This window comes from Streptomyces eurythermus, assembly GCF_014649115.1.
GTDB lineage: Bacteria > Actinomycetota > Actinomycetes > Streptomycetales > Streptomycetaceae > Streptomyces > Streptomyces eurythermus.
On the sequence record NZ_BMSK01000029.1, the window covers coordinates 1 to 55131 of the forward strand.

Consider the following 55131-nt stretch of genomic DNA (forward strand, 5'->3'; position numbering starts at 1 on the left):
CCCGCGGAGCGGGTCCCTTCGGGCTTCGCCCGAAGAAGTGAGCCGGGGCGCTGCGCGCCCCGGCCGCTCCCGCTCCGCGTGAGCGGATGCGGCTCGCTCCGCTCACCGCCAGGTGGCACGCGCTGCGCGCGCACCGCCAACCGCAGAAGCATCCGGCCCGCATTGCGGGCCGGGGCCGGCCTCCGGCCGACCCGTGGCCTCCGCTGCGCTCCAGCCACTCAGGGCGCACCCCCAACTCCCGCACAGGCCAGGCGTGCCACGCTCCGCGCGGCCCACCCACGGGCCTCACGGCCCGAGCAGCACCAAGGAGAGGGAGGGGTGACGGGTCGTCGGGAGAGTGAAGGGCCGAATCGGGGGAGCCAGGATCGAGTTGACCGGCCGTCAGGCTGCTGTGCAGGGTGGCCATAGGGCAACCGTAACAGAATTCAGCCACGTTCGAGGGATTTTCTCCGTTCTAAGTGCTTCACTTTGAAGCACGAGATAGACTCTGGACTCAGACGACACCACCACTAAGGGAGCTGGACCGGTTTCCGATCACGCTTCCGGTTACTGGCCCGAGGCTGTGACCCGGTTCCGGTGAGGTTCACCGTAGACGATCGCACGCTGTCTACGTGCAGATTTCCTGTTTCCTGCCCAGCTAAGAGCCCAGGAGAAGGCAGACGGATATGTCGACCACAAGCCGAACCGATCAGCGTGAGGCAGCGCAGCAGGAAGCCGTTGACGCGGTTGTCCGTGCCCTCGAATTGCCTGCACGATCGCTTGCGCCCGAGAGGGGGCTCCGGACTCAGGTGATCATGGCGACCGGGTCCGGCAAGACTCGGGTTGCGGCCCGCAGCGCGGAGAAGCTCCGTGCGGGCCGTGTGCTGGTGCTCGTCCCCTCGCTGGATCTGCTCACCCAGACCGAGGCCGCGTGGCGCGAGGCGGGTCGTACGGGCCCGATGATCGGGGTCTCCTCCCTGCGGGGCGAGGACGTGACCTTCCCCAACACCACGGACGTGGAGGAACTGGTCGACTGGGTCCGGCCGTTCGACAAGGTCACCGTGTTCGCCACCTACGCCTCCCTCGGACTCGGCACGCTGGAGCGCGCGCACAAGGCCGGCCTACCGGGCTGGGACCTGATCGTGGTCGATGAAGCGCACCGGACCTCGGGCCGGATCGGCAAGCCATGGGCGGTCGTCCACGACAACACCCGCATCCCCTCCCTGCGCCGCCTCTACATGACCGCCACGCCCCGCCTGTGGCAGCTGGACGACGACACCGAGGGCGCGCCGGGCGAGCTGGTGGCGAGCATGGAAGACGACCCGGACGGGCCGTTCGGCAGCCGGGCGTTCACCCTGACCCTCTCGGAGGCGATCGACCGGGGGATCTGTGCCCCCTACCAGGTGGTGTGCGTGGACATCACCGACACGCAGCTCCAGGCCGCGCAGCTCCTGGGCACTGAGGGGCGCTCGGACGAGGTCCGAGGTGCCCGGCTCGCAGCCCTTCAGACCGCGTTGCTCAAGGCGTCCTCGGAGGAAGGCTTCCGGCGCACGCTCGTCTTCCACCACGTGGTGAAGGAGGCCGAGGCGTTCGCGGCCGGCCTTCCGGACGTCGCCGCGCAGCTGCACGCCGCCGACCCCGAGCTGTACCCGCGCACGATCTGGGCGGACTGGCTGTGCGGCGAGCACAAGCCCAACCATCGGCGGCGGGTCCTCGGGGAGTTCGCGTCCGGGATCGCCACGGACGGCACGGTGGTGGAGAAGGGCTTCCTGGGCTCGGTGAAGGTGCTGGGCGAGGGCGTCGACATCAAGAACTGCGACTCCGTGTACTGGGCGGATGTGCGCGGCTCGATGCCGGACCTCGTCCAGGCCGTGGGCCGTGCGCTGCGGATGCAGCCGGGCGAGGGCAAGGTGGCCTCGCTCGTGGTGCCGGTCCTGCTCGGGCCGGGCGAGACGGCGGACAACATGCTCACGTCGCGGGCGTTCGGCGGGTTGGCGAAGCTGCTGGAGGCGCTCAGGGCGCACGACGCCCGGGTGGTGGAGCAGTTGGCGCAGCAGCAGGCCCCCAGTGCCTACAAGCCCGTCCAGAAGGCCGCGCAGGGCCAGGAGCGGGGCGAGGGGAACGGGGCCGGCGGCCCGTCGGCCCCGGCCCGGAAGCTGCTGAAGTTCAGCACACCGCGCGACCCGGCGCAGCTGGCCGCGTTTATCAACCTGCGGGTCCTCAACCCCGAGCACGAGCACTGGCGGCGCGGCATCGAGGCCGCCGTCATCTACGCCCGCGAGCACGGCGACCTCAAGGTCCCGTTCACGTACCGGGTGCCCGGCGGTGAGAACCAGGCGGTGGAGGCCGAGGGGTGGCCGGCCTCGCTCGCGAACTTCCCGCTCGGGCAGTGGATCGCCGACGCCCGGCGGTTCTACGCCCGCGGCGACATGGACGAGGACCGCATCGAGCAGCTGGAGAAGCTGGGCATGGTGTGGTCGCACTTCGACGTCGCGTGGGAGGAAGGTCTCGCGGCGGCGCGCGGATGGGCGGCCGAGGCGGGCCACCTCCTGGCCCCACTGGACGCCACCTTCCAGGGCTACCGGGTGGGCATCTGGCTGAAGAACGCGCGGGCCGCCGCCCGCAAGGCGGCCGAGATCGAGCAGCGGCGTGCCGAGGGCCTGCCCGTGGAGTCGTCGGCCGGGGCGCTGTCGGACGAACGGCGTGAGCAGTTGGAGGACATCGACCCGTCGTGGTGCCCGAGCTGGCCGGTGGAATGGCAGCGCTGCTTCCACCTCGTCCGGCTCCACCTGGAGGCCGGCCACCCGCTGCCCACCTCGCCGGGCGACGTCGTGCACCAGGGCGAGGATCTCGGGCGGTGGGTGCGCTCGGTCCGGCTCGGGTGGGACAACCTGACGACCGTGCAGCAGTGGATGTGCGAGCAGGTCCTCGGGATCGAGCCTGCGGACGAGGACGAGAAGCCGCCCCCGCGCCGTACGCAGGCCGACAAGTGGGCGCTGAACTACGAGGCCGCCCGGCAGTTCTTCGAGCGTGAGGGGCACCTTCGGGTGCCGAGGAAGCACGTCGAACGGATCGTCGTCGGCGAGGACCAGGAGGAGCGGGAGCTCCGGCTCGGGGCGTGGATCGGGAACCAGCGCAGCCGGGCCGCGACGCTGTCCCCGGAGCGGGTGGAGCTGTTGTCCGCGATCGGGATGCGCTGGGCGTAGCGGCGTGCGGACAAACAGTGGGGCCGGACGATCCCGCCCGGCCCCACTGCCTGGTCGCAGCCAGCCGAAGGGCAAACCTCTCGGGCGGCGGCGCCTGAACGTCAGCGTCTATGTTCGTTGCAGGTTTGGCGGAGCTGTTCCATTGTCATCCCCATGTCTTCAGCTATGAAGCCGCTTTCGCACCAGCATTTGTCCTTGCCTTCCTCGTAACCAAAGTCCTCGCTGTGGAGATATTTGTATTCCTCCACGTCTGCGTTGTAGCAGTCCTCATAAAAGGCTTTCTGTTGGTTGAAGAAGCGGTCGTACGCTTCTACGGCTGCGCGGCGGGCCTTTCCGTAGATCCTGCGATCTCTGTCTTGGGCCTCCTGCGACGCTTGCATCCCTGCCGGGTAATGATCAGCATCGACGTATGTTTTGTACGCAGCCTCGCGAGCCGCCTTGAGAGCGCCCTCGTCAGCTCGCCGGATGTCCCACTCCTCTGCACCGATCCAGTACCGTTCGTCATCATCCTTCACCTGTTGCTGCGCCTTCTTGACGATCTTGTCCACGACGCGGTTGCGCGCCGCCTCAGGGTCCGGAGGCCGGGCTGGGAACCTCTGGGGCCCGCGAGGCCGCCCACCGGAGCTGGGCTTGTAGACAGGTATCCCGTCCTTGTCAACGAGCCTTATCGGATCGCTGCCGAAGCGGTCGCCTGGCTTATAAACCGTTCCCCCGAAGGATCTCGGATCATCGAAGGCGGCATTTCGCCATTTGTAGGGTCCTCCGCCGATGCCTCGGCGTCCTCCCCCACTTCCTGGAATGCGCGGCGGTCGTGGCATAGCAGTCTCCTTTCTTACCAGTCGGATCCGGCGTATCCGCCGTCCGCGTCGTAGTAGTCCGTGTGGGTCCCGGCATCCCAAGAGCTGCTGAGGTACTCGCCCGCTGCGTCGCGCACATCGGTCTCCCGGTCGCTGATCTTCCAGTCGCGCTGAGTAAGTCCTTCGCCGACTCCGTAGGTGTCGACTCGGTCCTCGTACACCCAGGAGGTGCTGACCTGACGACCGAGTTCGTCGAAGTTTTCGATCCGATCGCCCTTGTGGACGGAACTGCCCAGGTACTCCCCGTTGGGGCCATAGCGGTGATGCGTACTCAAGGAGTCACTTCCTTGTTACTCGCTGTTCCTGCGACCTTCTGGTCGTAGGCCGGGCGGAAGCCCGGATCAGTGAGGGTACGTGAACCTTTTCACATAAAGGAAGGCCTTGACGTTTATGTAGGCTTTGCCGATAATGTCCGGTTTAGGGAATTGGAGAATCACGATCAGCCCACCCTTGCGCCCGCGTCGAGCAGGTCGGCGGGGCGTTAATGACTGGCCACCCTGGAAGGCATCAAAGACGTGACCTGGGCCCTGCCGGAACCGATGCTGACCACGGCAGCAGCCAGCGCTGACCTGCCCGAGAAGTCGGCGGCAGAACCGAAGTGGGATGGCTACCGCGCCCAGCTCGCCGTGTACGCGGACCGGCGGGTACTGCTGCGTTCCCGGCAGGGCACGGATATGACGGCGTCGTTCCCCGAGATCGGGACGGCGGCCCTCGCACGGCTGTCGGCGGACACCGGGTTGGACGGCGAGCTGGTGGTGTGGGAGCGGGACCGGCTGGCGTTCGAGCGGCTGCAGCAGCGTCTCGCGCGGCGCGGGTCAGGTGCGGCCGAGGCGGCGCGCCAGTGGCCGGCGCACTACGTGGTCTTCGACTTGGTCTACCTGGGGGCGGACCTGACCGGCTGGCCGTACGAGCGGCGGCGCGCGGCGCTTGAGGACCACCGACCCGGCCGTGGCGCGAGGGTGGTTGGAGTGGACGGCAGCCGGGGTGGAGGGGCTGTGCTTCAAACGGCTGGACGAGCCCTACGTCGGGGGCGCTCGATCGTGGCGGAAGTACAAAGTGCGGGTCACCACCGAGGCCGTGATCGGCGCCGTCACCGGCTCCCTCACAGCGCCCCGGACGGTGCTGCTGGGCCGCTACGACGCCGCAGGCCGCCTGCAGTACGCCGGGCGCAGCACCACGCTGTCCCAGGCCGTCAGCCGCGCCCTGGTCGGCGTGCTGGCCCCGCCGATGGGTGCGCACCCATGGGAGGGATGGACGTTCTCTGCAGGCTGGGGGACGCAGCGCACGCTCGAGGTGGTCCTGGTGGAGCCCGAGGTGGTGATAGAGGTGGCCGTCGACGTCGCCCGGAACAGTGCTGGACGGTTCAGGCACCCGGCCCGGCCTCACCGTATCCGCACGGACGTCGGCGTAGCGCAGGTACCGCTGTTTGGCGAGGCCCCTGCCTCGCCGTGAGCCCTACGCCGTGGTCGGCTTCGTGGTCGAGCTGGCCACGGCGGGAAGCTCCTGGCGCAGATCGAGGTAGCAACGCAGCCGGACGCCCGGCTCGCCGGGCACCCTGGTCGTCCGGTCATCTGTCGCCGTCGCCCAGCGTTCGGCGAGCGCACCTTGGAGAGTGAAAGCGGTGGCGTCGTCCGCGGCGGCGACGTCCACAACGACGAGCCCTGGTTCCGCAATGTGTTCGTCCCTGATCGGCTTCATGTTCTGGTCGACGCTCCGGGGCGAGGTCCGGTTCATCCGCATAGGGATGTTCACCCGGCTGAGTGGCCCTGACGGCCGGGCCAGGCGCCCCAAAGGCCTCGATGTGCCATACCGCGTGTGTTCTGACCCTCGTCACCGACGACCGTCATGCCCACCGGCCCCGTCAGTTCTGCTGGATCGTCGCTGGCGCAGTCATTTCGTACGGAGATGTGCGGTTTCCGGGGACACGGACAACGACGGCCCATCTGTCTCGTTGTTCTGGGACAGGTGAAGGGATGTGATCTGCCCACATGTCGTCGCGGATGTTGGGGATCCAGCTTGGTTTGGGGGTCAGGTCGAGGACGACCAGCATGCCCAAGGTGATGCCGCCGGCCTGGTAAGCGACTGTCTGGCCTAGGTAGCGTCGTAGTCCCTTGCGCGTTGTTTTGCCCTTTGTGCGCTTGCATTCGATGACCGTGGTGAAGCCGGGGAACCGCACTTCAATGTCGGCTCGCCCTCCGCTACGGTCGGTGACTTCAATGTCAACGTCCTCCAGGTTGCCGTCCAGGTAGTCGTGGAAGTCCTCCTGGACTGTTTCCTCCAGGGGAAGCTTCTCGCCGGGCGCCGGGGCGAAGAGGTAGGCGAAGCGCGGTGTGTGGTGGGCGCGGGCGCGATTTGTCCTGCTGTGAAGGAAGCGGATGGCCTGGACGATCAGGTGGGTGAAATGCTCCCGGACGGTGAGGTGGTGGAAGTCGTCGCAACCCTGCAGGACGGCGAGGATGTCGTTGTAAATGTGCTGCTGGGCGATCGGCAGCTTGCTGACCAGGGCGGCTTCCCAGTCTGCGTAGGTGGCCTGGAGGCTGGTGAGCATGTGCGTGGGCAGGCTGGCCAGGAGCTGGCTACCGAGTTCGGCGGCCAGCTCTGGGTAGGAGGCCGCCGCTGCGGCTTTTCCCGGGTCTCCTGGTTGCACCTGGGGGGCGTCGGCTTGTAGGCGGTCGTCGATGGCTTGGAGAAGTTGGTGGGCGGCGTGAGCGTCCCAGTCGTCGGGGGCATCGGCGACCAGACCCCGTAGGTGCAGCAGAAGGCCTTGGCGGCTGGCGAAGGCTTTCTCGATGCGCGGGGCGACCAGGACTTGCAGACCCCCCGGGGCGGCTTCGGCTGGCTGGAGACGGACGCTGCGGTGCGCGGTGTAGACGGTGAGAACGTGCTGGATGGTCTGGTTGGGCCAGGCGGTCAGGGGCTGGTCCAGGTGGGCGTCGACGTGTTCGAGGCTGCAGCTGAGGGTGTACCAGGCGGCTTCGGTGTCGTAGCGGCCAGCGCGCCAGTGGGTGCGGGTGCCGGTCAGCCACAGGGCGTGTTCAGTGAGAGAGCGGCGCAGTTGGCCGGTGGCGGTGGCGAGGGTGGTGGTGTTGCCGGTGTCGAATGCGAGAACGGCGTCGAGAGCGGCGAGGAAGGCGGTGGCGTCGGGACGGTCCTCGTCGGCGTCGATGGCTTGCTGCAGAAGGTCGCGGGCGGTGGCGAAGGCTTGCAGCAGCGTGGCGCGGTCGGGGGCGTTGGCTGCGTCGGCGAGATGGCACATGGCGAGTTCGTAGGCGGCGTCGCCCTGGACGATGGTGCGGGAGAAGCGCTGCAGCGCGGTGAGCAGGTCGCTGTCTCGCCAGTGCTCGTAGGCGGTGCCCAGGGCGCGGACGACGCGGCGGGCGTACGCGGCGGGGGCCGCTGTGGCGTCGGGGTCGACGAGGCGGTCGAGGAGTCCGTAGCGCTTGGTAGTTCCGGGCAGAGCGAGGCGCAGGGCGGCTTCGAGGAAGATGCCGGCGAGTTCGGCTTCCAGGGGGGTGCTGTGGTGGCGGCTGCGTTCGAGGGCGAGGGTGTTGAGCTGGGAGCTCGCACGTTGGAGGTAGCCGGGGTGTTCGACGAGCTGGTCGAGGAGGTCGTCGGCGGCCGCAGGGCTGGTGGTCGTGGTCAGGGCCTGCGTGACGAAGGTGGCTGCCTGGTCCGGATAGTGGAGAGTGTCCCATTCGACCAGAAGAGTTTCAGCGGCGCGGAACCACAGTGGTGAGGCGGCCAGGGTGTGGGCCTGCTGCCAGAAGGTGTCCTCGCCACCGAGATCGGTGAGAGTGGGCGGATCGCCGTCCTGGGCAAGGAGCATCTCGAGTGGGGTCACGGACGGTGGCCTTTCTCGATGGACGGTCGCTTACCTTAACGAGCTGGTCACCACACGGGGTCACCCGGTCCCGCGACGCGCAGGCGGTCGGCCGGAATAGCCGCGGTGGCCAGGTCACGTTTGGCCGTGGCCGTGATGACTTGCAGACCGGCGGTCTCCTCGCAGATGTCCTTGAGCTGGCTGAGGACTTCCGCCACGTCGACGTCGATGGTCTCCTGTGCGCCGGCAGAGTCGAGCAGGAGCAGGCCAGGGTGGCGGCCCACGCCGGTCTCCTTGCCGACGCGCAGCAGCGCAAGCAGGGTGGCGATGCGCAGCCGCACCTGCTCACCAGGTGTGACGGCCGTGAAGGTGGTCTTGCTGCCGCCCTTGGTGACCTCGAGTTTGCCGTTGCCCAGCAGTTTGATGGCCTGAAGTTCCTTCATGCCGAGCCGAATCCCCAGGCGGCAGATTTCCTCACTTACGGCACCCAACAGTGCGGTCGAGGCGTCCTTGGCACGCTTGTCGGCTTCCTTAGCGGCCGCCTCCAGTACCTGTTCCTCTGCCGACATCCCGTCCGGCCGGCGGGCATGCTGATCCGCCGCCTGGCGCTCGGCGAGTTTGCCTTCGAGACGGGCGACTTCCAGGTGCGCACGCAGTGCGGACTCGCGGGGCATGGCTGCTTGTGCTGCGGTCAGGTCAGCGCGGGCTTGCGCGAGTGCCGCCTCGATGGCGGTCGCGGCCTTGGCAGCCTGCTGGGCCGCGGTCTTGGCCTGGGAGTGGGCCTCCTTGAGGGTTTCGACGGTGGCAGCCAGTTCATCGGCTGCGGACAGGTCGGCAGGTACTTCCGCCGGGGCGGATCCGCAGATGCGGCAGTGCGTGTCGTCCAGATCGGCGTGGGGCAGTTGGTCCAGGGTGGTGGAGCAGCGCGGGCAGCAGGTTGGTTTCAGCGCGCCGAAGAAGCGCTGGGCAACCGCGGTCTCCCGTAGATCCCGCAGACGGGCCTGGTCCAGGACGAGGGTTCCGTGGATCTCTTCCTCGGCCTGGCGGGTCTGGTGCATCTGCTGTACAGCGTCGGTGTGCTGGGCGGTCAGTTCGGCCAGGCGCGCGCCAGCCTGCTCAACGGCTTCGGCGGCAGCCTCCAGGCTGGGGGCCGCCTCGGCTTGAGTAGCTCTCTGGCGGGCCTGGGCAAGCTGCTCTTCAAGATCTTGCAGGGACGAGCCACGGGCGGTGAGGTCCTGCTGGGCACGCCGGCGCTGGCCGCGCAGAGACTGCTGCACCAGGTCGAGGGCTGCTTTGGCGTCACGGCGGGTCGTCGTCCACGGCAGGCCGACGAACATCTGTAGCAGACTCACCATCGTGCCGCCGCCGGCCGTTTCTCCCAGCAGCGCGTCGCTCTCGCGGTTGCGGCACAGCAGCGCGTGGCTGAAGGCCGGCCAGGACGTCACCACGACCTGGCCGTCTCGGCTGTCGGAGTCGGCGCCGGAGCGGGCGGGGGTGTCCTTGCGCCAGCCGCGCAGGAACTCCAACCCCAGCCGGTCCATCATGAAGGCGCCCATTACCGAGGCGAATTCCGTCTCATCGGCGAAGGACGTGACGTGTTGCTGGACGCCGACGGCCAGGGTTCCGGTGAGTTGGTCGCCGGTGTTGTCGACGCGCACCGTGAACGCCTCGCCGTCGACTTGGGCGTCCAGGCGGACATGGTGGATCCAGTTCCTCACGTCGGCCTGGAGGGCGCCGGTGCCGCGCAGGCACCACCAGATGATCTCCAGGATGCTGCTCTTGCCTCGCAAGTTGTCCGCCGTCACGCCCCACAAGCCCGGTTCCAGGTCCCAGGAGAAGTTGACCGTGCCCGTGGACTTGCCGCTCTTCTCCCCGGTGAACGCCAGGCGTTTGATCAGTAGCTGATGCGGGCGGGGCAGAACACCACTCTCCCGCACTCCGTGCCGCGCCAGGATCTCTCCCGCCTGCTCGCTGTCGACGCCGGCCCGGCGGGCTACCGTCTCGACGAAGTCGCTCATCCGCCCGCTCCCACCCTGTGCTTCGTGACCTGCGCGAGGCGCTCACGCACCCGGTCGGTGATACCGCTGATGCTCGCCTTCCACACCGTGCGCTCGTACTCGGCCTGCGCGTACTGCAGAGCCTTCAGCTGGCTGCCGCTGCTTTGCCCAGCCACCGCCAGCACCACCACAGCCCGCTCGTCGTACCAGGCCAGATCCGCGGCAGCGGTCCGCAACTCGGCCGCCATCTCCCGTCCCGCAGGCAGCAGGTAGTAGTCCCACCGATCCACCCTCGCCGGCGGCTCGCCCACCGGCACGATGTCGATCAAGCCGTGCGCGTACAACAGGCCCAAGGCATCGTCCAGTGCCTCCCACGCACCGAACCGCCAACGCACCATCGGATAGCGAGAGATCTCCGGCTCGTCACCCTGCAGAAGGGCGTCAGCTCGCTCCAGAGCCCACGCGGCGTCGTCAACCTTCCCTGCTTCGACCTGGTTGAGCAGCTCATCGGCCAGGTAGTCGGGATTACGCAGCCAGAAATCCAACGCCTGCAGCCGCTTCTGCCCCCGGACCACCGCGACCGCTCCCTGCGGTTCCTCATCCGCCTGGTCGCCGTCGCACGGTGCACCGCAGCGATCCAGCAGGAACAGCAACCGCACCGCATCCTGCGCGCGCGACGCCCGACGCACCCCGGTATCCGCCACCCGATCTTTCCCCTCCCCAGCCCCCAGCTGGATGCAAGATCTCACAAGTAGCACACAACGGCAGCTCTGTGTAACCACTCAAACACCGGCGCTGTTTTCCTTTCGGTTCGGCCAACGAGAGGCGGGTGCCGGCGCCCGTACGTGATCCGGACTGGGTCGCCAACCGCTCCCGGGAAGAGGACGAGTAGACGAGAGGTTGCCGACTCCCTTACTGGCATTCGACCCGCTAGAGGGATTTCGCCAGGAGAGGCCCGGACCAGGCGTCCGGGCCTTCGTCGTGCCCCGGGATCTTTCTTCCCGGCCGCTGCTGTCCGGGTCCCGGCTTCCAGCCCTACGGGGTGAAAGAGCCGTGCCCGGCAGGACGAGACGCAAGCACCTGCGCCCTGTCACTGTCCCGCCCGCAACGTCGAACTCACGCCGGAGGCAGTACCGATGACCACCCGCCAGACACCCGGGGCAACACCCGCGCCGATCGCCGCTACGCTGAACACGCCACCCTGGGCCAGGGCCGAGACCCCACAGGGACGCTCCACAGCAGAGAGCCGCAGCAGGACCGCCGACCGCGAGGCGCGCACCACCCCCACGCGGACGACACCACCACAGGTGTCCGCTGTCCTCGATCCCTCTGCTCAAGGAAGCAGCATCATGACCCGGGACAACGTTCCCGCGCCCGTCCAGCCGCCTGACCCCGCGCCCGTCCCACAGCAGCCCGCCGTGGGTGCCGGCCTGCCCGCCGCGATAGGCCAGGGCGCCGCTCAGGGCGCCGCCCGCTCCATCACCGACCGGCTGGTGGACAAGTTCCTCACCAACCCGCCCGACTGGCTCAAAGCCCTGTGGCACGCGCTACCGAAGCCCTGGGAGTAGCCGACACGCCCCCGGGAGATTGCTCCCGGGGGCGTGTCGGTTTCAGCGGGTTGCGGCTTCGTCGACCTGGCGGTGGGTTCGCCGCTCGGCCGGGTCGGCCTCTCGCCGTCGGGCGCGCTGGGCCTGGCGGCGGGCGGGGAGGTCAGTGGGGCGGTCGGGCTGTTCGGCGGCTGCGGCCAGCCGGGTGCGGACCTGGCGGGCGAAGTCGGGCCCGGGCAGGGGCAGTTCGCTGTCGGGTTCGCGGAGGTAGCCGACGGCCACCGCGATGGGCATGTAGGTCATCAGTTCCGCGACCACGGCCGACCGGGGCCGGGACACGTGGCTGGCCAGGCGCCGCAGGACACGCAGCAGCGTCGTGGTGGAGGCACCGTCGCCGTCGCGGAGGACCGCGGGCACCCCATCGTCGTCCCACAGAGCGGGGGTGCGCCTGCGGGGGGTGCGGGTGGTGGGTTTGGGCTGTACCTCGTTGGTCTGGGTGTGCCACCAGCGGGCGGCGTGGGTCTCGCCGAGGGCGAGGTGGTGGAGGTAGAGGCAGTAGGCGGCGGCGGGCTGTCCGGCGCCGGCGGCGTACTGCCACCAGAACCGGGCGCCGTCGTCGGTGTCGGTCAGCTGGAGCACGCAGGCCAGGACCAGTGCGCTGCGGGGCTCGGGGACCTGGTCGGTGAGGAAGGCGGCGACCGCGGTGGTCGGGGTGTGCCGGACCACGGTCTCGCACAGGGCCTTCAAGTCCGCGGCCGCTGTGTTCGCCAACTCTCGTCCTGTGATCACCGGCCGGTTGGCGGCGCCGGGATCCTGGGGCGGGGCGGTGTCGCGGGGCACGGTGCGGTCGGGAGCGAGCAGTGCCCTGGAGAGGATGTCCTGGAGTGTGGTCACGGAGTGGGTCCTTCGGTCGCGGGCGGCTCAATGGTCTCGGCCAGGAAGCGTTGGGCGTGGCGCTCGGTGGACCGTACGGTGGCCAGCGAGAGGCCGAGGAGGTCGGAGACGTCCTCGGGCGGGTAGCCGCACAGGTGCCGCAGCACCATGACGTCGAGCTGGGTGTCGGGCAGCCGGCTGATCGCCGCGTACAGCTCCAGGCTCTCGGCCAGCTGGGCGGCCTGGCCCTCCACGGAGGTCTGCTGGCGCATGGCGAGGGTGTCGAAGGCGGCCTCGCCCAGCACGGGCCGCTCGTCGCGGTAGTCGGCCCGGGCCTTGACCGTGGCGCGCAGCAGGTCCCAGGCGTAGCGTCGGATGTCGGGGCTGGCCAGGGCCTCGTCGAAGCTGAGCCAGAGGATGGCGAAGGCGTCCTCCACCGCCGCGTCGCGGGCGTCGCCGGTGAGGAAGGCGCCAGCGTAGGCGCGGTAGCCCTCCTCGACGGTCAGGCGCAGGGCGCCGTGCTCCAGGGGCGGGCCGGAGTGGGCGGTGGCCACGGCGGTGGCGCCCTCGGTGGACCGGTTGATCCAGTCACGGCTCTTGCCGGCGTCCAGGGCGGCCTGCTTCCACAGCCGGTACAGCGGCCAGCCGGGGATGTCGAGAACGGCGGCCAGGCGGTGGATGACCTCCCAGCGCGGGTAGTGCCCGACGCCGCGCAGCAGCTCGGACAGCTTGGACTTGGCCAGCAGGACATGGAAGCTGAGGTCGCTGAGGGTCCGGCCGCTGGCGAGGTAACGCTCGCGGGTCGGCTCCAGCCAGGCGCGGTGCAGGGTGCCGACCGTGGGCGCGATGGGTCCCAGCTTGCGGCCGGGACGGCCTGAGGACGGCTCCGGTGCGGGGAACGTGGTCACGGGGCGCCGTCCTCCTTGTCGGGCACCGGCGCCACCTGGTGCCCGGAGGCCGGCGTGGTGCGCGGGCGGGTGCCGCGCAGGACCTGGTCGATGGTCATTCCCAGGATCGGGGCCAGCCCGGCGATGAGGGCGGCATGTCCCAGCACCGCCATCGCCAGGCTCCAGGCGAGCACCGCCAGCACCAGCGCCAGCAGCGTCGCTGCCGCTATGCGTTTCCTGCTCATGAACGTCCTTGTCTTGATGTCGGTACGGCGCAGGCATCCGGAAGAGACCACGCCAAGGGGGAGCCCTCCAACGTGCGGGTGCCGAACCGCCGTTGAGGGATCTTCAGAATGGACCGAGGCGCACAGATCACGCGACGTGATCACGAAATCACGGAACATTAGGAGTCGCGGACGGTCAGCCGCGGCCCGGCAGATGACCAATCAGGGGCACGCAGGGCACACCGCGGGCACCCGGCGGGTGAAGTTCCCGGTTTTCCTTGCAATCCCCGACCGCACACCGTCATATGGAGACAGGACACCTTGGTGTCGGTCCTTCCCATCCGGAAGAACGGCGCGGCCCCCGTGCCGAAGAAAAAAGGGGGAACGCGCCACGCGCCCCGCCCGGCCTGACCTAGAGACCGGGCGGGACAGCGCGCCCCTTCAAAGGGGGAAACGACCGTAACGCAGACCACTGACAACGCCCCCTCGGCAGCGCCGCACAGCCCCAGGCACTCTCACCTGTTCAACGAGCCCCCGTAGATCGCCAGCCCTGTCGGGCGTGGTCGTCTTCGCCCGCCGACTGGTGGTGCAGCGGATGGCGGCAGTCCTCACTGGGCTCGACGGCTGGATCGCAGCCGACGAGTCGGCGCCAGGCGGGCGGCGCCGGGTGAGGAAGGCACGGGCCTGTTCCGCCTGAGTGGCTGGTCCAGTAGGGGCTGATCCGCGCCAACGTGGACTCCGTACACGCCGGCGGCGGCTGGGCGGCGGCCTGGAGGGCGGCGACTCGGGCGTGGGTCGGTACCCCGGTGACGGGAGCGATGCGGTCGATGCTCAGACGGGGGTTGTGTGGAGGCGCGGGTTCCTCGGCTGGAGAGAGGTCGCGGCCGCAACGGCGGGCGAGGGTCCGGTGTGGTCTTCCCAGGCCCAGACGAGGGACGGGCGTGCAGCAGTGGTCGCGTCGGCGAGGGGCGGCTCGTACGGCTCAGACTGTCTGAAAGCGTTCGTAGAGCGCCCGGATCGCCGTAATCCGGATGCATGCTCTCAAGGCGTCGTGCTTGGATGCCGTCAACGCGACCAGGAGGGGGCCCAGTTGCTGGGGTTTCCTGGCGCGTCCGTAGTCAACTCTGGGGGAATAGAGTGAAGTTAGGACGGACCATCACGGCCGGTGCGGTCGCGGTGAGCGCGCTGGCCGTCGGAGTCGGTGCACCCGCGGCGGCGGAGCAGCAGGACACCGGCACGCTGCGCGTCACGGTCAGTCACTCGGCCAAGCAGGCCGGCACGTCGGCGGTGGCGGCACCGAACGCGAACGCCACGTGCACCATCAACCGCATCACGGTGAACCGGTACAGCGAGTGCGAGTGGATCACCATCCACGTCGACGTCGTCAAGATCGTGCGCGGGCGGCCGGTCCTCGAAGGGACCGCTGACTTCGACGTCAAGCACCAGATGACCCTGAAGGCCAAGTCCGTCAACTGGTCGGAGAAGTTCTCCATCTCCAAGGCGAAGACCACGCGGGCGGGCAAGGGCCTGCACGTCAACATCGCCGCCTCGTCCAAGAGCGGGACGAAGGCCAAGGTCCACTTCGACCAGGGCCGCACCCTGGACAGCAAGTCGAGCGGCAGCGTCGACTACACGACCAGCCCCATCCCGAAGAAGAAGATCAACGCCAAGGCGAAGACCACCTACACGTACACGTTCACCAAGGCCGGCTACAGCCCCGGCACCGTCTCGTACGACTCTGCCGTCTACCGGTGCGACAACTACTACGGCACCAGCGGATGCGCGATCCCCGACTCTCCGACCGGCGTCTCCCTGATCAACCAGCCGGTCATCGCCGACGGCATCCGCGGGCTCCGGCTCCGCGGCGGCCACTACGGTGACCCCTACGGCGGCAAGCCGCTGCACTGGATGATCAACGACAAGCAGAAGAACAAGAACCGGGCCGCCGTGTGCCCGAAGAACCCGCCGGCCGACATGAAGCGCGCGGGCCGCACCTCCTGCGACGAGTACCCCTTCGCCTCCACCTACGAGGGCGGCACCCACCTGCCGGCCAAGGAGCGCACCATCACGTGGGTGAGGAAGGCGGAGAACGACAGCCAGGGCGGGACCATCACCACCTGGCGCCGCGCGTACCACGTCATGGACCACGATCCCTTCTTCGTGATCGTCTGAACCGCCGCACCACCTTGTGCTAGACCAAAGGTGCTCCTCCCCGGCCGCCTCGGGGAGGAGCACCTCGGCTGTGAAACGGGAGCTGTTCATGCTGGTCCACGAAGCGGAGTTCACCGTCGACCTCGGAGAGAGCGGATACCTCATCGGCTTCACCGAACACGACGACTACCCCGATGAGATGCCCTACGGCTGGCGCTGCGGACCCGTCGGCGCCGCCAGCGCCATCGTCCTGCCGACCACCGACACCGGACCCCTGCAGCTCACCGTCCAGATCCATGACAGCCCACCCGCCCCCGAGACGGACCGCGACTGGGAGCCTGCGGAAGAGATCAGCCTGCTGGCCGAGACCGACCGTGTGCACCTCGCCACGGTCGACCCCGGCGACGTCATGGACGCATGGCCGGAAGAGGAACCGCCCCTGCGTGTGCACCCCGCTCCCGGCCCCGACCGCTGGATACGGATGCGTCTGTACTGCCACGCTGACGATCCCGAACCCGGCATCGGCGACCACGGTGAACGGCACCTGATCCAGCTCTGGCCCGCACCGGCCACACCACCCGTCCACCCCACGATCGGTGAGGAAGACCTCCAGGCGCGCGCCGAGTACACCGCGAACCGGTCCGGCCCCCTCGCGGACTACACCACCGACCTGCCGGTGCAGGACTGACTACCCGGCGCCTGGGGCCGCAACGGCCGGCCCTACCGGGCGAGGGTGACGGTGACCGGCACGTTCGGGCAGTGGCCGAGGACCTGGGACAGGGCGGCTTCCTCGCCGCTGTCGATGCTCAAGCCCCAGCGCGTCTTGTCGGCGACCCAGTCGGTGACGTACTGGCAGCGGTAGCCGGCGGCCGGCGGCAGCCACGTCGCCGGGTCCTGGTCCGCCTTCGAACGGTTCGACGCGGCCGACACCGCGATCAACGCCCGCTCGTCGCCCAGGTCGTTGGCGTAGGCCTGCCGCTCCGCCGGCGACCAGGCGGAGGCGCCGGAGTCCCAGGCCTCGGCGAGCGGGACCAAGTGGTCGATGTCCAGGCCGCTGGGCCCGGTGATGTAGCGGTCGTCGTACGGGCTGTACCACTCTCCCCCGGACAGCGCGCAGCGCGCACCCTGCTCGGGCGCGATCACGGCCTCGGCCTTCAGCACCTCGGCCCGGGTGGTGCAGCCGTCCTTGTCCGCGTCGACCCAGTGCTTGAACTTGGTGCGCTCATACCCGGTGCGGTCCTCATCACGGACGGGCAGAGCGGCCAGGGCGTCGCGCACCGGCAAGGTGACAGTCCGGCCCGGGGTGCGCCCGGTAACGTCGGCGGCCGGGGCGGCATGGGCGGTGGCGGGAACAAGCAGGGCCGCGAGGGCGGCGAGGGCGGCGGTCCGGGCGAAGCGCACGACGGAGTCCTTTCGGAGATCACTGGTCGTGCTCTTCGTAGCGGCGACTCCGTGCGACGCGCCCGGGAAGCCGTAGCTTCTACCCGTTCAGGGGATACGCGATGTCTTGCAGATACATCGCGCAGGTCCGGCCCCGCGCGAGCGTGGACCTCGGCGCAGCCTCAGCCGGATGGCAGACCCGGCCAGACGGCCGGTTGATCGCCGCCCGGTGCTGTACCCGATCGGCCGGTGGGGGCAACCGCCGGCGCAGCACGTCCGCCGCCTAGGATCCATGAGTGTGCATGAGATCCCCGACGAGCTGATCACCCTGGAACGGTCCGCCGAGCAGGAGCGGGCCCGGCTCGCCGGCCTCACCGATGACGACTACGACACCCAGCTGCGCCGCTGGCGCGAGGCCTCCGCCGCCTTCCACACGGCCGTCACCGAACACGCCACCGCAGCCCAGGTCAGCCGGTACGAGCTGGAGCAGGCCGTGAAGAAGGCCGTACGGCACCCCGAGCCCAAGGACGACGCCGCCGCCGACAAGTAGCTCCGCGGACGGTGCCGGGGCTACTGGTCGGGCCAGTCGCCCAGCACCCCACCGGTCTCCTCGTCGAGGAGGGTGACGCGGGTGCCCGGCCTGCCGCCCCGCTCGCCGATCCAGCGCCGGAACTTCTCCCGCGCGGTCTCCTCCCGGAACCACCAGCCGTGCTGCACCGGCCGGCCGTCCATGGTGAGCAGCAAGTGGTAGCGGCCGGGGCCGCTCATGGGAGGCGGATCCCGCGGGTGCGGCCCGGCTCGCGGACGATCGCGGACTTCGCCTCCAGCTCGATGAGCTGGTAGTGCACCGAGGCCCGGCTGCGCATGCCGACCGCCTGCCCGATCTGCCGCACCGTCGGTGCCTCGCCGTGGTCGGCGATGTGCCGGCGGATGCAGCGCAGGATGCGCTCCTGGGTGTCGGTGAGGTGGTCAACGCGGTGCATAATCCAATTAGAGCGCTTGTTCGAATTCAGGGGCAAGCTGGGACTTAAGGGACCGGGAGGAGCAGGTGAGCGGTGGTGAGCAGCCGCTCTCGCGTCTGGACGCGCTGCGCTTCGCCCGGCGCGTCGTCGCACAGCAGGCGGCACGGCAGCTGGCCCTCATCGACCGGTGGATCGCGGATGAGGAACAGCGCCAGGCCGAGCGGCGCCGTGGTCAGGAGCGGCGGCCGGAGCCGGCGCAGTGGCTGATCCAGTACGGCCTGAACCGCTCCAACGTCGACGCCGTGCACACCGGTGACTGCTGGGCCGCCGCCCGCAGCGGCCGGTGCCGCCCCGCCACCCGGCAGCAGGCACTCGACGCGCTGCTTCAGCACGTCCCGGCCTGCGTCCACTGCCGGCCCGACACCGCCCTCGGCCTCCTCGAGTAGGCGCAGTCTCGACCCGGCCGGTTGCTGGGTGACCGGGCTGGTGCTCACCGTGCGCCTGGCGGCCGGCGGGGAAGGCATCACCCGTGACATGGTCCTTGCCCGAGCCGATGCTGACCGTGGCCGTGGACAGCCCCGCCCTGCCCGCCGGGTGGGCCGCCGAGCCGAAATGGGACGGCTTCCGCGCCCAGCTCGCCGTGCACACGGGCGACCGGGTGCTGCTGCGCTCGAGGCAGGGAACGGACATGACCGGCTCGTTCCCCGAGATCCGGGAGGCGGCCCTCGCGCAGCTGCCGGCGGACACCGGCCTGGACGGCGAGCTTGTGGTGTGGGAGTCCGGCCGACTGGCGTTCGAGCGGCTCCAGCAGCGCCTCGCCCGGCGCGGGGCGGGGGCGGTGGAGGCGGCGCGCCGGTGGCCGGCGCACTACGTGGTCTTCGATCTGGTGCACGCGGGCGGGGATGTGACCGGCTGGCCGTACACGCGGCGGCGCGCGGCGCTCGAGGCGCTGTTCGCCGACCACGGCCTTCAGGCGCCGCTGACGCTGTGCCCGTCGACCACCGATCCGGCGACGGCACGCGGATGGCTGGAGTGGACGGCGGCCGGGCTGGAGGGGCTGTGCTTCAAACGGCTGGACGAGCCCTACGTCCGAGGCGCTCGATCGTGGCGGAAGTACAAGGTGCGGGCCACCACCGAAGCGGTGGTCGGTGCCGTCACCGGCTCCCTCGCGGCGCCCCGGACCGTACTGCTGGGCCGCTACGACACAGCGGGCCGCCTGCAGTACACCGGGCGCAGCACCACACTGTCCCAGGCCGCCGGCCGCGCCCTGGCCGACCTGGTGGCCCCACCGACAGGGGCGCATCCGTGGCAAGGGTGGACGTTCTCGGCGGGCTGGGGAACACAGCGCGCTCTCGATGTCCTCCTGGTGGAACCCGACGTGGTGATGGAGGTGGCCGTCGACGTCGCCCGGGACAGCGCCGGGCGATGGAGACACCCCGTCCGGCCCCACCGCATCCGCACAGACCTCAACGTGGCACAGGTACCGCTGTTCGGCGAGGATGGCACCTCGGTATGAGCCGTCTCAGGCCGTGGCCGTCTCAGCTGCGGGCGGTGAGTTCATGGCGCAGGTCGAGGTAGCAGCGCAGCCGGACGCCGGGCTGTCCGGGGTCGCGCGTCGTGCGCTGCGCTGTCGCTGTCGCCCACCGGCCGGCGAGCATCTGCTGGAAAGCGAGGGCGGTGGCGTCGTCGGCGGCCGCGATGTCGACCACGACGAGCCCCGGCTCACTGACGTGCGTCTCGTTGATCGGGTTCACGTACAACACCACGCCGCGACCCCCGCGAGGGTTCCGCCAGCCCGATGGATTCACCCAGCCGGGTACGCCCGGCCCGCCGGCCTGTCTCAACTCGGCGGACCGGGCGACAACTGAGGGAACCCCCGCGGACGCGGGGAGCAGGGAGGGAGCGGCGGGAGGCCCGGCGGTGCCGGGGGACCATCCCCGCGGGCGCGGGGAGCAGCGGTTCCGGTGGGAGCCGGGCGAGCACGTCTCGGGACCATCCCCGCGGGCACGGGGAGCAGATGCAGCTCGCATCTCGTGAGTCCGAGTGGGTGGGACCATCCCCGCGAGCGCGGGGAGCAGCGGGTGGTCTCCTCGCCGGGTCCGGGTGCGGTGGGACCATCCCCGCAGGCGCGGGGAGCAGTTCGTCCACTCGAAGCCGGCTACGGATGCGTTGGGACCATCCCCGCGGACGCGGGGAGCAGCCGGAGCGGTCCACGACGAACGGCAGCGGGCCGGGACCATCCCCGCGGGCGCGGGGAGCAGTCGTCCAGCTTGTACACGAACCGCGGCGTGTTGGGACCATCCCCGCGGGCGCGGGGAGCAGGTCCCGACCTATGAAGGCACCCTTGAAGGGGAGGGACCATCCCCGCGGGCGCGGGGAGCCGCACCTCCTGGACGGGAAATCCCCCCGCCGGGCGGGACCATCCCCGCGGGCGCGGGGAGCAGGTCGGCAACGTGCCCTTCGGCCGCTACAAGCGGGGACCATCCCCGCGGGCGCGGGGAGCAGAGAGGCTGCCGTTGCCCGTGATCACCGGATGGGGGACCATCCCCGCGGGCGCGGGGAGCAGGTCGCCGTATGGACGGGGTGACGCCGTGATCCGGGACCATCCCCGCGGGCGCGAGGAGCAGGCGGCCAGCTCACCGATCCCGGAGGTGGCGTCGGGACCATCCCCGCGGGCGCGGGGAGCAGGGCCGGGTCTGCCACGGGGGCCGCGAGCATCGGGGACCATCCCCGCGGGCGCGGGGAGCAGCTCGATCCGCAGCGCGTCCCGTCCGCCGCCGGGGGACCATCCCCGCGGGCGCGGGGAGCAGATCCAGTCCGGCCGACAGCATCTGTCCGGCAAGGGACCATCCCCGCGGGCGCGGGGAGCAGAGCCACAGGCTCGTGGCCGCCAGAAGCAGACGGGGACCATCCCCGCGGGCGCGGGGAGCAGCCGACGGCGGACCAGTACTTGTCTGCGCCGTCGGGACCATCCCCGCGGGCGCGGGGAGCAGGATGTGCGGGGCCCCACGGCGCTGAAACTCGAGGGACCATCCCCGCGGGCGCGGGGAGCAGAGGCCTTCTGCCCGCAGCGCCTTGTACGCCCTGGGACCATCCCCGCGGGCGCGGGGAGCAGGCTGTCCAGCTTGGCGAAGTGCTCGCCCGCCCGGGACCATCCCCGCGGGCGCGGGGAGCAGTTCTTGTCAGCTTGGCGCTTCCGCTGCGCCCGAGGACCATCCCCGCGGGCGCGGGGAGCAGCGCAACTCCGGCGACATCAGCGGGTACTCGGAGGGACCATCCCCGCGGGCGCGGGGAGCAGCAGCCCCTGCACGCGTCGATTGTCGACACGCGGGGACCATCCCCGCGGGCGCGGGGAGCAGCACGACCGGTCGGCCGGTGCGCTCGGTGTAGAGGGACCATCCCCGCGGGCGCGGGGAGCAGGCCGAGCGCTGCGACGAGATTGGTGACGTTGAGGGACCATCCCCGCGGGCGCGGGGAGCAGAGTCCCTTGTCCACGGCGGCCTTGGTGACGGAGGGACCATCCCCGCGGGCGCGGGGAGCAGAGCGCCAACGGGGCCCACGCGGGCACACAGCGGGGACCATCCCCGCGGGCGCGGGGAGCAGTCGGCGGTGAGCGTGATGACCGGGATCGGCTCGGGACCATCCCCGCGGGCGCGGGGAGCAGGACCAGTCGCTGCAGGGCGACCTGTTCGACGGGGGACCATCCCCGCGGGCGCGGGGAGCAGTCCCGCTTGACCATTTCGTCGTAGGAGTGCACGGGACCATCCCCGCGGGCGCGGGGAGCAGGTAATGGGCGTGACCGGTGCAGGCAAGTCCGAGGGACCATCCCCGCGGGCGCGGGGAGCAGCCGAACCGGGAGACAGCCATGTCTGCATGCGTGGGACCATCCCCGCGGGCGCGGGGAGCAGTGACGCTGATCAACGGAGGGACTGGACGATGAGGGACCATCCCCGCGGGCGCGGGGAGCAGTCGACCCGGAGGCCGCGCGCGCCCTCGCCGCGGGGACCATCCCCGCGGGCGCGGGGAGCAGCTCCTCAGGCTTCTTCTCGGGCTCGCTCGGGCGGGACCATCCCCGCGGGCGCGGGGAGCAGGTGGCAAGGGGTTCTGTCCAGGTCGGTCGGGTGGGACCATCCCCGCGGGCGCGGGGAGCAGCACCAGGCGCGGCCGCCGCTGCCGCGGAGGGTGGGACCATCCCCGCGGGCGCGGGGAGCAGTTGCTCGGCGGCCTGCCTGACTACGGAAAGTCGGGACCATCCCCGCGGGCGCGGGGAGCAGGACGTCCCGGAGATGGACGTGCCCGTCACGATGGGACCATCCCCGCGGGCGCGGGGAGCAGGGACACGACGGTCTCCCTGTGGCGGTGGTGGGGGGACCATCCCCGCGGGCGCGGGGAGCAGTTGATGCGGTAGGCGACCCGGTAGGCGGTGTGGGGACCATCCCCGCGGGCGCGGGGAGCAGACTGGGCGTCAACTTTGCGATGGTTCTGCGCCGGGACCATCCCCGCGGGCGCGGGGAGCAGCCCGACGGATCCGGCTTCCGGATGAAGGCCCGGGGACCATCCCCGCGGGCGCGGGGAGCAGGTGACGACGCGGATGCGGCCACGGCCGGTCTGGGGACCATCCCCGCGGGCGCGGGGAGCAGGGATCAGTCATCACCAAGCTGAGGGACCTCTGGGGACCATCCCCGCGGGCGCGGGGAGCAGACCAGGTCACCGTTGAGCGCGGAGTCGCCGACGGGACCATCCCCGCGGGCGCGGGGAGCAGTCTGGTGCAGGCCGCTGACCTGCATGTCCGTAGGGACCATCCCCGCGGGCGCGGGGAGCAGACTGAATGACCTGCGGTTTTACGGGTGCTGGGGACGATTTCCGAGTACTTTCTCCGACTCCGGCAAATGAGACAAAAGCTTTCTGATAGGCATCAGCCTCTCCCGAAGCGTCGTCGTTTGGCGGCCCTGCTCCAGCCGGATGGTGGCCCGGTTCGGGGAGCCTGGCCGGTGGGGGGTGCGTTGGGGTCGGGGCGGCGGATCAGGGTGATGCCCTCGTGGTCGGCCGGATGCCAGGCGTGGTCGTGTGTGCGGAAGGTGAAGCCCTGCTCGTTGTTCGTGGTGTGGGCCAGCAGGGCGCGGCCTTGTCCCGCGTACTGCTGGATTTCTGCCCAGAGCACGTCGCGGATGCGGGCTGAGGGGTTGCCCACGAACACGCCGGCGGAGATTTCCAGCATCCAGCGTGTGAGGAAGCCGCGTAGTCCGGCGGGGCAGTTGGTGAGGACGATGACGGTCACCAGAGTTCGTCCCCGTAGTCGGGCCCGTCGTAGTTGACGCCGGAGGCGACCTGGTGGTCGTGGTCGCTCTGGAGCGTGACGACGTCCCGGTCGTCACCGGGATCCGAGGTTGTGGGCGTCTGCGGTAGCAGGAGGCGTTTGATGTCGTCGACGCACCGGTTCAGCAAGGATGTCTCGGTGACGCGGTCCCGCAGTGCACGGCGGGTGCGGGAGCCGACGTCCTCCTCGCCCTGTGCGGCCACGTCGAAGGCGACCGGGATGCCGATGTCCGTCTTGTAGAGGTCGGCGATGTCCAGGACGAAGGACAGTTCGTGGCCGGAGTGGACGAAACCGAGAGCCGGGCTGCATCCCAGGGAGGTGACGACGGCATGGGCGATGCCGTACATGCACTGGGCGGCGGCGGTGATGGCCTGGTTGACGGCGTCTCCGCCGGCGAAGTCGCCGGGGGTGTAGCGGCGGCCCCGCCAGGGGACGCCGGTGCGGGCGGCCTGGGCCCGGTAGCAGTCCTTGAGCCGTCGGCCCTCGCGGCCGAGGAGTTCGTGACGGGTGAGGCCGGCCGGGTCCTCGTTAGGGAAACGCAGCCGGTACATCTCGCGTGCCACGGCGAGGCGGCTGCGGGGGTTGGCCCACTGCCGGGCCTGGGCTTCCATGAGGGCGGAGGAGCGGCTGAGGGCGCGGCCGGAGGCGTAGTAGCGCACGCCGTGTTCGCCGACCCAGCAGACTGCCGCGCCGGTCTCGCCGAGCACGCTCATGGCCTGGTGGGTGACGCGTGTGCCGGGGCCGAGGAGGAGGGTGTTGATGGTGGCCGAGGGGATGTGGGTGGTGCCTTCGGCGTCCTGGGCGGTGATGGCGTTGGCGTCGCGGTGGACCGTGCAGCGTTCCAGGTAGACGAAGGAGAGGCGTTCGTCGGTGCGGGTGAGCTGGCGGGGAGTGAGTGCCGGGCGCTGGGAGGGTGTGCTCATGGCGTTTTCGGGGTGGGCGGGGTGAGGGGGGCGAGGGTGAGGAGGCCGCAGCCGTAGGCGCGGGCCCGGCCGACGCCCTGGGTGAGGGTGCGGCGCAGGGCGTCGGGGTCGGTGATCTCCAGGCGTCCTTCGAAGGTGGCGGTGACGACGGTGACCGGCTTGTCCCGGCGGCCGCCCGGGCTGCGGGTCTTGTCGAAGGCGAGGGACCGTGTGTCCCGTATGGCCAGTTCGTAGCGGTCGCCGGGGTGGGGGCGTTTTTGGTGGGTGGTGCCCTCGGGCAGGAGCCGGCGGTCGGCCGGTTTCTCGCAGACGCGGAAGCCGAGGCGTTGTTGGCGTTTTTCGTCGAGCAGCCAGCCCATCTGGTGGATGGGGGTGAGATGGGCGGTGATCTTGCGGGGTTCGCCTTCTTTGCGGCGGATGGTGTGTACGGGGTTCGCGGTCAGGCGGAATGCCCAGCGGTCACCGGCGGTCAGCCGGTCAAGGAGGGGGGCGTAGGGACGGGTCTGCCAGCCGGGGTTGTCGGGGCCAGCGGCGGCGGGCCATCCGGCCTGCTCGACCAGGTGGGTCAGGTCGGGGCGCTCGGGGCTGACGATGTACAGCAGTACCTCGGCGCGGGCCTGCTGGTCCAGGCGCCACAGCACGCGCGGTGCGCCGGGCTGCGGGGTGTCGGAGGGCAGGATGTGCGGGAAGGACGACATGACGGCCGCGTGCATGGCCTGGGGTGAGGACAGCAGGCGGCGGGCGCCGGGCCGCGCGGTGTTGACGCGGAAGCGGGTGATGAACATCAGGCGCTGTCATCCTCCAGGACATCGAGGGCGGCGAACGGATCATGCACATCCCGCGGGCCGCCGCCGGCCGGGGCGGGGGTGGGCACGGGGGTGGTGGCGATGGTGCGCAGTGTGTGCCGCCGGTGTGCGGTGTCGAAGCTGACCGGCTGGTCGCGCAGGACGTCCGCCGCTGCGACGGATTCGCCGGGGGCCATCTCGCGCAGCACGGTCAGGGTGCGCGGGGTGGGGTGGCGCCTGCGGTACCAGGCGGATGCCTGCCAGGGCATACGGGCCAGGACGTCCTCCAGGCTGGCGTCCTCATGCAGTCCGAGGCCGACCGGTTCGGTGGGCGGGCAGGAACGCCGTCCGAGGTAGGGCGGGTACGCCGGGGTGCGCAGAGCGTCGTTCAGGCCGGTGAGCAGGGCGTGGTCGCCTTCGAGTGCGGCGACGAAGACGGCGTCGGCGAGGTAGAACCGTTCGGACAGGGGCATGGACGCGCCGGTGACGCCGTGGTGGGCGGTGTGGAAGTCGCGGATGCGGGTGCCGGGCTGGTCGACGCGGACGCCGAAGCGGAGCGCCGCCAGGCGGGCGAGGCGCGTGTCGTCGCCGCGTTCGATGCCGGCGGCCGCGGCGAGCAGGCCGACGACGCCGCTCTTGGTCGGGGCCGATTCGGTGGTGCGGCGGGTGAAGCGGGAGGCGGCGCCCCAGGACTGCAGGGGGCCCGCCAGGCGGAGGGCGAGGACACCCGTGCCGCTCATGCGGGCTTCTCCAGGCGCTCGGCGACGGCCCGGCCGACGGCGGCGGCGAGTTCACGCTGCGTGCCGGCCTCGGTGCCGAGCTCGGCGAGCTTGAGCGTGGCGGGGCCGACACGCAGGACCCAGGTGAGGGTGGTCTCCGGGTCGCCGTAGGCACGCTCGACGTCGGCGGCGTAGACGGCGAGCCGGTCGGCGGCCTCGCGCAGGTGGCCGCCGTCGCTGCGGACCGGGTCCTCGAAGGCGGCGACATAGCTGATCGGCCGGGTGGTGCGCAGCCTGACGACGACGGCGTCGGGCTGGGTGTGGTGCCCGAAGGTGTTGATCTTCCCGGTGGGCAGGGAGGAGACGAAGGCGAGCACGAACGCCTCGACGGCGCGGCGTACCGGCTCGGTGCGCGGTTCGTCGTCGCGCAGGCCCTGGCCGAGGTTGGCGGCGAGCTGATGCACGCCAAGGGCGGCGTAGCGGTAGAGGGTCGCGGAGTTGAAGTCGACGGTGCCGATCATCCCGGCGCCGGTCTCCTCGTCCGTGTTCTCGTCGTCGACGGCGGTGTAGTAGTCGGACTCGTTGTCCACCCGGTGGACGCTCAGGGCGTGCGCGACCTGCACGGCGGCGTCGACGTTGATGTCGGCGACGTCGGCGACCATGCGGCCGAACAGGGCGATGTCCACGGAGTGGCGCATGTCCGCGAGTTCCTTGGCCCGCGCCTTGTTCTCCTTGGTCTTCAAAAAGGCCGTGATGTCGTCGGCGCCTTCGAGGGCGTGGCGGGCCAGGCCGTCGAGTTGCCGGGAGCTGAGGAAGACCAGGTACTTGCTCTCGGGCGCGGGGGCGGGGCCTGCGTCCTTCTTCGCCTGGTCGGCTTTCCGCTTGGGGACTTCGGTCTTGATGCCCGCGGCCTTGATGATCTCGTCGGCGAGCGTGAGCGCCGTCTCCCGTGCGACGGACGGGTCGAGGCCGGTGATCCGGTCGGCCAGGAGTTCCACGACCTTCTTGGTCCGCACCCCCAGCTCGGCGGGGTCGAGGAGGTGCTCGTCCTTGAAGTAGGTGCGGATGGCCCGCTTCCAGGCCTGGCTGGAGACACGGGCACGGGGGACGCCGCCGTAGACGGCCGTCTTGGGCGCGCCCGTGTCGTCCCGGTTGAGGTTGCTGGGCGGGACGGTCTGCAGGGCGTGTACGTCCAGGAAGATACGGTTCACAAGGCGTCCTTATTCGCTGTCCAAGGTGGTGTTCTCGTCCGAGGCCGGCCGGGTCTGCCGCTGCTCGTGGAAGGAGCGGCCCCACGCGCGGCGGACGGTGGCGGGCCCGTCGGGCCACTGCCAGAGGTAGAGCTGGCCGGCCAGGAGGGCGTAGTCGAGCGGGATGTCGTCGCGGCGCAGCAGGGCGACGATGTCGCGCAGCCGCTGGGCGAGCGTGACGAGGTCGGGAGCGGTGCCCGCCCGGACCAGACGCTTGCGGGCGGGCTCGTCGGTGCCGTCGGCCGGCATCAGGCGCCGGACCGCCGCGCCCAGGCCGCCGGGCCGTTCCCGGGTGTGCCGGCGGTGCATGGGCGCGGTGCGGGACTGCTGGTGGAACGCCCACAGAGTGCAGGCGGCGTGCAGCGCGTTCTCGGCGTACACCAGCTCCGGCTCGCTCAACGGCCGCGTGTTGTCGGGCCGGGTGTGCAGCGGATCGGTGTCGATCAGGCCCCACAGGTCGGGCGTCTGGCCCGCCTCACGGCCCGCACCGCGGCGCAGGCGGGCCAGGGCGGCCACCGCCTGGGGCCTGTCCTGGAGGTATCCCTGCTGCCAGGGGCCGATGTGCGCGGCGGCGAGGTCCGCGACCCGCCGGTGAACCGGGACCACGACAGGCGCAGTCACGGGGGAAAGGGGCGTTGTCATGCGTGCGCCTCCGGGTCGGTCGCGGCGTGATCGGTTTCCGGCAGACGGGCGGGTCCCGGCCGGGATGGACCGTCGTCGTCCGGGGCGGCGGTACTTCCGCCGGGGCCCGCGGAGTCCGGAGCGTCGGGGTCCCCGAGCGCTCGGGCCAGGCGTCCGCGGAACCACACGTCGGCCAGGCCCGCGTTCAGCCAGTAGGTGCCACCCTTGTCGCCGGTGTGGAGCCGCCCCTGCCAGGCCGCGTCGCCCGCGCCTGCGATCAGGCGGTCCCCGAGACGGCCCACCGTCTGCCGCACCAGGCGCTGCCAGGTAGCGCGGTGCTCGAACGGGTCGTCAACTTCCCCGAGTTCGGACAGCCAGCGGCGGTACGGGTGGTCCAGGACGTCGAACCCTTCGGCACGGGCCGCGGCCTTCGGTCCTTCCTGCTCGGCCCCGACGGCTCGGGCCAGGTCGGCCGCGAGGTCCCCCAGGGCCCGCACCGCCCGGTCGGCGTCCTCGGCCGCAGCGATGGCCTGCCGGGCGTAGGTGGGGTCCTGTTCGTGGAGCAGGACGACCGGCATGACCAAGCGGTCGTCGACGACCTCGTCGATCACGGACTGCTGGGTCCCGTACCTGACCCCGGCCACCCGGGCCCGGACCAGGAAACGGCGGGGCAGGTGGCCTTCGGACACCACACGGGCAACCCAGTCCAGGATCCGCGGCCGCAGACGCGCCGGTGCGCCGGCGCCGCCGGTGTCCTCGAGCCGGTCGGCGAGGAGTGCGGCGATCCCCCGCCAGGCCGAGCGGGCCGGGTCATGCTCCAGGGGCAGGTACACGGGCGACTGCCCCAGCTTCTTCTCCTGCACAGGGCTGCGCCGCCACGCGGTCATCGGCTCACAGCGGTGCATGTTCCGCCAGGCGAGCGGGTCACCGTAGCCCAGGACGACACCGTGGACGCCGCCCGCGTCGTGATGTAGCCGCACCCGGCGCGACTGCCAGGTGTACAGGTCGCGAAGCCCGCTCGCCCCGCGGCTGTCGGATCCCGGCCCGCACGGCTCACGGCGCCAGGCCGGCCGGTCACCGTCAGAGAAGTCGAGGGCTTCGGTGTCCGCCGCCACCAAGTTGAGCAGCAGCGTCTCGCGCAGCGTCGCGCCCTCCACGAAGACGCCGCCGAGCCCGCCCGCCCAGCCGGTACCGAGCGGATACACCTTGCTCTTATTGACCCGGTCGTCGCCCACCATGCCGGTCTTGATCCCGGAGGTGTCGTAGGCGTGGACGTGCACGACCCAGCGCGCGGCCTCGGCGAAGGAGAGCCGCTCGACGTCCGGCATCCGCGCGGTGAAGAACGGCTCCCCGGCAGGCACATCGGCCACGATCCGGTTCAGGGAGAACACCTCGTCCCTCCCGGTACGCAGCCCGGCACTCTGCAGAAACGGCGTACGCGGGTGCAGCAGGTCGAACCGCTCACGGTGCTCCTCCAGGTACGCCTGGACGGGGGCGAAGCAGTCGGGCTCCTCCCACAGCTCCGCCCACTCCTCGATGCCGGCCGGCCCGTCCAGAGCATCGTGCGCGACGGCCAGCAGGAGCCGGATGAGGGCGAATTCCTGAGTCGCCAGGCCGCCCACGACCCGTCGCAGATCACCGGCGCGGTCGAAGACCTGGCACAGCGATAACTCCTGCTGGGAACCGTCGCTGTGCAGCACCGGGATCCACGGCCGGCGGGTCAGGTCGAAGGACGGCGCCTCACCCGCACCACCGGTGCCGGCGCCGGCACCGGCACCGGGTAATTCAGTCGTCTGCATCCTGGGTCACCTTCAGACCGTCGTCAGGGCTGTACTGGAGCGAGAATCCTGCCAGCCGGGTCTGACAATCCTCGTCGAGAGCGAGAATCAGCTGGTCGGAGAGCCAAGGGCTGTCCTTGCCCTGCCAGTTGGGCATGTACAGCTGCTCCAGTTCCTGGATGGCCCGGTCCATGGTCTCGCCGGAGAACTGCATCGGGAGCCGCAGGGCGCAGCTCGCGGCCGTACGGGCCGCGAACCGCGTCGGTGTGGCGTCCTGCGGCAGGGCGAGGCCGGCGCGTTGCCGGTTCTTGCTGTCCGGCTTGAGCCACGGCAGGGTGACGAGACTTCCATCACCGCGGCGCTGGACGACGACGACTTCCAGGCTGTCGCGGCTGTCGCGGACCTGAGCCCGCCCGGTGGGGGTGTCGTCCGTGTCCCCCACCCCGGCGGCGACCCAGCCGAACAGCGGACGCCCCGGTTTGCCGACGCCCCCGAGACGGAACACGGCGGCACGCGCGGCCTGGTCATCGCGGTGACGCTCGAACTGCTCGCGTGCCCTCTTCAGCGCGTCCTGCCAGTGCTCCGGCCCGACCGGTGCCTCTGCGTATGCGCTCTGTACGAGAGGGCTGATGTCCGCCGGGAGCCGCACCGGCCGCCCGGACCCGCCGTCCAGGTGCGGGAGGAGTACTGCGGCCGATCGCAGCAGGGTGTACTGCCCGTACACGGCGACCGAGCCCCGCACCGGGGCGGGCACGTCCGCCGTCCAGTCGGCTCCCGTCACCAGGCAGCGCGCCGTCCGCAGCCGCTCGGGGCGCTCTCCTTGCCCCGGGCCGCGCTGGTGGCGGTGCAGGCGCCCCATGCGCTGCAGCAGCAGGTCGACGGGGCACAGGTCGCTGACCAGCAGGTCGAAATCGACGTCCAAGGACTGCTCGGCGACCTGGCTGGCCACCACGATGTGCCGGCCCGTGGGCCTGTCACCGGTCTTCTCCGGCGGCCCGAACAGGCGCAGCAGCGTGGTGTCCTTGTCGGCCCGGTCGAGGTCGACGAAGCAGGAGTGGGCCACGGTCACGCTCTCGGCCCCGAACCTGTCACGCAGCGCACCAGCCGTCTCCAGCACCCGTCTGACCGTGTTGCGGATCACCAGGGCGCACCCGCCGTCGGCCAGTTCGCTCTCCAGCCGGTCACCGAGGGCATCCAGGCCGTCGTCGAGGCGCTCCAAGCACACGGCCGTCGACCGGGCCGACGCCTGCGGGCGGCGGCACAGTGGGGTACCGCCCGGAGCGACGGCGGTCAGCAGCGGATAGGCGTCCGGTGCGGCTGTGCCCGGTTCGGCATCGGCCCGGCCGGAGTACGCCTCGACGAGTTCACGTCGGCGGGAGGCAGGCAGGGTCGCGGACAGCACCACCACCGGCACCCGGTAGGCACCCAGCCAGGTCAGCACCCGGTCCAGGTACACGCTCATGTACGTGTCATAGGCGTGCGCCTCGTCGATGACGACGACCTTCCCCGCCACGGCCAGGTGCCGCAGCGCCAGGTGCCGGCTCTTCAGCCCGGCGAACAGCAACTGGTCGATGGTGCCCGCGACGAACGAGGCCAGCATGGCCTTCTTGTGGCCGCGCAGCCAGGCATGCGCCACGAGTTCGGCAGCCGCGCGGTGCTGCTCGTCGTGCCGCTGCCGGGTTGCGGGAGGCGCTTCGTCCACGCCGACAGCGGTGACCCGCCCGGCACGGGCCATCAGGCCGGCGAAGTCCTCGTTGAGAGCGGCCTTGGAATGCGCCAGATGCACCGAGCGGCGCTCACCGGCCACCCCCGGCAACCGCTCCAGCCAGCCCAGCAGGCGCGGGAACATGGCGTTGCCGGTGGCCATGGTCGGCAGGGCGAAGAACACCCCTCCCGCGCCCGAACGCGCCGCGAAGATCTCGGCCACGGCGAGCGCCGCCTCCGTCTTCCCCTCCCCCATCGGCGCCTCGACGATCATCAGCCCGGGAGCCTCCATCTCCCGGGCCAGGTCCACGGCAGCTTCCTGGACCGGTCGTATCCGCGCTCCCGCCGGCAGTTCGAACCGGGAGGCGAACAACTCCTGCGCGCTCTGGGCTGTTTCCTCGGCCCGCCAGGCTTCCGGCAGGTCCAAGCCCTGCCAGGCCGCGGCAAGACGCTCTTCGTCACTGCGGGACGCGCCGTCGGGGAAGTACGGGAAGAGGTCGGGGTTGCTGGCGATCCAGTCGGAGACGATAACCAGCGCGGTGAGCAGCACCTGCACTGGCTGCGGCAGCTTCACCGCCCGCCAGGCCGTCAGCCGTTGTGCCACACCGAAACGCTCGGCGCAGGCGTCGAGCAACTCGGTCTGCACCTGCCGCCACACGCGGCCGCTCACACCAGGAGTGCGCAGCAACTCCTCACGCTCGTACAGGGCCGTGATCTGGGCGTGTTCGGGCGGCACCCCGTGATGTCCGCCCACGGCCACCGTGAACTGCCCGATCCGGGAAGGCGTCCACCCGTGCCGCTCCTCCAGCCACTCCCCCAGCAACACCTGCCCCGCCAGTCCGTGGGGCGCGATCCGGCGGTCCGGGCCCATCGCCTTCGCCGAACGCATCTCCAGCCCATGCCCACGCATCGCATCGGCAAGCTGATCCACCTGGCACGCGAACGCCGGCGTGGCCTTGCCGATGTCATGCACACCAGCAAGCCACACGGCCAGGGCACGGGCATCCGCATCACCCCGCGGCAACGCCCCGGCCACCAGCGCGCGCACCCCCACCGGCAGCCACCGGTCCCACAACAGGCCCGCCACCGCTGCGGCATCCTCCATGTGCCGCCACAACGGCAACCACCCATCCGTGTCCCGGTCATACTTCGCCCACACCGACCGGGCCGGTCCCCCGAGCCGGCCCAACAGGCCGGAACGAGCACTCCCCTCATCGCTCATGAGCGATAGATACAGGCAGCGACCACCACCTCACACCAAAACCAGCCAACAGAAGCGTCTGCAGGGAAACAGCCGCCCCCATCACGTAGGATCATCGGCTCGCCCTGATCCAGCGAGAACCACCCGCCAGACCGAATACCTCCAATGCCCCATTGGCCGGAATCCGCGATAGTTACCGAAAACGTCTCCTTGCGGCAATAAACCCGCAGGTCAGCAAGTCTGCTCCCCGCACCCGCGGGGATGGTCCCCAGGATCTACTGCGACAGATAGCTCGGCAGAGCTGCTCCCCGCACCCGCGGGGATGGTCCCCCAAACTTCCCGCTCATCGACAGCGAGAAGTGCTGCTCCCCGCACCCGCGGGGATGGTCCCGGCCTCGATGCGCTCGCGTAGGTGGTTCTCCTGCTCCCCGCACCCGCGGGGATGGTCCCGAGGCGGGAAGGGTCTGAAACGGGGACACGGTCTGCTCCCCGCACCCGCGGGGATGGTCCCCCGCACATCGCCTTCAAGGGCACCGTGGCCGACTGCTCCCCGCACCCGCGGGGATGGTCCCTGTCGCCAGCTGATACGCCCTCACCGCTCTCCCTGCTCCCCGCACCCGCGGGGATGGTCCCGCAGTGCACCGGTACAAGATCTGGAACGGGGCCTGCTCCCCGCACCCGCGGGGATGGTCCCACCAGCACGCTCGCCAACGACGGGTCGATCACCTGCTCCCCGCACCCGCGGGGATGGTCCCGTTCCCGAAGGAGGTAACTACGCCCAGTTCGACTGCTCCCCGCACCCGCGGGGATGGTCCCGGCGTCGTCTCCGTGGTCACGGACGCCCAGGACTGCTCCCCGCACCCGCGGGGATGGTCCCCCGCCGAGGATCCGCCGCTTGTCCTTCTTCCCCTGCTCCCCGCACCCGCGGGGATGGTCCCGGGCCTTGGTGCGCGGGCCCACGACGACGCGCCTGCTCCCCGCACCCGCGGGGATGGTCCCCCCCTTGAGCGCGGTGGTGGCCGCGAAGCCACACTGCTCCCCGCACCCGCGGGGATGATCCCCCGACACGAGCGGCCCCTGGTGCCAACCGCTGCTCCCCGCACCCGCGGGGATGGTCCCTGCCGGGATGAACCACGCGCTGACGGATGACCCTGCTCCCCGCACCCGCGGGGATGGTCCCCCGTTGGTGTTACCGACGACGATCTGGGCGACCTGCTCCCCGCACCCGCGGGGATGGTCCCCAGTCCAGGCCGTCCTTGATGTGACCGACCGTCTGCTCCCCGCACCCGCGGGGATGGTCCCCGTACGACAAGCCGCGGCGCCGCCGCACGGCGCTGCTCCCCGCACCCGCGGGGATGGTCCCGCCTCGAAGGTAGGGCGACTCTGATGAAGTGTCTGCTCCCCGCACCCGCGGGGATGGTCCCTGAGCATGCAGCACACACCCACTGGCTTTCTACTGCTCCCCGCACCCGCGGGGATGGTCCCCGCACCGGCGCCGCCAGCCCGAACGGCCACTCCTGCTCCCCGCACCCGCGGGGATGGTCCCTACAAGCCGATCTACAGCGACCCCCGCGGCATCTGCTCCCCGCACCCGCGGGGATGGTCCCTGCCGGGACGGCAGACCTCTCGCTGCCCTGGACTGCTCCCCGCACCCGCGGGGATGGTCCCGCGCGGTCGAGGGGCGCGTCGGGGGTGTCCTGCTGCTCCCCGCACCCGCGGGGATGGTCCCGCCTGGGACCCCACGGAGAACTCCGTCGCCCACTGCTCCCCGCACCCGCGGGGATGGTCCCCACGGGTCGTTGTCGCGTGAGGGGGTCTGGTTCTGCTCCCCGCACCCGCGGGGATGGTCCCCGGATGTGGGCGGCTGTCCGGGACGTGCCCGCCTGCTCCCCGCACCCGCGGGGATGGTCCCTTGGCCTTGATGGTGTCCGCGTTCAGTCCGATCTGCTCCCCGCACCCGCGGGGATGGTCCCCCGCTCTCCCCCGCGCCGGCCGTGGACGTACTCTGCTCCCCGCACCCGCGGGGATGGTCCCACGAGGCGACCCGGCGAGCCCTGCTGCGGAGGCTGCTCCCCGCACCCGCGGGGATGGTCCCTAACCCGGCGCCGGTGGCGGAGACCACGGCGGCTGCTCCCCGCACCCGCGGGGATGGTCCCGCCCGGTGACCCGCGCGTTCTACAGCGACGCCCTGCTCCCCGCACCCGCGGGGTTGGTCCCCGCCGGTCGCGCATGATCGCGTGGCCGTGCCGCTGCTCCCCGCACCCCGGGGTTGGTCCCGCCGCCGCCGTCGGCGAGCCGTGCCGACGGTGCGGCTGCTCCCCGCACCCGCGAGGTTGGTCCCGCCACGCCGTACGTGGCCGCTCACCTCGATCCCTGCTCCCCGCACCCGCGGGGTTGGTCCCGTCGACCTCCTCGGCGCGCACGGGCCCGGCCTCTGCTCCCCGCACCCGCGGGGTTGGTCCCGCGAACAGGGACACGCCGAGGGCGGACAGGAACTGCTCCCCGCACCCGCAGGGATGGTCCCGAAACACGAAGCACAGCTTGCGCGAGAAATACCTGCTCCCCGCACCCGCAGGGATGGTCCCTCGGCGGCTCCGTCGTGCGGATCGGTGACGGCCTGCTCCCCGCACCCGCGGGGATGGTCCCCCAGTACGTCGCCTGGCTCGCCCAGCACTGACCTGCTCCCCGCACCCGCGGGGATGGTCCCCATGTCCATGACCGCCTCAAGGACGTCCGGGTCTGCTCCCCGCACCCGCAGGGATGGTCCCAACAGCCCCAGGGCGCTCCAGGTGAACGCGGCCTGCTCCGGCACCCGCGGAATGGTCCCGGGCAACACGGCGAAACCGCTCCCGCAGCCCCCTGCTCCCCGCACTCGCGAGGATGGTCCTCCTCCCCCGGGGGGTGTGGGGGGCGAGTGCTGCTCCCCGCACCCGCGGGGATGGTCCCCCGGCGGAGATGATCAGGGCCGCAGTCGGCTTCTGCTCCCCGCACCCGCGAGGATGGTCCCCGCGCTTACGGTAGTGACAGCCGAGGCTTAGTCTGCTCTCCGCACCCGCGGGGATGGTCCCGCCGTCGATGTGAAGCGCGGCGCCGGGAGCGGCCTGCTCCCCGCACCCGCAGGGATGGTCCCTCCTCGTCGGACGGGGGCTTCTCGATCCAGCTCTGCTCCCCGCACCCGCGGGGATGGTCCCAGGCCCTGGTGGGTGATAAACCCGTGGTCGGCCTGCTCCCCGCACCCGCGGGGATGGTCCCAAGTCCGAGACCGCCGCGTACCTGAAGGCCCTCTGCTCCCCGCACCCGCGGGGATAGTCCCGCGACTTCCAGCGGCGGCCGTCGCCGTTCCAGCTGCTCCCCGCACCCGCGGGGATGGTCCCAGATCCTGACCGGGGAACTTGCGCCGGAGACGCTGCTCCCCGCACCCGCGGGGATAGTCCCGCGTCCCGGCTTCTGACCCGGGCGTCCCGGCTCTGCTCCCCGCACCCGCGGGGATGGTCCTTTCTCACCGATCAAGGTGTTCCGGACGCTGTACTGCTCCCCGCACCCGCAGGGATGGTCCGCTGCTACCCCAAGGAGTGGAATGCCACCGGGTGGCGGGTAAGGGCCACTCGGTGGAGGCCACCGGATGAGGTGGGACAGAGGAGCCCACCGAGTGGAGTGGTGCGCGGCATGGCCGGTGCGATGCGCAGCATCGGATGCGCTCAGTGGCCAGCCTCCCGGCCGCGGTGCGGTCCGGGCTCCTGCGGGCGGTGCGCCTGCTGATCGTCCTCGCGCACCGGGTGCGGCCTCTCGACAGCGTCACGGTACGTGTAGCGGCCCATCGTGGCGCGGGCCCGGTCGGCCGCTGCGGTGAAGGCGTCCTCGAGGTGGCGCAGCCGCTCGGCTGTGAGATCGAGCGCCTCCACGTCCGTGCGGGACTCCCGCAGGGCCCGCAGCGCCGTCAGGTCCAGCGCCTCGCGGCGGCCGGGCTGCTGCTCCCGGTCGTCGTGCTCGGGGTCGGCCGGCTCGAGCGCGAGCATCTGCTCGGGCATCGCCGCCTGCTGGTGGGCGACGACGTCGTACGCCCGGCCCCGCACGGCGGTGGCGGTGGCGGTGCGCAGCTTCTCGCGCACCACCGCGCCAGCGAGGACGGCGCGCTCGTACTGGAGCGGGATGCGGGGGATCTCCCACTCCCCCGCATCCTGTCCCGGCAGCCGGGGCGCGGCCGGCTCGCCGGGGCCGGCCGGGGGCTGCCGGTCCGGGTCGGGCGCGGGGGTGAGTGGTCGGCGGCGGGCGGGGAGGTCGGACAGGGACCACCGGGCTGTGTAGAGGCGGTAGCCGGCCTCCAGGCCGCGTACGGTCTTCGGCTCGCTGATGTCCAGGCAGTGGGTGGAGATGGCGGCGGCCACGATCTCCTCGTCCAGGCCGGGGTCGCGGCGGCGGCCGCGCAGGACGAGGGCGAGGTGGCGGCGGGCCTCGGCGAGCAGGTGCCGGCGGTGGAAGCGCCCGCCCTCGTTCATCACGAACACGGTCGCGGCGACGTCGACGGCCGCCAGGGCTACGTCGACCACGGCGGCGACCCGGGCCCGGATCGCGGCGGCCGCGGCGCGGGCGTGCTCGAGGAGGGAGTTGATGACGTCGGCGGCCACCTTGGACGTGCGGATCGCGCTCTCCTTCCACTCCTTGCGCAGCTGCGCGAGCGGCCGGGTCTTCCGCTTGGGCGGGCGGGTCTTGCGGGCGGCGATCTGGTTCATCTTGGCGCGGGCCCGCTCGGAGACCACGGGCAGGAACCTCAGCTCGCCGTCGTCGTCGACGGCGGTGACGTACTCGTGCTCCAGCTCGGCCAGACAGGCGGCGATCTGGTCGCTGCGCCGGGCAGTCCAGCGGATCAGCTCGTGCGGCACCCCGGCAATCTCCATCACGGGCCGGCGCCCCGGGGTGACGGTCCGCGGCTCGGTCGCCAGCCCCAGCGCCTCGCAGACCTCCGCGGCCACGATCTCGTTGTAGAGCGCGGAGGCGGCCACGGTGTTCTCGTGCAGGGCCGTGGTGTGGATGGAGCCCCACTTCCCGTCCAGGCGCTGCCCCTTCACGGACAGCAGCAGATGGTCATGGAGCAAGGGCCGCCCGGAGCGCGCCTCGTAGTGGCGGAAGCGGGCGGCGACCAGACCGCCGGGCGGCCGCACCCGGTAGATGCCGTCCTTGCCGTACCGGATCACCGCGACCTCGTCCTCGATCCACTCCAGCACCCGCTCGATCGCGTACTCGTGCGCGGCCTCGATCACCCGGCGGGTCTCCTCATCCCCCAGCGCCCACAGGAGGTAGATCGTCGGTTGCGGCCGGAACACGAAGTCGACCCCGGTGACCGTCACGCGGCGTCCGAGGGCGCCGGCCTTGAACGCCTTCTTCGGGGAGTCGCCCTGGGCGAGCCGGGCGGCCTCGATCCGGTCCGCGTACGGGTGCCGGCCCCGCTCGCCGAACAGGTTCCGCAGCTGCGCCTCGGTGACCTCCTCCCCCGCCGTCAGCCCGAGCACGGCCAAGCCGCGGCCCATCCAACGCCCGACCGGAACACCGGCTTGCTCCTGGGCGGCGCGCAGCGGCGTGCGCGCCGGGCGGCGGCCGTCGCCGACAACGGTCTCGTGCAGGTAGTAGCGGTACATCTGACCGGCCCGGATCACCCTGATATCCACTGTCATGCAGACCACGCCACACGGCTCTGACCTGCAAGGAAAGACCGATCGGCGGTACGTCCCGCCAGGCGGGAGCAGCGGCCGGACTTTCTTTGCCGCGTCCCGCCGGGCGGGACGCGGCCCCAGGCCGGGCGCGAATGTCATCGCTCTCCGGCAGCCCTCACACCACGACCCGGACGACACCGACAAACACCACTGAGCATCACCACACGCCAAGGAACGAGCACCGGCTACAGCAGCCCCCGGCATCCGTCGGGGGCTTCGTCGTGCTGCCCGGAGGAGACCACCGTGCCCACCTTCGAGACCCTCCCCCGCTTCACCACCGACCTCCAACACCTCACCCCCGCCCAGCGCCGACGCTTCCGCCACGTCGTCTTGGACGCCTTCGTGCTCGACCTGCGCGCCGGCCGCCAGTTCCGCCCCGGGTTACGGATCAAGAGGGTGCGCTGCGCGCCGGGCGCCTACGAACTCACCTGGGCACCGGATGGGCGCGCCACGTGGTCCTACGGCCGGGTGGTGGTCGCCGGGCTCCCCCACATCGTGTGGCACCGGATCGGGACCCACGACATCCTCAGCGAGCCGTGAGCAAAGAGCCGGGAAGACACGGTCCGAACCCGGCGCGTGGTGAAGGCGCCGACCCCGGACGTCGTGCACTGCCGCGCCGAACTCTAGGCGCTGCGCGGTCGGCGGCCCGCCGTCTTCTTCACCCCGGTCTGCTTGGCCGGCTGCTTCTTCTTCGGCTGCGGCAACTCGTGCACGTCGGCCGGGTGCCGGTCGGGGCCGGGGCCCGGCTGGTTGGCGCGTCTGGTGGGCGCGGCAGGCGGTGACGCGGGCGGTGTCGGTGCCGCGCGCGCTGGACGGCGCCGTCGACCAGCCACTCGACGGCGGGGCTCAGGTCGTGGCCAGCGTTTTCGTGGGGCGCCGTCGCAAGAGAGCAGGAGCCGGGCCGGGCCGGAGCAGCAAGGCGGGCAGGGACAGAGCCCGCAGGTGCCCGGGACGGAGGTCAGCAATCGGCGGCCGGAAGACGCTGTGGCAAGAGCTGGACCGGGTCGCAGACATGGGCAAGGGGTCACGCGTGAACCCGGCCGCACCCGAAAAGGTCTTGCCCTCGCCATGATGGCGAGGGCGAGACCGGGGGCCACGTCAAACGGTCTTCGCTGCCTTCCTGGACCGCTGTTCAGCCAAGAGTTCAGTCAGCAGGTCGAGCTGGTCTGAAGGCATTTTGCGGATCAGGAGTTGGGCCGCGCGCTTGCCGTCGTGGTAGGGGAATACAACGGGCTGCTGTCCTGCTGGCTCAGCCGCCTGGGCGGGAACAGGGGACGCCTGCTGTGGTGGCGCGGCTTCCCGCTGGTTATCGGACTCTTCGGAGGCCGGGACGGACAACTGGGTGGTCCGTTTGTCCGGTGCTGGCGGACTGTCCGTGGCGTGCTGCGTGTTCGGCGACGGGGCAGGAGCAGGGGCATCAGGTGTGTATACCGCGGTATACGTCTCTGAGGGCTCACTCGGCTCCCGCATAGGCGAGCCTGATGCGGGCTTGCTGGGGCGGGGCTGTTCTTGGTCTGCCTTCCACGCGGCGTATTGCTCGTCCGGTGGCATCGCGGCGTAGCGTCGCATGTCCCGGAACGCGGTCAGCTCTCCTTGGAGGACAAGCTGCACCATCTCGTCGGACAGGCGCAGCAGTCCGATCCGCTGGTTGAACCACGCCTTGGATTTGCCCATCGCTCGCGCGGCGGCCGCCTGGTTGCCGTCATGGAGTTCGAGCATGGCGCGTAGGCCGTCGGCTTCTTCGATGGGGTTGAAGTTGGCGCGCTGCACGTTCTCCGACAGGACCGCGGCGAGGAACCGGACGCGAGTCTCGGTGAGGTCATGCCGCAGCATCAGGTCGAGGTTATCGAGGCCGACTTGGCGGGCGGCGCGCCAGCGCCGTTCGCCGGCGGCCATGACGTACCGGCAGGTGTCGGGCAGCTGGTCTGCGTGCTCCGGGTACAGCTTGAGGTAAGCCGTCTTGTTCACGGCAACGCAGGGCTGGAGCTGCCCGTTGCGCATGTCCTCACCGAGTTCGACCAGTTCGGTCTCGTCGAACGCTCGGCGCGGGTTGAGGGGGGTGGGGGCGACGAGGTTGGGGTGTACGTGGATGAGGTCGGGGCGGCTGGCCCCGGGGACAGCCTCTACCTTGCTTCCGGCGAGGGAGGCGAGGGATACGCGCTTTCCTGCCATCAGCGGCGCCCTCCGTAGCCGCGCTCCAGGGCGAGACGAAAATAGTCCTCGCGTGCGCGGAGGGTGGTTCCGTTGTCGGCGTACTGGGTGACGACCTTGCCTTCGGATGCCGCACGGGTGTGGATCTTGTAGCGGCGGATGACGGTCTTCGCGCGGGGCCATCCCATCGCGTCGATGTAGGCGATCGTGTCCTCAAGGTCGGCCTTGCCGTCACGGGGGTCCCAGGCATTGATGACGACGGTGTAGGGCAGGCCGCGGGGGACGATGACGCGTTCGATGGTGCGGGCGGTCGGGTCAAAGGCAAGCGGTTCGGGCGGCATGGGGACGAGGACATCGTCGGCGACGTCGAGAGCTGCGGCGAGGATGTGCTCGTTCTCCAGGCTGCCGGGGGTGTCGATGAAGATGTGCTGCCTGTCGTCGCTCTGGCCGAGGACGTCGTGGGTGACGGCGGCAAGATTAACGGCGGTGGTGGTTTTCCCTACGCCGCCCTTCTGGTTGGCGATGACGTGGATCTGCGCGCCGAGGTTTTTCAGGCCAGCGAGACTGTCCGGGTCTTCGTGGGCAGCGGCGAAGTCGAAGGGGAGGTTGTCGCCGACGCGGTCGGCCCACCAGATCGTGGACCCTTGTGGGTCAGTGGACACGACGAGGACAGATGAGGGCATGGTGCTCCGTTTCCGTGTGCTTCCCAGAACGGGCTCTGGTACTCGGACGGGACATAGCTTCTCAGATTGGGTGGGCCCCGGGTGGGATTGGGTTGGTCTCGGGTGTGGGCGCAGCTGCGTATACCGCGGTATACGCCTGTGCTGACCGTGGAGACGGGCGCTGCCCAAGGGTTGAGCGTCACTCACTCACAGCACGTCTCGTCAGTCTGCCCTTGAACGCAGAAAGGCCCGTTCTCTCCGCGGTGGTTCGAGGAGAGAACGGGCCTTGGGTCGCTTTGGCTCCGGGCTGACCCGTACAACCAACGAACGGGCTGGATAGTCGAGGGTCCGGACCCCCCTTAGGGCGTCCGGCCCCTTCCTGTCGGAGCGCCGAGACCACGCCGGGCGCTACTGCAGGTTCCGCTGCTCCACCCACGATCACCATGGAAGAAGACGTGAATAAGAGCGACCTCCTCGCCTCCAGTAGGCGCCTCATGCACCTGGCCCTCGGAGACCTCGGTGCTACCGCCCAGCAGGCCGATGTCGTTGTCCTCCACACAGGCGTCGCCGTCGAGCACGCTCTCAAGGCGCACTTGTGCGACATTCACCCATCGCTTGTCGTCGACGGTCGCGATCTCCCGAGTCTGCTGCACGCTGCTGGCCGAGGCGATCTCACAAAGAAGGAACTTCCTCTGATCAAGACCATCGGCGCGGTCGATGCCTTCTTGCGAGTCAGCCAGATCCTCGACAAAGAGAAGCTGCCAGTGACCAAGGAGCAGTTCCGTGTGATCGCCGACGCACGCAACGGCGTCGCTCACATCGGAGTCCATGACGCCACTCAGCTTGAGGACCTGCTCAGTACCGGGATCAAGGTCATTGATGCGGTACTCGACGCGCTTGAAGAGGACGCTGCCGCCTATTGGGGGGAGTTCCAGCCTCTGCACGACAAGATCCTTCACGAGAAACGCCGCACGGACTGGATCCGGATCGAGGCGCTGAAGATCCGCGCTCAGAAAACCTTCGAGACACGGTTCGGCGCCAGCGACACCGAGGAGCGGCGCAAAGCCATAGCCAGCGCAGAGGTACACAGCATGGTCGCCGGGCAAGCCTCAGCAATGCGCAACTGCCCCGCGTGCTCCAACCGCGGGTGGGTCGGCGGTGATCTGGACACCAGCTTCACGGAGGAAGAGCCACAGGTCATCCTCGTCACCCGCCACTTTCTGTGCAGCGTCTGCAGCTTCGCCCTCGATGGCTACCTTCTCGGCTACTTCGATCATCTCTACGAGGACATCCCCCTGGGGCCGGCCGCAACGTTCACGTATGCCGATGGCAGCACCCATGAGGACCTGTGGATGAACCTCGCCGCAGACACCTTTGTAGATCGCAGGCGCCTGGAGGAGGATGAAGCTCTGCGCGCTCAGATCGACGGAGACTGAGCGCGAGTAGATAACGAGGCAGCGGTGCCGTCGTCGCCCTCGCTGGTCTCGATCTCGTACAGGGCCGGAGCGGTCATGCGCTCACCCCGGACGGCGGCGTCCAGGAGCGCCAAGGCGTCGGCCTCGTACGGGTCAGCGAACAGCTGGTGATCGCTGGCGTCGAACGGCGCGTACCGCACGGAGACACGGAACCCGGGCACGAGGGTGATCTCCCGCCCGTCCAGCGAGGCGGTGAGCCGGTCGTGGTCCTGCTGGGCGTGCCGGGTCTGGGTGTACGGGCCGAGGCGCAGCAGGGTGAAGCCGTCGTGGCTGTCGTCGCGCCGACGGGCCTCGATGTAGAGGGCGTAGTAGGCGGGGTCCATGCCGACGTAGTCGGGCAGGGGCAGGCCGGCGGCGGCGTGGGTGAGCAGCGTGTAGCCGGGCTGCCAGAGGCCGAGGATCGCGGTCGTCGGGCAGCGCAGCCAGCCGCGGTTGGTGTAGCCGAGCTGGCGGCCGTGGAGGTAGGCGCTGGCGTGCGGGGTGTCGGGGTGGACCAGGGCGACGGCGATCATCTCAGGGTCGTGGTCGTCGCCGGGCCGGGGGTGGGCACGTTCCACGAACGGGCCGACACGCACGGCGATGTCCCGGGCGCTGCCGGGCGTCCAGGGCTCGGGGTTGCGCAGGGCGGTGAGCATCTCGCGGAACTGGTCGACGACGGCCTGGTCCTCGGGTGTGAGGGCGCCGGGGCCGTGGCCGCAGCGGCGGAAGCGGCGGATCATCGGTCGGTCTCCTACTCGGTGTTGGCGGTGCGGGGGCCGGTGGGCGTCTTGAGGACGCGTGGCAGGTGGACGTGCAGGTGCTCAACTACGACCTCGCGGCTGCGGTCGCGGAGTTCTCGAGCAAGGAGTTCGGTAAGACCGCTGGCCCTGTGCCTGCCGCCCGCGCAACCGATGGCGATGCGGCTGGGGCCGGCGGGCAGGTCGGCGTAGTCGGCGAGGTTGGCGAGTAACTCGCGGGCGCCGGGGGTTGCGAGGACGACGCTCTGTACGCGGGGGTCGAGGCCGTCGAGATCGAGGATGTCGCGGGCGGCGGCGGGGTCGCGGAGCCGGTCGCGGACGTCTTCGATCCGGTCGGCGGCGGGCGGGACGGGGGAGCCGTCCGGGCCAGTGGGCAAGTGCAGGTAGCCGAACGAGGTCAGACGGATCGGGCGCAAGGGTGAGCCTCCTGCTCGGTGGTGAGGGGCGGGAACACGCAGAGCGCCGCACCTGGCCGGGAAGGGCGGGTGCGGCGCTCCGGGTGGGTGCTACTGGGTGGTGGTGTCGGTGACCACGAGGAAGTGGTCGGTGTGCAGGTCCATCACGACCTGGGCGTTGATGCCCTGGGCGCGTTGGGCGGCTGCGTACGCTTCGGCCGGCCAGGAGCCGCGGGGAGCTCCGGCGGGGAACCGTTCCATGATGGTCCGGGTGGCCTGCGCGGTGGTGGCCATCAGGCGTCTCCGCCGTTCACGCGCTCGTGGATGTCGATGAGGGTGGCGATGGCGTCGGGGTTGTCCGCCAGGCCGACCCACTGCCCGTGCGCGGTGAAGACGGGTGCGGCGTCCGTGTCTCCGTCGAAGATCACGACGTAGTTGCCGTACCTGTCGAGCACCGTCTCGCGCAGGACCGGGACCAGAGCGGTGTCCAGGACCTCCAGGGCGTCGACGGTGAGCCGGGCGTGCTCACCGGGCATCGGCGGCTGGACCAGGGTGCCGGTCGCCCTCAGCAGGTCGCCGGGCTGTACGCCGTTCAGCAGCTCATGGGTGATCCGGGGGTCACCGCTGGTGCAGGTGATGACCGTGTCGGGGGCGTCGTCGTCGAGCGCGTCGATGCCGGCGGGCCGGACGACCAGGTCGAAGGTGGCGGTGTCGCGCGGGCCGGGGACGGGGATCGCGTCGACCCAGCCGTCAACGGCGCAGTGCTTGGTGTCCATCAGCTGGCCTCCGCCAGGGGCTCGGTGGGGCGAGAGGAGCGGGGTCGGGTAGTGCGCTGGGCGATGTCCAGCAGCTCGCGGTTGCGCCGCTGCTGGGCTTCGGTGAGCGGGCGGGCCTTCGCGCCGTGGCGGTGCCAGAGCGGAGAGGCGGGCGGCTCGGGGTAAGCGAGGGCGTGGTCGACGTCGCGGTCGGTGCTGTTCATGGGTCCTCCAGGTGGAGGTCAGGCGTGGTCGCCTTGGCCTTTGGGCTTCGGCGCGAGGTCGGAGGCGAACCGCCCGAGGCGGGCCTCAACGGGGCTGGCGGCGAGCCATCCCTCCGCGCATGCCTTGTGCACGGGCTCACCGGAGCGGGAACGCATGGGCGTGAGCTGGCCGCACAGCGCGCAGGGGAGGTCCTGCCAGCGGTCGAAGTGCTGGCCGTCCCGCCAGACGAGGAGCTCGCCTGGAGCCGGTATCCGGCCCGGCTCGAACGGCGGCTTCTCCTTCGCACGTCCCTGGCGGGTCACGGCCGGAAGTCGGGCAGCTGCTGGAATACGCGGTCCAGCAGGTCCTCCGTCGGCTTCCAGGGCCCGAGCTGCCCGGTGGCGGGGACCGGCAGCGGCAGCTCCTGGACGTCGGTGAGGACCAGGTGCCAGGCGCCCGGGTGCGCCCACGGTGTACAGGGCGGGGAGCCTTCGGGGTCCTGGTGGCAGTCGGTCAGGCGCGCGATGCCGAGGACGGCTCCGGTGGTCAGCTCCCGGCCGCGGATCGTGTGAGCGACCAGCGGGAGGCGCAGGGCGGCAGCGTCGGTGCGCTGGCCGGCGTGCAGGAGCATCCAGCCCCGCCAGCCCCAGGGACGGGGGCGGTTCTCGATGCTCTTGGCGCCGGTGAGAATGCAGGTGGCGTACGGCTGCTGGACGGTGATGCCGCGGATCCAGTCGCCCTCGGGCAGGGTGACGGTCATACGGCACACCCCCACACCATTGAGGCCAGCCTTCCGGCCCGGACGGCGGCAAGCTGCTCGTCCAGCGCAACCGGCTGCTCGGTCTGGCCGGCGATCGGCCCGACGCCGGCTTTGGTCGGTGAGAGCGCGCGTTGCCCGGTTCGGGCCCGGGCGCCCAGGACGCAGTCCATACTGGGGATCTCCCTCTCGTCTCGTACGGGGTGGGTTGGCCCGGGGCAGGCGACTTGGTTGTCCGCCGTGCGCCTGTCCCGGGGCGTAGCTACAGCGCGAAGTCGCTGTTCCAGCTGACGGGGTTGTGCCAGAGGCCGGCCGTCGCGGCCGTCCACTCCAGGTCCCATCCGGGCCGCAGCCCCCGTGCCGTCCAGTTGTCCGGCTGTCCGCTGGGGATCTCGCGTCCGGCCGTGTGCGCGGCGAGTGCGGCCTCGTACGCCTGGTGCGCGCGGCGCAGGGCCGTGGCCGGGGAGTCGGCGGCGCCTGTGAAGACGTGAAGGCCGCGCCGGCCTGGGTGGGCGGGATCGTGTATCGGGACGTCGACCTCGTAGGTGCGCAGGATCATGACGCCCATCTCCCTTCGGTTGCTCGTGGTTGAGGAGACACTGCGACCGCCCCGGCCCCGGCCCTGAGCGGGTGCGCGGGTTCGGGGCGGCACAGAGTGCGCTCAACCCGGTGGGGATCAGCTGGCCGTCGCGATGGCGTCGCGCAGGTGGGTGCGCGCCCGGGCCACAAGAGCGCGCTGGTCGCTGTCCGGGCTGGTCAGTGCGTCGGTGAGGTAGCCGGCGGCGTGGTCCAGGTCCTCGCTGGCGTCCTGCCAGGTGCCGAGGCTGGAGGCGCCGAGGACGTCGCGGACCTCTTCGACCAGGTCGATGAAGACGCTCGGGGTGGCGCCGCGCGGCACCGGGACCTCGATGAGAGCGGCGAGGCCGGCGGCGAAGCAGGAGCGGAGCGCGGCGAAGGTATCGGTCCGGGTCTGGACCATGTCGGTCTCCTCGTCAGAAGTCGAGCCGGATGGTGATGGGGATGCGCCGGTCACCGGAGCGGGTGTGGACCGTGCTGCGGTGTGCGGCGAGGCCGGCGGCGCCGCCCTGGACCGGGAGATGGCAGACGGGGCAGCCGTGCCACCACGCGTCTCCGTCGGGGAGTTCGGCCGGGGTGAGCGGGTGCGGGTGCGGGCCGTCGGCGGCCCGGCTCATCCGCGGACCGCCTCGGTGTACTGCGCTTCCAGGTCGGCGCGGCCTGCGGCATCCTCGCCCAAGTCGTGGTCGGCGGCCTCCTGGTCGAGGTCGTCAAAGCCGTCGTGGACAGTGCAGATGGTGTCCTCGTGCCGGTTCAAGCCGCCGGTCAGGGCCCGCGCCAGGCAGGTGACGCTGTAAGCGGGAGCCCAAGCCGGGGCGGTGCAGTCGGCATCGTGCGGGCACGGCACCAGGACGTCGAATCCGTAGTCGCCCTCGCCGTCGACATCGGTGCGCAGGGCAAGAGTGAGGCGCTGTGCACCCAGGCAGATCTCCGCGACGCGGTCACCGCCGGCCAGGGCCGAGCCCGGCTTCCACCGCCACAGCGGCAGGATCTCGGGACCGAAGACGCGGCGTACGAGGAGCAGGTCGCCCAGGCCGTCGCCGCCGTCCAGGCCGAGGACGGCCCGGCGGGCCTCGCTCAGGCGCTCCAGGAACGGCAACAGCCGGCCCAGGGTGTCGGCGAAGACGATCTCGCGGAAGCCTTCGGCCTTGAGGGTCCACTGTGCGTCGACCATGTCCCTGCGCTGCTGACGGACCACGGCTTCCGGCACCGTGCGGTTGGCCGGCCGCGGACCCTGCCGCTGCTCGCACACCATGCCGGGGGTGGCGACCAGGACCGCGATGGGCAGCATGCCGTGCCGCCGGGCGGCGGCGACCAGCGGCTCCCGGGCGGCCCGGCTCACGTTGGTGGCGTCGACGACCGTGAACAGCCGGCGGCGCATCCGGGCCTCCAGGAGCAGGTGCAGAGCGGCGACCGCGTCGCCGGTGGCGTCCTGGTCGCCCGCGTCGTCGCTGACCGTCTCGCGCAGCGCGTCCAGGGACAGGACCTGCGAGGCGGGCCAGGTGGCGGCGAGCGTGGACTTCCCGGCGCCGGAGGGGCCGATGAGCACCACCAGGCTGTGCTCGGGCATCGGCGGGTAGATGGTCATGCACGATCTCCTTGCGGGTGAAGGGCGCCGGGCAGCCGGATGGGGCTGCCCGGCGTGGGCGGTGAGCAGGGCGAGGGCTTCCGCAGCGGCGTCAGCGGACGATCATGTGGTCGGGGTGGCCGTTCTTCATGTGGTCCACGCACTGCGGGCAGTCCTCACGCGGACCGAGCCCGGCGTGGGCCTCGCGGCTGGCGTACGCGTGGAACCAGCACTGTGTGCACTGCCCCCGGGGCGGATTCGTCGCCTTGGTGTTCGGCATCTCAGTTGCCTCTCTGCGGGTGAAGGGCGCGGGCAGACCGGATGAGGCGCTGCCCGGCGTGGTCGGTGATCAGGGCGGCGGCCTCGTGCAGCGGGCAGGAGGCGTCCCCGTCGCGGTCGGGCTCGACCTGCTCGGCACGGCGTGCGGCGGCGGTGAGCAGCTGCGCGACGGCCGCGAGGAACCCGCCGGGCGGGTCGGTGTCCTCGATGAGCTCGCGCAGGATGGCGGCGAGCTCCTCCTGGTCGACGTCGTCGGCGCGAAGGTCGTCCTCGATCTGCTGGAGGGCCAGCGAGGCGATCCCGGCTGCGGCGCGGACGCGTTCGATGCGCGTCCGGGACCGGCCGGTCACCGGGTGGTGGCCTTGGTCGTGGCGATGAGCGCGGCGATGGTCTCCCAGCCGTGGTGCCAGGAGTTGTCGAGGTGGAAGGCGCCGTTCATGCCGAAGTCGACCAACTTGTAGAAGTCGGTCTTGCCCCTCTTGCCGGCGAGCTTCTCCAGAACCCCGTGGCCCGGCACCCGGCGGTCCGCGATGTAGTGCGTGCCGAGGGACAGGGCGAGCGCGGCCGCGGCCGCGCCGGGGTGGACCCGGATGCCCAGCGCGCGGGCCCCGAGTCCGGCGACGACCGCCTGGGTGGTGGTGTAGGTGAGGCAGTGGTGCAGGCAGGCCTTGCGGCCGTCGGCGGTGCCGTGGGTGGTCTTCTCCTTGGTGGCCGGGTCCTCGTAGGTGACCGGGTGGTCGTCGGAGGCGCCCTTCACGCGGGCGCAGAAGTCGGTCTGGACCCAGAAGTCTCCGACCGCGCTGGCGGCGCGGGTCAGTCCGAGCAGAGCGGCGAAGACGGCGGGACGATGCATGCTGGAGGTCTCCTGATCTCGAAGAGGGTGAGGGAGCGGGTGGCCGGCCCTTTGCCGATGCGCGGCCACCCGGCGGGTCCCTGTCCCCGGAGCTATGTGGCTGGGGGCGGGGGCCCGTGGCAGAAGGGGTGGAGCGGATGGCCGGCTGTCTCGGCTTGCGGCACGCCGGTGGCCAGCCCGCCCGGACCGTGTGTCCTCGGTGCTTTCAGCCGCCGCTGGTGTGTGCGGTGGCGGTGGCCCGGACAGCGTCGGCGAGCAGCAGGGTCAGCTCGTGGCCGTGGTCGACGGCGTCCTCCAGGCACTCGATGACCTCGCTCGGCAGGCCGCGGGTGCGGGCGCCGGCCAGGACGCCCTCGAGGTAGAGGACGTCGGCGAGGATCCGGCCGCGGACGTCGAGGACGCCGGGCTGCACGGCCAGGACGTCGTGGTTCTTCGCGGTGGCCAGGACGGCGTGGTCGGCGGCCTGGCGGTAGGCGGTCTCGGACTGCTCGGTGAGCAGCGCGTCGACCTCGGTGGTGTCGCCGTATGCGCGGCGCCAGCCGAAGCATGCGGCGGCAGCGTCCATCAGAGAGCGGCGGGTGAGGGGCACGGTGACCTCCCGGGGAGGTTCCATCGCCTGGTCCGGGTGACCGGGCGGACACCACGCGGCCCCGACCGCCGAGAAGGGCCGGCGGCCGAGGGCGCACGGAGAGTGCCGGTCAGTCCTGCGGGAGGCGACGTGCGTAGTAGGAGACGAAGGTGTGGTCGGCGTACTGGCTGCGCTCGATACGCAGAACTTCCGGCTGGTCGATGGCCAGCTGCTGGAGCACGCTCACGATCCAGTCGGTGGTGCGCTGGAGGGTGAGGCGGATCAGGTCCAGGTCGGAGAGCCACAACTGGACGTCGTCCTTGATGCGACGAGTGCGGCGCACCCAGGCGTGCAGCTGCTCGCGCGCGGTGGCGTCGTCCGGGCGGTCGGGGAGGTCGCGAGGCAGCGCACGGCAGGTCGTGGCGTGCTCGTTGGCGACCTTCGCGGCGTCCGCGAGGCTGTAGCGCGTCGGGTGGATGCGCGTCCCGTCCTGCGCGGAGGCGAAGTGGCAGCCGAGGCAGGCGACCGCGTAGTAGATGCCGGCCTTCCCGTCGTCGGCGGTGTAGACGAGGACGACCGCGTGCGCCTGGGTGTAGTACCGCTCGGCAACGGTGACGCCTTCCGGTGTCCAGGTCTCCCCGGTCTCGGGCCACGGCTCGGGCTCGACGGCCGGCGGCATGACGGGCGCGGGCGCGGGGGCGGGGGCGGGGCGGCGGGAGAAGAGGGTGAAGGCCACAGGGGCTACTCCTTGTCGGTGGTGGTGCGCTGGGTGCGCCAGGCGGCGGTGGCGACCACGGCGATGAGGACCAGGGCGAGCACGTACAACCGGCTGCTCATCCGGCGACCGCGAGAACAGCGGCGGCCAGGAGGAGAGCGAGCGCGCGGGCCGGGTGGGGTCAGAACGGGGGTTCGTCCGGCCATGGCTCGACGCGGCGGGCGGGCCGGAGCGGGATGCGTAGCGTGCGGCGGTCGGACCAGCAGCCGCACGCCTCCATCTCCGGGTTCGCGTCGCCGACCCACCAGCCGCCCGCACCTCGGCAGTCGGGGCAGGAGCGGCGGGGCTGGGGCATCAGCTCGATGCGGTGCCGGTCAGCGTAGAGCTTGAGGTGACTGGCCCTGAGCGCGGCGGCGGCCGTCACCGCGGCGAGCGGGACGGCGGCGGCGAGCATCAGAGCGGTGCGCCGGTGGCGGGTGGTCACGTCAGCGGGATCGCGCGGCAGGCCGCGGCGTGGCTGTTGGCCTTCTCGCGGATGCTGAACAGGTAGTCCTCCTCCTCCGGGAACTGCGAGGCGGCCTTGCAGCCGTGGCACTTCCAACGGTTCTTGAAGTGCTCACCGCGGCCGATGACGTCGACGAACGATCCGCCGATCGTGACGAACCGGATCTGGAGGTTCTTGGGCCGCTCGGGCTCGGTGAAGGCGGAGGCGCGGACAGCGGTGCTCATGGGCGGTGGTCCTCTCGGATCAGGCGGCCAGCAGGTGCTTGGCCGGGGGAGCGATGTAGGAGGCGGGGTCGGCGGGCGTGCCGTCGAAGCACTCCAGGCAGGACCCCAAGGTCTTCAGCGGGAGGCAGTGGAAGTAGCGCCGACGGCAGATGCCGCATGTCTGGCGGGCTGCCATCGCGGCGTCGAGCGCGGCCTCCTTCGCGAGCGTCATCGCGAACTTCGGCTTCGCCAGGTCGATCCGGTACAGCCACGCCCACCGCTTCCCGCCACGGCATTCGATCCGGGCGACGGGTTCCTGGCCGCCGGGGCGCAGGCCCATCTTCCGCAGCTGGCGACGGGTCGCGAGCCCGGGGCCGGCCTGCTTCCACCGGAAGACCGGTAAGGATCCGTCGCCGGGGTCGTACGGGGCGACGTCGGCCAGGTCCTGGTCCTGGTCGGCCATCACCTGCTCCAGGCACCGGGCAACCGGCGCTGAGGCAGCGGGTAGCGGGGTCCGGGGCGCTGCGGGCGGGGCCGGCCGATCCGGCGGCGCGGGCGGGGGATGAACACGAGCTGGTCCTCCTCGGTCAATGTCGGTGGGCAGCAAGCGCCGCGCCCGCTGGCGGTGTTCGCCGGCGGGCACGTGCGGAGCGGTCGGCCCGGCTCTGTCCGGGTCCCAGTCCTGGGCCGGGAGTCAGGCGGAGCGGCCGGGATGGGGTGATACCGGTGGGACGGTCAGGTGCGTGCCGCCTGGAGAGCCTTGAGTTCGCGGATCGTGGCGCACGGCCCGCTGGTGGCACACATCGACTCGAACGACGGGGCCGGGCTGGTCCTCCCGTACACCTCGTTCGCGACCTGCGTGACGATGCGCATCATGCTCGGGTCGGCCTGGCGGCACTGGCTGTTGGGGCCGCCGACCCCGTACCGCTTGGCGCTGCTGATGTGCTGCCGGGCCTGCCGCGCGGCCCACCGGCGGTCCTGCGGGCCGTGGTTCTCCAGGACCTTGCCCGAGTCGTGGAAGGTGTCCGCGTGGCAGTGCGTGCAGTGGAACGTGACCAACTTCCGCGTGGGCCTGCCGGGGAGCCAGGACCCGTGGAACTCGTAGACCAGGACGTCGCCGCCCTCGGGGTGCTCGAAGGTGGTCACGACGCCGCGCCCGTCGGGGGTCCACGTGGTGTCCGGGATGAACGAGTCCCATCCGTCGGTGTGCGGCCAGTGGTCGTAGGTCTGCCCCTGCGAGACGTCAAGGCACGTCGACGGGTCGCTGTTGTACGCGGCGATCTGCTCGATCGAGCCGACGTACAGGCGGGAGTGCTCCTCGCTCTCCAGGAACGCCAGCCCGTACCCCTGCGGGCGGCGGTGCTGGGGCGGGAAGATCGACTGCATCTCCTGGAAGTGTTTGTGCTGCGGGGTCAGGACCCCGGTCAGCGAGACCCGGTACCACTCGGCGTGCGTGACATGCGTGGGGTTGGTGGCGCTGACGTAGTGGGTGTTCGCGGCCACGAGGCCTCCTTCATCGTCGTCGGGGTGATGCTGATGGCCGGTCGGCCTGCCCGGCTCTCGCGCACCCGGGACGGGGTGTGCGAGAGCCAGGCGGAGCGACCGGAGGTCAATCCCGGAAGGGGCAGCCGCTGTGCGGGCGGTCGTCGGCGGGCGCGGCCGGGGCCGGAATGTGGATCTCGGGCCGGACGGTGACCTGGGCCGGGCGTCCGACGACGACGCGGCGGCGCAGGGTCAGGCCGCGTAGCGCGAACGCGGACAGGAACGCCCAGGCGAGGACGGCGAGGGCGGCCGCGACGGGGCGGCTGGCCGGAGGGGTTGCCGTCCAGACCATGAACACGCTGGCCGCGCCCCACCCGGTCCACATCGCGCGGACCCCAGTGCTTCGGGTGAAGAAGCCGACGACCAGGCCGGTGATGCCGGTGAGCAGCCACAGCGTGTAGACGGTGGAGGCCGCGACCGGGAGACCGGCGGAGTGCTGCGCGATGTAGGTGCGGACCGGCTGGTCGACCACGGCGGCCACGCCGCTGGAGGTGTCGACGCCGACCTGCACCCTGGGCACGGCGGTGAGCAACTGGTGCAGCTGCTGGAGGACGACTTCGCCGGCGGCCCTGGCCATCAGCACGACGAAGGAGACCGCGGCGACCATGAGGACGGCGCGCAGCCAGGGCGCCATGTGCCGAAGGCCGCTCCGGGGCGCGCTGAGGACGTCGTCCCACATCTCGTGCAGGACGCCGCCCTCTTCCCAGGCCGCCGTCCACCAGGTACGCAGCGCGGCGAACCGCACCTTGCGGGGCGGCGCTTTCGGGAAGGGCACGGGGAGGTAGACGAGCTCCTGGCGGTCCTGGCGGCTGTTGTTGGACTGCACGGGGCGACTCCTTTGCGTCGATGCGGGGTTCAGGCAGCGGGTGATCGGGTCATGCGGCGAGCGGCGGAGCGACCGGCAGACGCGGACGGGCGCTGGTGCGCCTACGCGTGACCGCGCGGCCGGACGGCCTGGCCCGCACCCGACCGCGAGGGTTCGGGTGCGAGGCAGGTGGTCCGGAGCAGCGGGTTAGAGGCCGCGGGCGTCGGCGAGGTGGGCGGCCTGGTCGACCATGCGCAGCGGGGTGCGGCCGGTGGCGAACGCGTCGTTGAAGGAGGGCACGGAGTCGACGTCGTCGCCGAACTGGCGGCGGACGGCCTCCAGGAGCACGGCGACGGCGCTGGCTTCCAGGCTGTTGTCGCCGCCGGCCTCGGCCCGGATGGCTCCGAGCATGCAGCGGGCGCCGTCCTCGTCGACCAGGACGTCCTTGCACCAGCCGCCGGTAAGCAGCCGGTGGTGCGCACGCTGCAGCAGGGCCGCGACCGGTGTCGGGTACAGCTCGGGCAGCGGGGCCGGGCCGGTGTCGGCGGGGCCGGTGACGACGTCGGCCAGGTTCACGGGCTCGATGTCGATGTGCGCGGTGTTGACCTCGTAGGCGACGGCCGCCTCGTCCAGCTTCACGGTCATCGCCGCGTCGATCAGGGTGAGGCGTTCCTCGAGGGACAGCTCCGGCGGGACAGGAGCTGCGGTGGTCGCGGTCTGTATGGCGGGATGGGTCTGAGGCATCGGGGGCTCCCTGGGCGTCGAAGGGCGCGGGGGCGGGGATGACGGCCTTCGACGCCGGCGGCCGGGCGGTCAGAGGCTGGCGATCCAGCCGGTGACGGTGCTGATGGCGCTGGTGATGACGGGGGCGGCGCCGGTGGAGGCGAGGAAGAAGCCGAACCCTGCGCAGGTCAGGGCGGGTGCGAGGCGTACGGAGCCGCCTCGGATGAGGACGACGACGATGATGCCGAGCAGGACGACGGCGGAGATCGATACGGCCACGGGCGGTGTGTCCTTTGTAGGTGCGGGCAGGGCCCGGCCGGGTGCGGCCGGGCCCTGCGAGGGAGCTGGGCGAGGGGCGGTGGGTCGGGTCAGACGCCGGAGAGGTTTTTGATGGCCTCCAGTGCCTGGCGGGGGGAGGCGGCCTGCTCGAAGCGGCGGTTGCCGTTCTTGGAGCCGCGCCCGCCTCCGCCGTTGCCGCCGCCTCCGCCACCGCGCCGGTGGGAGCGGCCCTCGTCCTCGTCGCCTTCGTCGGGCTCGGGCCAGAACTCGCCGGGCCTTACGGGCTCGTTCCAGTCGAACCACAGGCCGCGCTTTTCCAGCTCGCTGATCTCGTGGTCAGTGAGCCGGTAGACCTCCTCGGGGAACAAGTCGGCGAGGTCGGTGTCGAAGTCGGCGTACAGCGACCGCATGAGGACGGCGCGGCCGTTGTCGAGGACGATGACGGCGACGCCGCCGGTGGAGACGCCGTTTTCGGGGTCGGCCTCGCCGCGCATGGCCCGCTCGATCGCGGATCCTTCGGTGCGGGAGTAGCGGGCCGGGATGGTCGGCACGTCGTACGGGTTCTCCATGGTGCCCTCCGCGGCCTTGCGGGTGGCGGCCGGTGAGCCCATGTTGAAGATCACGGGCCTGGAGTTCTGTCGCAGGTTGTCCTTCATCTCCGTGGAGAAGCCGTTGTGTGCGAACGGGCTCTGGCCGGCCGGGTTGAATCCGATGCCGTACTTCAGGCCGGTGACCGTGAGGTCGTCGCCGTCCTTCTGGATGAACTCGCCGAAGTCCGGGTCCTGGGCGGCGGTCATGAACTCGTCCGCGTAGACGTTCAGCTGGCGGTAGGGGCAACGCGGGTCGCCCGGCTTGTAGTCGTGTGGCTGGCCGTCGTGCGGCCAGGGCATCTCGGCCCTGATCTCGCACAGGGCCTTCGCCGCCCGCAGGGAGCGGGCCATCCACAGGGCGTTCGAGCCCTGCCGGTCGATGTACCTGCCGAGCACGGTGGTCTTCTCGTCCTTGCGGACGGTGGACAGCCACACCACCTGACCGGCCAGGGACTGGGCGGCCATGTTGATCGCGAAGAACTGGGTTTTGCCCGACCGGCTGACGCCGAGGGTGAGGCCGTGGGCCGGGGCGTTCTTGTCGTGCTGGTACACCATGGTCTTCACCGGCTGGCCGGTGATGGTGAACCCGCACACGTACATACCCTTGGCGTCCGGGGTGAGCAGCTCGCGGGTGGCGGGGAAGATCTGTGACAGCGGCGGCGTGTCGAACGCGCTGATCAGGAACTCGCTGCCGTCGATGAGGACGAACACGCAGGAGTCGTCCTCGGGCAGGCCCAGCCCGCGGCAGACCTTGGGCAGGTCGATGCGCGGGGACTCGGTGGAGTCGGTCATCTTCGCCCGGTAAAACGTCACCCCCCGTTCGTTGTCGCGACTCTTGTGGACCAGCTCGGAGCCAGGGGCGCCGCCCTTGGGGCCGGCCACCCGGTCCACCCAGCGCTCG

58 protein-coding genes, 1 pseudogene and 4 CRISPR repeat arrays (1 of these 63 only partly in view) are annotated in these 55131 nt (G+C 71.1%); of the genes and pseudogenes, 11 read left to right on the forward strand and 48 right to left on the reverse strand.

The window, feature by feature from the left end:
• Positions 1-665: 665 nt before the first annotated feature.
• Positions 666-3185: a DEAD/DEAH box helicase gene (locus IE251_RS36610; protein ID WP_189757258.1), complete on the forward strand. Its 2520-nt coding sequence runs from the start codon at positions 666-668 to the stop codon at positions 3183-3185.
• A 101-nt stretch (positions 3186-3286) separates the two neighbouring features.
• On the opposite strand, the gene IE251_RS36615 is transcribed toward IE251_RS36610, so the two are convergent.
• A complete protein-coding gene (locus IE251_RS36615) occupies positions 3287-3733 on the reverse strand; it encodes a hypothetical protein (RefSeq protein WP_189757259.1) in 447 nt (148 codons plus the stop codon).
• Positions 3734-4017: 284 nt separating this feature from the next.
• Positions 4018-4317, reverse strand: a complete 300-nt coding sequence (locus tag IE251_RS36620) for a hypothetical protein (protein ID WP_189757260.1) — start codon at positions 4315-4317, stop codon at positions 4018-4020.
• A gap of 264 nt (positions 4318-4581) precedes the next feature.
• On the opposite strand from IE251_RS36620, the pseudogene IE251_RS41455 reads away from it, so the two are divergent.
• Positions 4582-4920 (forward strand): annotated as a pseudogene (locus tag IE251_RS41455) (ATP-dependent DNA ligase); the annotation flags it as partial.
• Between the two features lie 178 nt (positions 4921-5098).
• Entirely contained in the window at positions 5099-5494 is a 396-nt protein-coding gene (locus IE251_RS41460) for an ATP dependent DNA ligase (RefSeq protein ID WP_229897085.1), read from the forward strand.
• A 3-nt stretch (positions 5495-5497) separates the two neighbouring features.
• Here IE251_RS41460 and IE251_RS36630 read toward each other — a convergent pair whose 3' ends face one another.
• The 4 genes from IE251_RS36630 to IE251_RS36645 form a co-directional block, all read right to left on the reverse strand.
• Positions 5498-5776 carry a DUF6207 family protein gene (locus tag IE251_RS36630; protein WP_229897086.1) on the reverse strand — a complete coding sequence of 93 codons (279 nt, stop codon included), beginning with the start codon at positions 5774-5776 and terminating at the stop codon, positions 5498-5500.
• Between the two features lie 127 nt (positions 5777-5903).
• Positions 5904-7883 (reverse strand): hypothetical protein, encoded by a 1980-nt coding sequence (locus IE251_RS36635; protein ID WP_189757261.1) that lies wholly within the window; start codon positions 7881-7883, stop codon positions 5904-5906.
• A gap of 47 nt (positions 7884-7930) precedes the next feature.
• Positions 7931-9880 (reverse strand): hypothetical protein, encoded by a 1950-nt coding sequence (locus IE251_RS36640; protein ID WP_189757262.1) that lies wholly within the window; start codon positions 9878-9880, stop codon positions 7931-7933.
• Positions 9877-10563 (reverse strand): hypothetical protein, encoded by a 687-nt coding sequence (locus IE251_RS36645; protein WP_189757263.1) that lies wholly within the window; start codon positions 10561-10563, stop codon positions 9877-9879. Before IE251_RS36645 ends, IE251_RS36640 begins: the two co-directional genes overlap by 4 nt.
• 645 nt (positions 10564-11208) lie before the next feature.
• Here IE251_RS36645 and IE251_RS36650 point away from each other — a divergent pair.
• Positions 11209-11427 (forward strand): hypothetical protein, encoded by a 219-nt coding sequence (locus IE251_RS36650; protein WP_189757264.1) that lies wholly within the window; start codon positions 11209-11211, stop codon positions 11425-11427.
• Positions 11428-11469: 42 nt separating this feature from the next.
• Here IE251_RS36650 and IE251_RS36655 read toward each other — a convergent pair whose 3' ends face one another.
• The 3 genes from IE251_RS36655 to IE251_RS36665 are packed head-to-tail and all read right to left on the reverse strand — an operon-like array spanning position 11470 to position 13411.
• A complete protein-coding gene (locus tag IE251_RS36655; RefSeq protein WP_189757265.1) occupies positions 11470-12300 on the reverse strand; it encodes a hypothetical protein in 831 nt (276 codons plus the stop codon).
• Complete coding sequence (locus IE251_RS36660; protein ID WP_189757266.1) at positions 12297-13187, reverse strand: sigma-70 family RNA polymerase sigma factor; 891 nt, start codon at positions 13185-13187, stop codon at positions 12297-12299. Before IE251_RS36660 ends, IE251_RS36655 begins: the two co-directional genes overlap by 4 nt.
• Positions 13184-13411: a hypothetical protein gene (locus tag IE251_RS36665; protein ID WP_189757267.1), complete on the reverse strand. Its 228-nt coding sequence runs from the start codon at positions 13409-13411 to the stop codon at positions 13184-13186. Before IE251_RS36665 ends, IE251_RS36660 begins: the two co-directional genes overlap by 4 nt.
• A 1116-nt stretch (positions 13412-14527) precedes the next feature.
• Here IE251_RS36665 and IE251_RS36670 point away from each other — a divergent pair.
• Together IE251_RS36670 and IE251_RS36675 are read left to right on the forward strand one after the other, a co-directional pair.
• Positions 14528-15562: a NucA/NucB deoxyribonuclease domain-containing protein gene (locus IE251_RS36670; RefSeq protein WP_189757268.1), complete on the forward strand. Its 1035-nt coding sequence runs from the start codon at positions 14528-14530 to the stop codon at positions 15560-15562.
• A gap of 70 nt (positions 15563-15632) precedes the next feature.
• Positions 15633-16229, forward strand: coding sequence for a hypothetical protein (locus IE251_RS36675; protein ID WP_229897087.1), 597 nt, complete (start codon positions 15633-15635; stop codon positions 16227-16229).
• Positions 16230-16261: 32 nt separating this feature from the next.
• On the opposite strand, the gene IE251_RS36680 is transcribed toward IE251_RS36675, so the two are convergent.
• The gene (locus IE251_RS36680; protein WP_189757269.1) at positions 16262-16942 is read right to left on the reverse strand and encodes an HNH endonuclease family protein; all 681 of its coding nucleotides are present in this window, start codon (positions 16940-16942) and stop codon (positions 16262-16264) included.
• Positions 16943-17213: 271 nt separating this feature from the next.
• On the opposite strand from IE251_RS36680, the gene IE251_RS36685 reads away from it, so the two are divergent.
• Positions 17214-17471 (forward strand): hypothetical protein, encoded by a 258-nt coding sequence (locus IE251_RS36685; RefSeq protein ID WP_189757270.1) that lies wholly within the window; start codon positions 17214-17216, stop codon positions 17469-17471.
• 20 nt (positions 17472-17491) lie between these two features.
• Here the strand turns inward: IE251_RS36685 and IE251_RS36690 are convergent, their stop codons facing one another.
• Both IE251_RS36690 and IE251_RS36695 read right to left on the reverse strand, forming a co-directional pair.
• Positions 17492-17689 (reverse strand): hypothetical protein, encoded by a 198-nt coding sequence (locus IE251_RS36690; protein ID WP_189757271.1) that lies wholly within the window; start codon positions 17687-17689, stop codon positions 17492-17494.
• Positions 17686-17904, reverse strand: a complete 219-nt coding sequence (locus IE251_RS36695) for a LexA family protein (protein ID WP_189757272.1) — start codon at positions 17902-17904, stop codon at positions 17686-17688. The genes IE251_RS36690 and IE251_RS36695 overlap by 4 nt, the downstream gene beginning before the upstream one ends.
• 65 nt (positions 17905-17969) lie before the next feature.
• Between IE251_RS36695 and IE251_RS36700 the strand changes: the two genes are divergently transcribed.
• The gene (locus IE251_RS36700) at positions 17970-18329 is read left to right on the forward strand and encodes a DUF6233 domain-containing protein (protein ID WP_189757273.1); all 360 of its coding nucleotides are present in this window, start codon (positions 17970-17972) and stop codon (positions 18327-18329) included.
• An 83-nt stretch (positions 18330-18412) separates the two neighbouring features.
• Positions 18413-19399 carry an ATP-dependent DNA ligase gene (locus IE251_RS36705; protein WP_189757274.1) on the forward strand — a complete coding sequence of 329 codons (987 nt, stop codon included), beginning with the start codon at positions 18413-18415 and terminating at the stop codon, positions 19397-19399.
• A gap of 22 nt (positions 19400-19421) precedes the next feature.
• Here the strand turns inward: IE251_RS36705 and IE251_RS36710 are convergent, their stop codons facing one another.
• The 10 genes from IE251_RS36710 to mobF form a co-directional block, all read right to left on the reverse strand.
• Positions 19422-19637, reverse strand: coding sequence for a DUF6207 family protein (locus IE251_RS36710; RefSeq protein ID WP_229897088.1), 216 nt, complete (start codon positions 19635-19637; stop codon positions 19422-19424).
• A 173-nt stretch (positions 19638-19810) separates the two neighbouring features.
• Positions 19811-22706: a CRISPR direct-repeat array (repeat unit 29 nt; unit sequence GGGACCATCCCCGCGGGCGCGGGGAGCAG).
• A 92-nt stretch (positions 22707-22798) separates the two neighbouring features.
• A complete protein-coding gene (gene cas2e / locus IE251_RS36715) occupies positions 22799-23161 on the reverse strand; it encodes a type I-E CRISPR-associated endoribonuclease Cas2e (protein WP_189757275.1) in 363 nt (120 codons plus the stop codon).
• The gene (cas1e, locus tag IE251_RS36720) at positions 23158-24123 is read right to left on the reverse strand and encodes a type I-E CRISPR-associated endonuclease Cas1e (protein ID WP_189757276.1); all 966 of its coding nucleotides are present in this window, start codon (positions 24121-24123) and stop codon (positions 23158-23160) included. The genes cas2e and cas1e overlap by 4 nt, the downstream gene beginning before the upstream one ends.
• Positions 24120-24908 carry a type I-E CRISPR-associated protein Cas6/Cse3/CasE gene (cas6e, locus tag IE251_RS36725; RefSeq protein WP_189757277.1) on the reverse strand — a complete coding sequence of 263 codons (789 nt, stop codon included), beginning with the start codon at positions 24906-24908 and terminating at the stop codon, positions 24120-24122. The genes cas1e and cas6e overlap by 4 nt, the downstream gene beginning before the upstream one ends.
• Positions 24908-25648: a type I-E CRISPR-associated protein Cas5/CasD gene (gene cas5e / locus IE251_RS36730; protein ID WP_189757278.1), complete on the reverse strand. Its 741-nt coding sequence runs from the start codon at positions 25646-25648 to the stop codon at positions 24908-24910. The genes cas6e and cas5e overlap by 1 nt, the downstream gene beginning before the upstream one ends.
• Positions 25645-26838 (reverse strand): type I-E CRISPR-associated protein Cas7/Cse4/CasC, encoded by a 1194-nt coding sequence (gene cas7e, locus IE251_RS36735; protein WP_189757279.1) that lies wholly within the window; start codon positions 26836-26838, stop codon positions 25645-25647. Before cas7e ends, cas5e begins: the two co-directional genes overlap by 4 nt.
• Before the next feature lie 9 nt (positions 26839-26847).
• Entirely contained in the window at positions 26848-27519 is a 672-nt protein-coding gene (gene casB, locus IE251_RS36740) for a type I-E CRISPR-associated protein Cse2/CasB (RefSeq protein WP_189757280.1), read from the reverse strand.
• A complete protein-coding gene (gene casA / locus IE251_RS36745) occupies positions 27516-29297 on the reverse strand; it encodes a type I-E CRISPR-associated protein Cse1/CasA (RefSeq protein ID WP_189757281.1) in 1782 nt (593 codons plus the stop codon). The genes casB and casA overlap by 4 nt, the downstream gene beginning before the upstream one ends.
• Entirely contained in the window at positions 29284-32085 is a 2802-nt protein-coding gene (gene cas3 / locus IE251_RS36750; RefSeq protein ID WP_229897089.1) for a CRISPR-associated helicase Cas3', read from the reverse strand. Before cas3 ends, casA begins: the two co-directional genes overlap by 14 nt.
• Positions 32086-32421: 336 nt before the next feature.
• Positions 32422-34399: a CRISPR direct-repeat array (repeat unit 29 nt; unit sequence CTGCTCCCCGCACCCGCGGGGATGGTCCC).
• Between the two features lie 94 nt (positions 34400-34493).
• Positions 34494-34950: direct repeats of the CRISPR family, unit length 29 nt; unit sequence CTGCTCCCCGCACCCGCGGGGATGGTCCC.
• Between the two features lie 90 nt (positions 34951-35040).
• Positions 35041-35738: a CRISPR direct-repeat array (repeat unit 29 nt; unit sequence CTGCTCCCCGCACCCGCGGGGATGGTCCC).
• Positions 35739-35879: 141 nt separating this feature from the next.
• Positions 35880-37850: a MobF family relaxase gene (gene mobF / locus IE251_RS36755; RefSeq protein WP_189757283.1), complete on the reverse strand. Its 1971-nt coding sequence runs from the start codon at positions 37848-37850 to the stop codon at positions 35880-35882.
• A 282-nt stretch (positions 37851-38132) separates the two neighbouring features.
• On the opposite strand from mobF, the gene IE251_RS36760 reads away from it, so the two are divergent.
• Complete coding sequence (locus tag IE251_RS36760) at positions 38133-38429, forward strand: hypothetical protein (protein WP_189757284.1); 297 nt, start codon at positions 38133-38135, stop codon at positions 38427-38429.
• Between the two features lie 558 nt (positions 38430-38987).
• Here IE251_RS36760 and IE251_RS36765 read toward each other — a convergent pair.
• Together IE251_RS36765 and IE251_RS42345 are read right to left on the reverse strand one after the other, a co-directional pair.
• The gene (locus IE251_RS36765; protein WP_189757285.1) at positions 38988-40061 is read right to left on the reverse strand and encodes a ParB/RepB/Spo0J family partition protein; all 1074 of its coding nucleotides are present in this window, start codon (positions 40059-40061) and stop codon (positions 38988-38990) included.
• Positions 40061-40723: a ParA family protein gene (locus IE251_RS42345; RefSeq protein WP_074990081.1), complete on the reverse strand. Its 663-nt coding sequence runs from the start codon at positions 40721-40723 to the stop codon at positions 40061-40063. The genes IE251_RS36765 and IE251_RS42345 overlap by 1 nt, the downstream gene beginning before the upstream one ends.
• A 422-nt stretch (positions 40724-41145) precedes the next feature.
• On the opposite strand from IE251_RS42345, the gene IE251_RS36775 reads away from it, so the two are divergent.
• On the forward strand, positions 41146-42138 hold the full coding sequence (locus tag IE251_RS36775; RefSeq protein ID WP_189757286.1) for a hypothetical protein: 993 nt from the start codon (positions 41146-41148) through the stop codon (positions 42136-42138).
• On the opposite strand, the gene IE251_RS36780 is transcribed toward IE251_RS36775, so the two are convergent.
• From IE251_RS36780 to IE251_RS36895, 24 genes are all read right to left on the reverse strand, one after another.
• Entirely contained in the window at positions 42120-42896 is a 777-nt protein-coding gene (locus IE251_RS36780; RefSeq protein WP_229897090.1) for a hypothetical protein, read from the reverse strand. The genes IE251_RS36775 and IE251_RS36780 overlap by 19 nt on opposite strands.
• Positions 42897-42907: 11 nt before the next feature.
• Positions 42908-43330, reverse strand: coding sequence for a RapZ C-terminal domain-containing protein (locus IE251_RS36785; RefSeq protein WP_189757287.1), 423 nt, complete (start codon positions 43328-43330; stop codon positions 42908-42910).
• A 90-nt stretch (positions 43331-43420) separates the two neighbouring features.
• Complete coding sequence (locus IE251_RS36790) at positions 43421-43603, reverse strand: DUF8839 family protein (RefSeq protein WP_189757288.1); 183 nt, start codon at positions 43601-43603, stop codon at positions 43421-43423.
• Entirely contained in the window at positions 43603-44085 is a 483-nt protein-coding gene (locus IE251_RS36795) for a hypothetical protein (RefSeq protein WP_189757289.1), read from the reverse strand. The genes IE251_RS36790 and IE251_RS36795 overlap by 1 nt, the downstream gene beginning before the upstream one ends.
• Positions 44085-44288: a hypothetical protein gene (locus tag IE251_RS36800; RefSeq protein ID WP_189757290.1), complete on the reverse strand. Its 204-nt coding sequence runs from the start codon at positions 44286-44288 to the stop codon at positions 44085-44087. Before IE251_RS36800 ends, IE251_RS36795 begins: the two co-directional genes overlap by 1 nt.
• Positions 44289-44306: 18 nt before the next feature.
• Positions 44307-44591 (reverse strand): hypothetical protein, encoded by a 285-nt coding sequence (locus IE251_RS36805; RefSeq protein ID WP_189757291.1) that lies wholly within the window; start codon positions 44589-44591, stop codon positions 44307-44309.
• Positions 44588-45028, reverse strand: coding sequence for an ASCH domain-containing protein (locus IE251_RS36810; RefSeq protein WP_189757292.1), 441 nt, complete (start codon positions 45026-45028; stop codon positions 44588-44590). The genes IE251_RS36805 and IE251_RS36810 overlap by 4 nt, the downstream gene beginning before the upstream one ends.
• Positions 45029-45287: 259 nt before the next feature.
• On the reverse strand, positions 45288-45584 hold the full coding sequence (locus IE251_RS36815; protein ID WP_189757293.1) for a hypothetical protein: 297 nt from the start codon (positions 45582-45584) through the stop codon (positions 45288-45290).
• A 117-nt stretch (positions 45585-45701) separates the two neighbouring features.
• The gene (locus IE251_RS36820) at positions 45702-46004 is read right to left on the reverse strand and encodes a hypothetical protein (RefSeq protein ID WP_189757294.1); all 303 of its coding nucleotides are present in this window, start codon (positions 46002-46004) and stop codon (positions 45702-45704) included.
• A 13-nt stretch (positions 46005-46017) separates the two neighbouring features.
• On the reverse strand, positions 46018-46218 hold the full coding sequence (locus IE251_RS36825) for a hypothetical protein (RefSeq protein ID WP_189757295.1): 201 nt from the start codon (positions 46216-46218) through the stop codon (positions 46018-46020).
• Positions 46215-47189 (reverse strand): ATP-binding protein, encoded by a 975-nt coding sequence (locus IE251_RS36830; RefSeq protein ID WP_189757296.1) that lies wholly within the window; start codon positions 47187-47189, stop codon positions 46215-46217. The genes IE251_RS36825 and IE251_RS36830 overlap by 4 nt, the downstream gene beginning before the upstream one ends.
• A 91-nt stretch (positions 47190-47280) precedes the next feature.
• Positions 47281-47448, reverse strand: coding sequence for a pRL2-8 (locus tag IE251_RS36835; RefSeq protein WP_189757297.1), 168 nt, complete (start codon positions 47446-47448; stop codon positions 47281-47283).
• A gap of 1 nt (position 47449) precedes the next feature.
• Positions 47450-47797, reverse strand: a complete 348-nt coding sequence (locus tag IE251_RS36840; RefSeq protein WP_189757298.1) for a hypothetical protein — start codon at positions 47795-47797, stop codon at positions 47450-47452.
• Positions 47794-48300 (reverse strand): hypothetical protein, encoded by a 507-nt coding sequence (locus tag IE251_RS36845; protein ID WP_189757299.1) that lies wholly within the window; start codon positions 48298-48300, stop codon positions 47794-47796. The genes IE251_RS36840 and IE251_RS36845 overlap by 4 nt, the downstream gene beginning before the upstream one ends.
• Positions 48301-48505: 205 nt before the next feature.
• Complete coding sequence (locus tag IE251_RS36850) at positions 48506-48913, reverse strand: hypothetical protein (protein ID WP_229897091.1); 408 nt, start codon at positions 48911-48913, stop codon at positions 48506-48508.
• Positions 48914-48998: 85 nt separating this feature from the next.
• Positions 48999-49604, reverse strand: coding sequence for a hypothetical protein (locus tag IE251_RS36855; protein ID WP_229897092.1), 606 nt, complete (start codon positions 49602-49604; stop codon positions 48999-49001).
• A 160-nt stretch (positions 49605-49764) separates the two neighbouring features.
• Positions 49765-50067 (reverse strand): hypothetical protein, encoded by a 303-nt coding sequence (locus tag IE251_RS36860; protein WP_373302098.1) that lies wholly within the window; start codon positions 50065-50067, stop codon positions 49765-49767.
• On the reverse strand, positions 50064-50312 hold the full coding sequence (locus IE251_RS36865) for a hypothetical protein (protein ID WP_189757300.1): 249 nt from the start codon (positions 50310-50312) through the stop codon (positions 50064-50066). The genes IE251_RS36860 and IE251_RS36865 overlap by 4 nt, the downstream gene beginning before the upstream one ends.
• 19 nt (positions 50313-50331) lie before the next feature.
• Positions 50332-50754 (reverse strand): RRQRL motif-containing zinc-binding protein, encoded by a 423-nt coding sequence (locus tag IE251_RS36870; protein ID WP_189757301.1) that lies wholly within the window; start codon positions 50752-50754, stop codon positions 50332-50334.
• Positions 50755-51026: 272 nt separating this feature from the next.
• Complete coding sequence (locus IE251_RS36875; RefSeq protein WP_189757302.1) at positions 51027-51794, reverse strand: hypothetical protein; 768 nt, start codon at positions 51792-51794, stop codon at positions 51027-51029.
• A gap of 106 nt (positions 51795-51900) precedes the next feature.
• On the reverse strand, positions 51901-52659 hold the full coding sequence (locus tag IE251_RS36880) for a hypothetical protein (protein ID WP_189757303.1): 759 nt from the start codon (positions 52657-52659) through the stop codon (positions 51901-51903).
• 186 nt (positions 52660-52845) lie between these two features.
• Positions 52846-53382, reverse strand: coding sequence for a DUF6197 family protein (locus IE251_RS36885; RefSeq protein ID WP_189757304.1), 537 nt, complete (start codon positions 53380-53382; stop codon positions 52846-52848).
• A 69-nt stretch (positions 53383-53451) separates the two neighbouring features.
• The gene (locus IE251_RS36890) at positions 53452-53640 is read right to left on the reverse strand and encodes a hypothetical protein (RefSeq protein WP_189757305.1); all 189 of its coding nucleotides are present in this window, start codon (positions 53638-53640) and stop codon (positions 53452-53454) included.
• A gap of 89 nt (positions 53641-53729) precedes the next feature.
• A protein-coding gene (locus IE251_RS36895; RefSeq protein WP_189757306.1) for a chromosome segregation protein ParM crosses the window boundary here: on the reverse strand, positions 53730-55131 show its 3' portion. 746 nt of this gene lie beyond the right edge of the window; the window shows 1402 of its 2148 coding nt (coding positions 747-2148); its start codon lies off the right edge, out of view; it ends in the stop codon at positions 53730-53732.

Excerpts from the sequence above, each read along its gene's own strand:
- IE251_RS36610 (WP_189757258.1), top strand. The coding sequence starts at position 666 with ATGTCGACCACAAGCCGAACCGATCAGCGTGAGGCAGCGCAGCAGGAA.
- IE251_RS36630 (WP_229897086.1), bottom strand. The coding sequence starts at position 5,776 with ATGAACCGGACCTCGCCCCGGAGCGTCGACCAGAACATGAAGCCGATC.
- IE251_RS36640 (WP_189757262.1), bottom strand. The coding sequence starts at position 9,880 with ATGAGCGACTTCGTCGAGACGGTAGCCCGCCGGGCCGGCGTCGACAGC.
- IE251_RS36650 (WP_189757264.1), top strand. The coding sequence starts at position 11,209 with ATGACCCGGGACAACGTTCCCGCGCCCGTCCAGCCGCCTGACCCCGCG.
- IE251_RS36665 (WP_189757267.1), bottom strand. The coding sequence starts at position 13,411 with ATGAGCAGGAAACGCATAGCGGCAGCGACGCTGCTGGCGCTGGTGCTG.
- IE251_RS36685 (WP_189757270.1), top strand. The coding sequence starts at position 17,214 with ATGAGTGTGCATGAGATCCCCGACGAGCTGATCACCCTGGAACGGTCC.
- IE251_RS36690 (WP_189757271.1), bottom strand. The coding sequence starts at position 17,689 with ATGAGCGGCCCCGGCCGCTACCACTTGCTGCTCACCATGGACGGCCGG.
- IE251_RS36695 (WP_189757272.1), bottom strand. The coding sequence starts at position 17,904 with ATGCACCGCGTTGACCACCTCACCGACACCCAGGAGCGCATCCTGCGC.
- cas1e (WP_189757276.1), bottom strand. The coding sequence starts at position 24,123 with ATGAGCACACCCTCCCAGCGCCCGGCACTCACTCCCCGCCAGCTCACC.
- cas6e (WP_189757277.1), bottom strand. The coding sequence starts at position 24,908 with ATGTTCATCACCCGCTTCCGCGTCAACACCGCGCGGCCCGGCGCCCGC.
- cas5e (WP_189757278.1), bottom strand. The coding sequence starts at position 25,648 with ATGAGCGGCACGGGTGTCCTCGCCCTCCGCCTGGCGGGCCCCCTGCAG.
- casB (WP_189757280.1), bottom strand. The coding sequence starts at position 27,519 with ATGACAACGCCCCTTTCCCCCGTGACTGCGCCTGTCGTGGTCCCGGTT.
- casA (WP_189757281.1), bottom strand. The coding sequence starts at position 29,297 with ATGCAGACGACTGAATTACCCGGTGCCGGTGCCGGCGCCGGCACCGGT.
- cas3 (WP_229897089.1), bottom strand. The coding sequence starts at position 32,085 with ATGGAGGATGCCGCAGCGGTGGCGGGCCTGTTGTGGGACCGGTGGCTG.
- mobF (WP_189757283.1), bottom strand. The coding sequence starts at position 37,850 with ATGACAGTGGATATCAGGGTGATCCGGGCCGGTCAGATGTACCGCTAC.
- IE251_RS36765 (WP_189757285.1), bottom strand. The coding sequence starts at position 40,061 with ATGGCAGGAAAGCGCGTATCCCTCGCCTCCCTCGCCGGAAGCAAGGTA.
- IE251_RS42345 (WP_074990081.1), bottom strand. The coding sequence starts at position 40,723 with ATGCCCTCATCTGTCCTCGTCGTGTCCACTGACCCACAAGGGTCCACG.
- IE251_RS36775 (WP_189757286.1), top strand. The coding sequence starts at position 41,146 with ATGGAAGAAGACGTGAATAAGAGCGACCTCCTCGCCTCCAGTAGGCGC.
- IE251_RS36780 (WP_229897090.1), bottom strand. The coding sequence starts at position 42,896 with ATGATCCGCCGCTTCCGCCGCTGCGGCCACGGCCCCGGCGCCCTCACA.
- IE251_RS36790 (WP_189757288.1), bottom strand. The coding sequence starts at position 43,603 with ATGGCCACCACCGCGCAGGCCACCCGGACCATCATGGAACGGTTCCCC.
- IE251_RS36795 (WP_189757289.1), bottom strand. The coding sequence starts at position 44,085 with ATGGACACCAAGCACTGCGCCGTTGACGGCTGGGTCGACGCGATCCCC.
- IE251_RS36800 (WP_189757290.1), bottom strand. The coding sequence starts at position 44,288 with ATGAACAGCACCGACCGCGACGTCGACCACGCCCTCGCTTACCCCGAG.
- IE251_RS36810 (WP_189757292.1), bottom strand. The coding sequence starts at position 45,028 with ATGACCGTCACCCTGCCCGAGGGCGACTGGATCCGCGGCATCACCGTC.
- IE251_RS36815 (WP_189757293.1), bottom strand. The coding sequence starts at position 45,584 with ATGATCCTGCGCACCTACGAGGTCGACGTCCCGATACACGATCCCGCC.
- IE251_RS36820 (WP_189757294.1), bottom strand. The coding sequence starts at position 46,004 with ATGGTCCAGACCCGGACCGATACCTTCGCCGCGCTCCGCTCCTGCTTC.
- IE251_RS36825 (WP_189757295.1), bottom strand. The coding sequence starts at position 46,218 with ATGAGCCGGGCCGCCGACGGCCCGCACCCGCACCCGCTCACCCCGGCC.
- IE251_RS36830 (WP_189757296.1), bottom strand. The coding sequence starts at position 47,189 with ATGACCATCTACCCGCCGATGCCCGAGCACAGCCTGGTGGTGCTCATC.
- IE251_RS36835 (WP_189757297.1), bottom strand. The coding sequence starts at position 47,448 with ATGCCGAACACCAAGGCGACGAATCCGCCCCGGGGGCAGTGCACACAG.
- IE251_RS36845 (WP_189757299.1), bottom strand. The coding sequence starts at position 48,300 with ATGCATCGTCCCGCCGTCTTCGCCGCTCTGCTCGGACTGACCCGCGCC.
- IE251_RS36850 (WP_229897091.1), bottom strand. The coding sequence starts at position 48,913 with ATGGAACCTCCCCGGGAGGTCACCGTGCCCCTCACCCGCCGCTCTCTG.
- IE251_RS36865 (WP_189757300.1), bottom strand. The coding sequence starts at position 50,312 with ATGAGCACCGCTGTCCGCGCCTCCGCCTTCACCGAGCCCGAGCGGCCC.
- IE251_RS36870 (WP_189757301.1), bottom strand. The coding sequence starts at position 50,754 with ATGGCCGACCAGGACCAGGACCTGGCCGACGTCGCCCCGTACGACCCC.
- IE251_RS36885 (WP_189757304.1), bottom strand. The coding sequence starts at position 53,382 with ATGCCTCAGACCCATCCCGCCATACAGACCGCGACCACCGCAGCTCCT.